The sequence below is a fragment of the Streptomyces sp. NPDC037126 genome (assembly GCF_055605965.1).
The window spans coordinates 113571-167861 of record NZ_JBVJTD010000007.1; the positions used below are offsets into that span (position 1 = coordinate 113571).

The 54291-nt window shown below is 73.0% G+C and carries 58 protein-coding genes (2 of these 58 running past the window's edge); 26 read left to right on the forward strand and 32 right to left on the reverse strand.

Going from position 1 to position 54291, the window contains the following annotated elements; all coding sequences use genetic code 11:
- The 4 genes from ACZ7FF_RS18065 to ACZ7FF_RS18080 all read left to right on the forward strand — a co-directional run.
- Positions 1-516, forward strand: partial view of an acyl-CoA reductase gene (locus ACZ7FF_RS18065; protein WP_470813191.1) — the 3' end only. 1998 nt of this gene lie to the left of the window's left edge; 516 of the gene's 2514 nt are visible here — the last part of the coding sequence; its start codon lies off the left edge, out of view; its stop codon occupies positions 514-516.
- Between the two features lie 134 nt (positions 517-650).
- Positions 651-1241: a DUF4232 domain-containing protein gene (locus ACZ7FF_RS18070; RefSeq protein WP_470813192.1), complete on the forward strand. Its 591-nt coding sequence runs from the start codon at positions 651-653 to the stop codon at positions 1239-1241.
- A 152-nt stretch (positions 1242-1393) separates the two neighbouring features.
- Positions 1394-2188 (forward strand): SDR family NAD(P)-dependent oxidoreductase, encoded by a 795-nt coding sequence (locus ACZ7FF_RS18075; protein ID WP_470813193.1) that lies wholly within the window; start codon positions 1394-1396, stop codon positions 2186-2188.
- A 245-nt stretch (positions 2189-2433) separates the two neighbouring features.
- A complete protein-coding gene (locus ACZ7FF_RS18080) occupies positions 2434-3096 on the forward strand; it encodes an acetate uptake transporter (protein ID WP_470813194.1) in 663 nt (220 codons plus the stop codon).
- Between the two features lie 140 nt (positions 3097-3236).
- On the opposite strand, the gene ACZ7FF_RS18085 is transcribed toward ACZ7FF_RS18080, so the two are convergent.
- A complete protein-coding gene (locus ACZ7FF_RS18085; RefSeq protein WP_470813195.1) occupies positions 3237-3974 on the reverse strand; it encodes a hypothetical protein in 738 nt (245 codons plus the stop codon).
- Between the two features lie 243 nt (positions 3975-4217).
- Between ACZ7FF_RS18085 and ACZ7FF_RS18090 the strand changes: the two genes are divergently transcribed.
- From ACZ7FF_RS18090 to ACZ7FF_RS18100, 3 genes are all read left to right on the forward strand, one after another.
- Positions 4218-5198, forward strand: a complete 981-nt coding sequence (locus ACZ7FF_RS18090) for a trypsin-like serine peptidase (protein WP_470813196.1) — start codon at positions 4218-4220, stop codon at positions 5196-5198.
- 56 nt (positions 5199-5254) lie between these two features.
- On the forward strand, positions 5255-6265 hold the full coding sequence (denD, locus tag ACZ7FF_RS18095; protein WP_470813197.1) for a D-erythronate dehydrogenase: 1011 nt from the start codon (positions 5255-5257) through the stop codon (positions 6263-6265).
- A 131-nt stretch (positions 6266-6396) separates the two neighbouring features.
- Positions 6397-7665 (forward strand): alpha/beta hydrolase family protein, encoded by a 1269-nt coding sequence (locus ACZ7FF_RS18100; protein WP_470813198.1) that lies wholly within the window; start codon positions 6397-6399, stop codon positions 7663-7665.
- A gap of 63 nt (positions 7666-7728) precedes the next feature.
- On the opposite strand, the gene ACZ7FF_RS18105 is transcribed toward ACZ7FF_RS18100, so the two are convergent.
- The gene (locus tag ACZ7FF_RS18105; RefSeq protein WP_470813199.1) at positions 7729-8031 is read right to left on the reverse strand and encodes a hypothetical protein; all 303 of its coding nucleotides are present in this window, start codon (positions 8029-8031) and stop codon (positions 7729-7731) included.
- 403 nt (positions 8032-8434) lie between these two features.
- Positions 8435-9343 carry a helix-turn-helix domain-containing protein gene (locus ACZ7FF_RS18110; protein ID WP_470813200.1) on the reverse strand — a complete coding sequence of 303 codons (909 nt, stop codon included), beginning with the start codon at positions 9341-9343 and terminating at the stop codon, positions 8435-8437.
- Between the two features lie 112 nt (positions 9344-9455).
- On the opposite strand from ACZ7FF_RS18110, the gene ACZ7FF_RS18115 reads away from it, so the two are divergent.
- The 5 genes from ACZ7FF_RS18115 to ACZ7FF_RS18135 all read left to right on the forward strand — a co-directional run bounded on the left by ACZ7FF_RS18115 (position 9456) and on the right by ACZ7FF_RS18135 (position 15576).
- A complete protein-coding gene (locus tag ACZ7FF_RS18115; RefSeq protein ID WP_470813201.1) occupies positions 9456-10046 on the forward strand; it encodes a non-oxidative hydroxyarylic acid decarboxylases subunit B in 591 nt (196 codons plus the stop codon).
- A gap of 120 nt (positions 10047-10166) precedes the next feature.
- Entirely contained in the window at positions 10167-11591 is a 1425-nt protein-coding gene (locus tag ACZ7FF_RS18120; protein ID WP_470813202.1) for a non-oxidative hydroxyarylic acid decarboxylases subunit C, read from the forward strand.
- 37 nt (positions 11592-11628) lie between these two features.
- Positions 11629-11877 (forward strand): non-oxidative hydroxyarylic acid decarboxylases subunit D, encoded by a 249-nt coding sequence (locus tag ACZ7FF_RS18125; protein WP_470813203.1) that lies wholly within the window; start codon positions 11629-11631, stop codon positions 11875-11877.
- 464 nt (positions 11878-12341) lie between these two features.
- Positions 12342-12542: a DUF6229 family protein gene (locus ACZ7FF_RS18130; protein ID WP_452980564.1), complete on the forward strand. Its 201-nt coding sequence runs from the start codon at positions 12342-12344 to the stop codon at positions 12540-12542.
- A 178-nt stretch (positions 12543-12720) separates the two neighbouring features.
- Complete coding sequence (locus ACZ7FF_RS18135) at positions 12721-15576, forward strand: type 2 lanthipeptide synthetase LanM family protein (protein WP_470813204.1); 2856 nt, start codon at positions 12721-12723, stop codon at positions 15574-15576.
- A gap of 165 nt (positions 15577-15741) precedes the next feature.
- On the opposite strand, the gene ACZ7FF_RS18140 is transcribed toward ACZ7FF_RS18135, so the two are convergent.
- The 3 genes from ACZ7FF_RS18140 to ACZ7FF_RS18150 all read right to left on the reverse strand — a co-directional run bounded on the left by ACZ7FF_RS18140 (position 15742) and on the right by ACZ7FF_RS18150 (position 18495).
- Positions 15742-17451 carry a DEAD/DEAH box helicase gene (locus ACZ7FF_RS18140; RefSeq protein ID WP_470813205.1) on the reverse strand — a complete coding sequence of 570 codons (1710 nt, stop codon included), beginning with the start codon at positions 17449-17451 and terminating at the stop codon, positions 15742-15744.
- 87 nt (positions 17452-17538) lie between these two features.
- Entirely contained in the window at positions 17539-17742 is a 204-nt protein-coding gene (locus tag ACZ7FF_RS18145) for a cold-shock protein (protein ID WP_470813206.1), read from the reverse strand.
- 186 nt (positions 17743-17928) lie between these two features.
- Positions 17929-18495, reverse strand: coding sequence for a TetR/AcrR family transcriptional regulator (locus tag ACZ7FF_RS18150; RefSeq protein WP_470813207.1), 567 nt, complete (start codon positions 18493-18495; stop codon positions 17929-17931).
- A gap of 85 nt (positions 18496-18580) precedes the next feature.
- Here ACZ7FF_RS18150 and ACZ7FF_RS18155 point away from each other — a divergent pair, with 85 nt between their 5' ends.
- On the forward strand, positions 18581-19501 hold the full coding sequence (locus ACZ7FF_RS18155; RefSeq protein WP_470813208.1) for an SDR family oxidoreductase: 921 nt from the start codon (positions 18581-18583) through the stop codon (positions 19499-19501).
- Between the two features lie 46 nt (positions 19502-19547).
- On the opposite strand, the gene ACZ7FF_RS18160 is transcribed toward ACZ7FF_RS18155, so the two are convergent.
- Positions 19548-20054, reverse strand: a complete 507-nt coding sequence (locus tag ACZ7FF_RS18160; RefSeq protein ID WP_470813209.1) for an RDD family protein — start codon at positions 20052-20054, stop codon at positions 19548-19550.
- Entirely contained in the window at positions 20051-21115 is a 1065-nt protein-coding gene (locus tag ACZ7FF_RS18165) for a hypothetical protein (protein ID WP_470813210.1), read from the reverse strand. The genes ACZ7FF_RS18160 and ACZ7FF_RS18165 overlap by 4 nt, the downstream gene beginning before the upstream one ends.
- A gap of 253 nt (positions 21116-21368) precedes the next feature.
- Between ACZ7FF_RS18165 and ACZ7FF_RS18170 the strand changes: the two genes are divergently transcribed.
- A complete protein-coding gene (locus ACZ7FF_RS18170) occupies positions 21369-21719 on the forward strand; it encodes a carboxymuconolactone decarboxylase (RefSeq protein ID WP_470813211.1) in 351 nt (116 codons plus the stop codon).
- Positions 21720-21806: 87 nt separating this feature from the next.
- Here the strand turns inward: ACZ7FF_RS18170 and ACZ7FF_RS18175 are convergent, their stop codons facing one another.
- Positions 21807-22268, reverse strand: a complete 462-nt coding sequence (locus ACZ7FF_RS18175) for an SRPBCC family protein (RefSeq protein ID WP_470813212.1) — start codon at positions 22266-22268, stop codon at positions 21807-21809.
- A 181-nt stretch (positions 22269-22449) separates the two neighbouring features.
- Between ACZ7FF_RS18175 and ACZ7FF_RS18180 the strand changes: the two genes are divergently transcribed.
- Positions 22450-22848: an ACT domain-containing protein gene (locus ACZ7FF_RS18180; RefSeq protein ID WP_470813213.1), complete on the forward strand. Its 399-nt coding sequence runs from the start codon at positions 22450-22452 to the stop codon at positions 22846-22848.
- Between the two features lie 223 nt (positions 22849-23071).
- Positions 23072-23878, forward strand: coding sequence for an SGNH/GDSL hydrolase family protein (locus tag ACZ7FF_RS18185; protein WP_470813214.1), 807 nt, complete (start codon positions 23072-23074; stop codon positions 23876-23878).
- Positions 23879-23929: 51 nt separating this feature from the next.
- On the opposite strand, the gene ACZ7FF_RS18190 is transcribed toward ACZ7FF_RS18185, so the two are convergent.
- The gene (locus ACZ7FF_RS18190; protein ID WP_470813215.1) at positions 23930-24736 is read right to left on the reverse strand and encodes an alpha/beta fold hydrolase; all 807 of its coding nucleotides are present in this window, start codon (positions 24734-24736) and stop codon (positions 23930-23932) included.
- Positions 24737-24762: 26 nt separating this feature from the next.
- The gene (locus tag ACZ7FF_RS18195) at positions 24763-25221 is read right to left on the reverse strand and encodes a cupin domain-containing protein (protein ID WP_470813216.1); all 459 of its coding nucleotides are present in this window, start codon (positions 25219-25221) and stop codon (positions 24763-24765) included.
- 137 nt (positions 25222-25358) lie between these two features.
- On the opposite strand from ACZ7FF_RS18195, the gene ACZ7FF_RS18200 reads away from it, so the two are divergent.
- Positions 25359-25970 (forward strand): TetR/AcrR family transcriptional regulator, encoded by a 612-nt coding sequence (locus tag ACZ7FF_RS18200; RefSeq protein WP_470813217.1) that lies wholly within the window; start codon positions 25359-25361, stop codon positions 25968-25970.
- Positions 25971-26069: 99 nt separating this feature from the next.
- Here the strand turns inward: ACZ7FF_RS18200 and ACZ7FF_RS18205 are convergent, their stop codons facing one another.
- The 7 genes from ACZ7FF_RS18205 to ACZ7FF_RS18235 form a co-directional block, all read right to left on the reverse strand.
- On the reverse strand, positions 26070-26318 hold the full coding sequence (locus ACZ7FF_RS18205) for a hypothetical protein (RefSeq protein WP_470813218.1): 249 nt from the start codon (positions 26316-26318) through the stop codon (positions 26070-26072).
- On the reverse strand, positions 26305-26562 hold the full coding sequence (locus ACZ7FF_RS18210; RefSeq protein ID WP_470813219.1) for a DUF6400 family protein: 258 nt from the start codon (positions 26560-26562) through the stop codon (positions 26305-26307). Before ACZ7FF_RS18210 ends, ACZ7FF_RS18205 begins: the two co-directional genes overlap by 14 nt.
- A gap of 159 nt (positions 26563-26721) precedes the next feature.
- Positions 26722-26844 carry a type B 50S ribosomal protein L36 gene (gene ykgO / locus ACZ7FF_RS18215; RefSeq protein WP_452976099.1) on the reverse strand — a complete coding sequence of 41 codons (123 nt, stop codon included), beginning with the start codon at positions 26842-26844 and terminating at the stop codon, positions 26722-26724.
- A gap of 55 nt (positions 26845-26899) precedes the next feature.
- Positions 26900-27064 carry a 50S ribosomal protein L33 gene (rpmG, locus tag ACZ7FF_RS18220; protein ID WP_470813220.1) on the reverse strand — a complete coding sequence of 55 codons (165 nt, stop codon included), beginning with the start codon at positions 27062-27064 and terminating at the stop codon, positions 26900-26902.
- 155 nt (positions 27065-27219) lie between these two features.
- The gene (locus ACZ7FF_RS18225; RefSeq protein ID WP_470813221.1) at positions 27220-29052 is read right to left on the reverse strand and encodes a GMC family oxidoreductase; all 1833 of its coding nucleotides are present in this window, start codon (positions 29050-29052) and stop codon (positions 27220-27222) included.
- Positions 29049-30473 carry a hypothetical protein gene (locus ACZ7FF_RS18230; protein ID WP_470813222.1) on the reverse strand — a complete coding sequence of 475 codons (1425 nt, stop codon included), beginning with the start codon at positions 30471-30473 and terminating at the stop codon, positions 29049-29051. Before ACZ7FF_RS18230 ends, ACZ7FF_RS18225 begins: the two co-directional genes overlap by 4 nt.
- A complete protein-coding gene (locus ACZ7FF_RS18235; RefSeq protein ID WP_470813223.1) occupies positions 30470-31189 on the reverse strand; it encodes a FadR/GntR family transcriptional regulator in 720 nt (239 codons plus the stop codon). The genes ACZ7FF_RS18230 and ACZ7FF_RS18235 overlap by 4 nt, the downstream gene beginning before the upstream one ends.
- Before the next feature lie 243 nt (positions 31190-31432).
- On the opposite strand from ACZ7FF_RS18235, the gene ACZ7FF_RS18240 reads away from it, so the two are divergent.
- Both ACZ7FF_RS18240 and ACZ7FF_RS18245 read left to right on the forward strand, forming a co-directional pair.
- On the forward strand, positions 31433-31996 hold the full coding sequence (locus tag ACZ7FF_RS18240; protein ID WP_470813224.1) for a DUF2243 domain-containing protein: 564 nt from the start codon (positions 31433-31435) through the stop codon (positions 31994-31996).
- A gap of 8 nt (positions 31997-32004) precedes the next feature.
- Positions 32005-32808, forward strand: a complete 804-nt coding sequence (locus ACZ7FF_RS18245) for a cytochrome c oxidase assembly protein (protein WP_470813393.1) — start codon at positions 32005-32007, stop codon at positions 32806-32808.
- A gap of 53 nt (positions 32809-32861) precedes the next feature.
- On the opposite strand, the gene ACZ7FF_RS18250 is transcribed toward ACZ7FF_RS18245, so the two are convergent.
- The 10 genes from ACZ7FF_RS18250 to ACZ7FF_RS18295 form a co-directional block, all read right to left on the reverse strand.
- Entirely contained in the window at positions 32862-33434 is a 573-nt protein-coding gene (locus tag ACZ7FF_RS18250; RefSeq protein WP_470813225.1) for a hypothetical protein, read from the reverse strand.
- A gap of 108 nt (positions 33435-33542) precedes the next feature.
- Positions 33543-34505 (reverse strand): hypothetical protein, encoded by a 963-nt coding sequence (locus ACZ7FF_RS18255; protein WP_470813226.1) that lies wholly within the window; start codon positions 34503-34505, stop codon positions 33543-33545.
- A 134-nt stretch (positions 34506-34639) separates the two neighbouring features.
- The gene (locus ACZ7FF_RS18260) at positions 34640-35251 is read right to left on the reverse strand and encodes a TetR/AcrR family transcriptional regulator (RefSeq protein ID WP_470813227.1); all 612 of its coding nucleotides are present in this window, start codon (positions 35249-35251) and stop codon (positions 34640-34642) included.
- A gap of 58 nt (positions 35252-35309) precedes the next feature.
- On the reverse strand, positions 35310-36212 hold the full coding sequence (locus tag ACZ7FF_RS18265) for a 3-hydroxybutyryl-CoA dehydrogenase (protein WP_470813228.1): 903 nt from the start codon (positions 36210-36212) through the stop codon (positions 35310-35312).
- A 35-nt stretch (positions 36213-36247) separates the two neighbouring features.
- The gene (locus ACZ7FF_RS18270; RefSeq protein ID WP_470813229.1) at positions 36248-37420 is read right to left on the reverse strand and encodes an acyl-CoA dehydrogenase family protein; all 1173 of its coding nucleotides are present in this window, start codon (positions 37418-37420) and stop codon (positions 36248-36250) included.
- Positions 37421-37470: 50 nt separating this feature from the next.
- A complete protein-coding gene (locus ACZ7FF_RS18275) occupies positions 37471-38643 on the reverse strand; it encodes an acyl-CoA dehydrogenase family protein (protein WP_470813230.1) in 1173 nt (390 codons plus the stop codon).
- Between the two features lie 237 nt (positions 38644-38880).
- Positions 38881-40938: an acetate--CoA ligase family protein gene (locus ACZ7FF_RS18280; protein WP_470813231.1), complete on the reverse strand. Its 2058-nt coding sequence runs from the start codon at positions 40936-40938 to the stop codon at positions 38881-38883.
- A gap of 1 nt (position 40939) precedes the next feature.
- The gene (locus tag ACZ7FF_RS18285) at positions 40940-41131 is read right to left on the reverse strand and encodes a ferredoxin (protein WP_470813232.1); all 192 of its coding nucleotides are present in this window, start codon (positions 41129-41131) and stop codon (positions 40940-40942) included.
- A gap of 63 nt (positions 41132-41194) precedes the next feature.
- Positions 41195-42475 (reverse strand): NADH-ubiquinone oxidoreductase-F iron-sulfur binding region domain-containing protein, encoded by a 1281-nt coding sequence (locus ACZ7FF_RS18290; RefSeq protein WP_470813233.1) that lies wholly within the window; start codon positions 42473-42475, stop codon positions 41195-41197.
- On the reverse strand, positions 42472-42897 hold the full coding sequence (locus ACZ7FF_RS18295; protein ID WP_470813234.1) for a hypothetical protein: 426 nt from the start codon (positions 42895-42897) through the stop codon (positions 42472-42474). Before ACZ7FF_RS18295 ends, ACZ7FF_RS18290 begins: the two co-directional genes overlap by 4 nt.
- 476 nt (positions 42898-43373) lie before the next feature.
- On the opposite strand from ACZ7FF_RS18295, the gene ACZ7FF_RS18300 reads away from it, so the two are divergent.
- The 7 genes from ACZ7FF_RS18300 (at position 43374) to ACZ7FF_RS18330 (ending at position 51445) form a co-directional block, all read left to right on the forward strand.
- The gene (locus ACZ7FF_RS18300) at positions 43374-44549 is read left to right on the forward strand and encodes an aromatic ring-hydroxylating oxygenase subunit alpha (RefSeq protein WP_470813235.1); all 1176 of its coding nucleotides are present in this window, start codon (positions 43374-43376) and stop codon (positions 44547-44549) included.
- A 169-nt stretch (positions 44550-44718) separates the two neighbouring features.
- Positions 44719-45843, forward strand: a complete 1125-nt coding sequence (locus ACZ7FF_RS18305) for a polyamine ABC transporter substrate-binding protein (RefSeq protein WP_470813236.1) — start codon at positions 44719-44721, stop codon at positions 45841-45843.
- Position 45844: 1 nt separating this feature from the next.
- Positions 45845-46738, forward strand: coding sequence for an ABC transporter permease (locus tag ACZ7FF_RS18310; RefSeq protein ID WP_470813237.1), 894 nt, complete (start codon positions 45845-45847; stop codon positions 46736-46738).
- Positions 46735-47616, forward strand: coding sequence for an ABC transporter permease (locus tag ACZ7FF_RS18315; RefSeq protein WP_470813238.1), 882 nt, complete (start codon positions 46735-46737; stop codon positions 47614-47616). Before ACZ7FF_RS18310 ends, ACZ7FF_RS18315 begins: the two co-directional genes overlap by 4 nt.
- Positions 47617-47619: 3 nt before the next feature.
- Positions 47620-48690, forward strand: a complete 1071-nt coding sequence (locus tag ACZ7FF_RS18320) for an ABC transporter ATP-binding protein (RefSeq protein WP_470813239.1) — start codon at positions 47620-47622, stop codon at positions 48688-48690.
- Between the two features lie 27 nt (positions 48691-48717).
- Positions 48718-50031, forward strand: a complete 1314-nt coding sequence (locus ACZ7FF_RS18325; protein WP_470813240.1) for a flavin monoamine oxidase family protein — start codon at positions 48718-48720, stop codon at positions 50029-50031.
- Positions 50024-51445 (forward strand): aminobutyraldehyde dehydrogenase, encoded by a 1422-nt coding sequence (locus ACZ7FF_RS18330; RefSeq protein ID WP_470813241.1) that lies wholly within the window; start codon positions 50024-50026, stop codon positions 51443-51445. Before ACZ7FF_RS18325 ends, ACZ7FF_RS18330 begins: the two co-directional genes overlap by 8 nt.
- 52 nt (positions 51446-51497) lie before the next feature.
- On the opposite strand, the gene ACZ7FF_RS18335 is transcribed toward ACZ7FF_RS18330, so the two are convergent.
- The 4 genes from ACZ7FF_RS18335 to ACZ7FF_RS18350 form a co-directional block, all read right to left on the reverse strand.
- Positions 51498-51908 carry an SRPBCC family protein gene (locus tag ACZ7FF_RS18335; protein ID WP_470813242.1) on the reverse strand — a complete coding sequence of 137 codons (411 nt, stop codon included), beginning with the start codon at positions 51906-51908 and terminating at the stop codon, positions 51498-51500.
- 12 nt (positions 51909-51920) lie between these two features.
- Positions 51921-52373 (reverse strand): MarR family winged helix-turn-helix transcriptional regulator, encoded by a 453-nt coding sequence (locus ACZ7FF_RS18340; RefSeq protein ID WP_470813243.1) that lies wholly within the window; start codon positions 52371-52373, stop codon positions 51921-51923.
- Between the two features lie 83 nt (positions 52374-52456).
- Positions 52457-53689, reverse strand: a complete 1233-nt coding sequence (locus ACZ7FF_RS18345) for an FAD-dependent oxidoreductase (RefSeq protein WP_470813244.1) — start codon at positions 53687-53689, stop codon at positions 52457-52459.
- A gap of 61 nt (positions 53690-53750) precedes the next feature.
- Positions 53751-54291: the final stretch of an XdhC family protein gene (locus ACZ7FF_RS18350; protein WP_470813245.1), read on the reverse strand. The gene runs 599 nt beyond the window's last position; only the last 541 of its 1140 coding nucleotides appear in the window; its start codon lies off the right edge, out of view; the stop codon is at positions 53751-53753.

Sequence of the window (54291 nt, forward strand, 5' to 3'; positions counted from 1 at the left end):
GAGATCCTGGACCCGAGCGAGGACCGGCCGGTGGCGCCGGGCGAGCCGGGACGGCTCGTGTTCACCTCCCGGGCGCGGGCCGGCCAGCGGCTGGAGCGCTACGAGATAGGTGACCTGGGGCGGGCGGTGGAGGGCCCGTGCGCGTGCGGCAGCCACGTGCCCCGCCTGGAGCTGCTCGGGCGCTACGGCGACGTGGTCCGGGTGGGCACGTACTTCATCAACTACCGGCGCATCGTGCGGGCGGCCGAGAAGCGGCTCGCCTACCACGGCGAGGTGCAGATGGTGATCGAGTCCGGCGCCGACCGGGAGCGGCTGACCGTCCGTCTCGACGAGCAGTACGCCGCCGACCCCGAGGCCGCCCGCGCGGCACTCGCCGCCGAGGTGGCGGAGCTGGCCTCCGCCGAGGAGGAGGGGCTGCTGTCCGTCACCGTGCGGACCGTGCCGAGGGAGGCCTTCGAGCGCACCGCGACCAGCGGCAAACTGCGCACGGTCATCGACCTGCGTCACCGGCGCTAAGGCCGGGTACCGGGGGCGGTGGTGCAGCGCGTCGCCGCCCCCCGCATGATCTGCCGAACTTTTTCCGCACTTTCGGCATCACACCGCGATGAAGGCCGAACCGTGAGCCGACAACCAAGGGGAGAACGCACATCATGATCCAGCAGCAGCGGAGCCACACGCCTCAGCCCGCCAGGGACGCCCGTCCCGAGCGGCGCCGGCACCCCCGCCTCGTGGGCGCGGCACTCGCCGTGACCGCGGCGGCCGGGCTGGGCATGGCCGGCGTCGGCGTCGCGCAGGCCGCCGGGACCACGACACCGACGTGCACGGTCTCCCACCTGACCGCCTCGTTCGGCCAGGGACTGGCGGGCGGCATGAACCACCAGGGTGTGGTCCTCAAGCTCAAGAACACCGGCGCCCACACCTGCCTGCTGCGGGGCTACCCGGGCCTCGGTCTGGAGGACTCCGCCCACCGGGCGCTCCACTCCACCACCCACTGGGGCGACACCTGGTACGCCAAGAGCCCGGCCAAGTCCACGCTGACGCTCCGGACGGGCCAGAGCGTGGAGGCGGTCATATCCTGGACGCACGCCAACACCGGCACCCCGGACGCCGTCCACGCCTCGTACCTCGAGGTCACGCCTCCCGCGGCCACCAGCCACAAGACGCTCAAGTTCCCGCAGTGGGTCGACAACGGTGACCTCCGCGTCACCGCTCTGGCGTACCGGATCCACATCAACGACTGAGCGCGGGGCGGGCTCTTCCCCTCCGGGAGCGGCGGCGGGCGGGCAGGACTGAAAGGCTGTTCCTGCCCGCGCCCTTCGCCGGTCCGGCGCGCCGCGCCGCCACGCTCGACGGACCGTGGCGTCCACTCGCGCACGAAGGGAACGGCCCGCCCATGCACATCGACCTGACAGGACGCACCGCGCTGGTCACCGGCTCGACCCAGGGCATCGGCGCGGCCGTCGCCGTCGCCCTCGCCCGGGCCGGTGCCCGCGTGGGCGTCAACGGCCGCGACGAACAACGGGTCACCGACAGCGTCAAGTCGCTGTCCGGACAGGCGCCCGGCGCCGACCTGGTGCCGGTGGCCGCCGACGTCACCACCGAGGAGGGCGCGGCCCGGGTGGCGGAGGCACTGCCCCAGGTGGACATCCTGGTCAACAACCTGGGGATCTTCGGCACCGCCGACGCGTTGGAGATCAGCGACGAGGAGTGGCGGCGCTATTTCGAGGTGAACGTGCTCGCCGCCGTACGACTCACCCGGCAGTACCTGCCGGGCATGACCGGGCGCGGCTGGGGGCGCGTCCAGTACGTCGCCAGCGACTCGGCGGTCGCCATCCCGGCGGAGATGATCCACTACGGGATGTCGAAGACCGCGCTGCTCGCGGTGAGCCGCGGATTCGCCAAGAAGGCGGCGGGCACCGGCGTGACGGTTAACTCCGTGATCGCCGGGCCGACACACACCGGGGGCGTAGAGGACTTCGTGTACGAACTCGTGGACCGGGATCTGCCCTGGGACGAGGCGCAGCGCAGGTTCATGCGCGAGTACCGGCCGCAGTCGCTGCTGCAGCGGCTCATCGAGCCGGAGGAGATCGCCCACATGGTCGTCTACCTCGGCTCCGAGCAGGCGTCGGCGACGACCGGCGGGGCCCTTCGGGTCGACGGCGGGTACGTCGACGCGATCCTGCCCTGACCGCCCCCGCCTCGCCGTCCTCCCCCCCGTCACCCGCTCGGTCATCCCATGGGACGGCGACCAAGCCGGTCGTCCGCGCCCGGCAGAATGATAGTGGCGAGAAATGGGTACTAATGGGGTAAAAGGTGCAGCTGATGTTTCGGGCGGCGTCGGCGCTGCCCGCGGGCTCGCCCGTGGACATGGCGCGGGTGCCGGCCGGATGCAGGCTGCTTCCGGTTCTGCCTTCGTCCGAAGGGATTCCGGCCATGACTCATGAGACGAGTGGTCCTCTCCCCAAGCGGTCGGGTGCGGTGGATCCCAGGCCGTCCGGCTGGGGCGATCCGGCCCCGCTGGGTCTGGCGGGCTTCGCCATGACCACGGTGCTGTTGTCGATCATCAACACCAATCTCATCAAGGAACCCGCCGCGATCTTCCCGGTGCTGTCACTGGCCCTGTTCTACGGCGGGCTGGCCCAGTTCGCGGCCGGGCTGTTCGAGTTCCGCCGGGGCAACACCTTCGGGGCCACGGCGTTCGGGTCCTACGGTGCCTTCTGGCTGTCCTACTGGTGGCTGGTGCCGCGGCTGACGCTCGCGGGCCCCTCGCACAACGCGCTGGGCCTCTACCTGATCGTGTGGTGCATCTTCACCGCCTATATGGCCGTCGCCGCGCTGCGGGTCAGCATGGCCGTCCTGGCCGTGCTCGTCCTGCTGACGCTGACCTATCTCTTCCTGGCCATCGGCGCGTTCCAGACCGGTCTGCCGCCCCACCCCATGACCGAGGTCGGCGGCTGGTTCGGCATCGCCACGGGTCTCATGGCCTGGTACACGTCGGCGGCCACCGTCATCAACGACACGCACCGGCGTCCGCTGCTGCCGATCGGCTCGCGCCGCGACGAGGCGGTACGCCAGGAGGGGCAGCCGCATCCCTGATCCCGAGATCCCGACGGGTCCACGAGCCCCTCGCCGCCCCGGCCGGCGAGGGCGGCTCCCGGTCCACCGCGCGTGGGGTCCGCGGCTGCGCCTTAGGCCCGCGGCGTGGAGTGCGGTGTGGGGCGCGGTGTGGCGCGCGGCTACTTCAGGATGTTCACGGCCCGGGCGACCACGAGCACGACGGTCACCAGAGAAATGGACGACTGCAGCATCATCAGCATCTTCGACCACCGGGACAGGGGCATGACGTCGGTCGGGCTGAAGGCCGTGGCGTTGGTGAACGACAGGTACAGGTAGTCCAGGAAGGCCGGTTCCCAGTCCGGCGGCGCCAGCTCCGGGCTCTGCATCTGCACGAAGAGGAAGTCGGCGAACTGGTTCCGGCCCCGGACCCGGGACATCGGACCGCCCCGGTCCCACTCCCAGTACCACAGGGCGAACACGATGACGTTCGTCAGCCAGATGACACCGCCGGTCAGCAACAACGGCCCGGCGGCCTCACCGCCACGGCCCGTCACCAGCTCCAGTACGAGCCTGACCGCCGCCCAGCCGTTCGCCAGGCTGATCACACAGGTCAGGAACAGGCCCAGCATCCGCAGCCGCCGCGTCCCGGGCTCCACGCGCCGTGGGTTGGCGGCGATCAGACCGGCCAGCAGCGCCACTTCCAGCGCGGGCAGCGCCCAGACCGGACGCAGGAGGGTGAGCCGGTGCGGCAGTGTCAGCTGCAAGGCCACCGCCACCAGGATCACCGCGGTCACGGCCCACCGCGGCTCACCACTGGTCGCCCGCCGCCAGGCGGGAACCAGTTCCCGCCCGCCGCTCTCCAACAGCCGCTCGATCCTGGCCAGGCGGCTCGCGGCATCGTCCATGTCGTCGGTCATGACGAGAATTCTGCCTTCCGGTTCCTCCCCGGCCTGAGCCGGCCGGGACACCACGGCGACCGAGCGGCATAGCGCCCCTCCTAGGTGTCCCGCCGTCGAAGGACGGCGGGGCCGCCACGTACCACGCCGGTGGGACACGACGCGACTCGGACAAAGTCGTGGCATTCGGGGAGGGATGCTTCTGCCACGACCGCTTCCGGCCCTATGGTGAGCCGGCACTTGCCGCTGCCCCGAGGGGAACTGATGGTGCGTCGGATCAGGATCGTCCGCTGTGCAGCCGTCTGCGCGGCCGTGCTGCTGCTGGTCGGCGGGCCGGCCGTGACGGCGTCCGCCGATGACACGCCGGCCGGACCGAACCCGGTCGCCACCCGGCTCAACGCCTACTGGACCCCGGCCCGGATGCTGGCGGCCCTGCCCGCCGACACCGCCAAGGGCGCGGGGAGTTCGACCACGGTCTCGCCCTCGGTGGACGGACCCCGGCCCGGCGAGTACATCCCGCCCAGCAGAAGCTTCGACGGCATCCCGCAGGCCGGCACCTTCTTCTGGACGGACGCCAACGGCACCGGCCGTACCTGCAGCGGCTCCGTCGTCCGCAGCCCCGGTCACGACCTGGTCCTCAGCGCCGGTCACTGCCTGAAGGGCTACGCAGGCACCGCCCCGAAGCGCAACCTGGGCTTCGTCCCGCAGTACCACGACGGGGTCAAGCCCTACGGGGTCTTCCCCATCAAGGCCAACGGCGTCTACGTCCCCCAGCAGTACTACGACCTCGGCGAACACGCGGGAGCCGCGTACGACTTCGCCTTCGCCGTCACCGAGCCCGGCCAGAACGGGACACTGCTGCAGGACGCGGTCGGCGGAGTGGAGCTGCTCACCGGTACGGGGTACTACCACGCCCCGGTGCGGATGATCGGGTATCCCGCGGGAGCGGAGAAGCCGCTGGAGTGCTGGAGCTGGACCACCCGGTGGGCCAGTGACGACCCGGCCGACCCCGGCGTCTTCCCCCGCATCGCCTGCGACGCCTTCGTCGGCGGGACCAGCGGCGGCCCCATGCTGCTGCCCTGGCCCGGCGGCTGGGCGGTCATCGGGGTGATCGGCGGCTACCACACCGGTGGCAACACCCCCCAGGTCTCGTACAGCGCATACTTCGGCGCCGCCACCCGTGACCTGTACCGCGCCGCCGTCACCGACGCCCCGCCCGCGGGACCGAGCGGCACCGGGGGCTGACGGCAACGCCCGCACCATAGGGGGCAACTCCCCCGGCACGCATGAGGAGGAGAGACGTGAGGGTCGTCATCACGGGCGCGTCCGGTTTCCTGGGCGGCCGGCTGACCGGCGCACTGCTGCGCACACGAACGTTCGGCGACGCACCGATCACCCGCCTGGTGCTCGCCGACCGCGTCCCGCTGCCCGGTTCACCGATGGCAACGGACCCGCTCGTGGAGTTCGTGCACGGCGATCTGATCGACCGCCTCGACGACGTCTTCGCCGAGCCGCTCGACGTGCTGTTCCACCTCGCCGCCGCGGTGTCCGCCGAGTGCGAGGCCGATTTCGACCTCGGGATGCGCGCCAACGTGGACACCACCCGCGCGGTGCTCGAGTCGGCCCGGGCGCAGTCGGCCGCGGGCGGGCCGACGCCACGGGTGGTGTTCGCCAGCAGTCTCGCCGTGTACGGATTCGACGCGGCGCTGTCTCTGCCGGCCGTGGTCAGCGAGTCGACCCTGCCCATGCCGCGGTCGAGCTACGGAACACAGAAGCTCATCTGCGAGCGCCTGATCGCGGACTACACCCGCCGGGGCTTCCTCGACGGACGGGTGGCCCGCCTGGTGACCGTCGTGGTGCGGCCGGGCAGGCCGAACGCGGCCGCCTCCGGCTTCCTGTCGTCCCTCATGCGCGAGCCGCTCGCGGGACTTCCGGCCGTCTGCCCGGTGCGGCCCGGCCTGCGCGTCGCCCTGTCCTCACCGCGACGCACGGTCCGGGGCATCCTCCGCGTCGCGGAGGCCGAGCGCGGCGCCGGGCCGGGACGACTCCTGGGCCAGGTGCCGGTCAATCTTCCCGCGCTCACGGTCTCGGTCGCCGACATGCTCACCACGCTGCGCCAGGTGGCCGGTGAAGCGGTCGCCGAACTGGTGACGGTCAGGCCTGACCCTGCCATCGAGACCATCGTGTCCTCCTGGCCCGCCGCCGTCGACAACAGCCGCGCGGCCGCGCTCGGGCTGGATCCCGACCCGAGCTTCCTGTCGGTCGTGGAGGAGTACCTCGCCGAGCACCCCGAAGCGGTGTCGAAGGGATGAACACGGCGCGGCCCGCCCGGGAGTCGGCCCGGCCTCGGCTCGGCCCAGTCGCCCCCTAGGGATACCCTGAGCCGCGATTCCGGGGTCGGTCCCCGATGTGCGGAGTGCCGTATGGCCGTCACTCTTGGTGCATGACCACTGTTCATTCGCGCCGTAGTAGCAAGGCCACCGGGTTACGAGCGCTCGCCGCCTGCACCGTCGCCGCGCTCTGCGCCCTGACCGCCGCGTTACCCGCTGCCGCGGCCCCCACCGCCGACTCCGCCCCCTCGTCCGCCCGCCGTCTAGCGCTCCCCCTCCCCACCGGCCGGTACCGCGTCGGTGAGGTCGCGCTGCATCTGGTGGACCACTCGCGCCCCGACCCCTGGCAGCCCGGGCAGAAGGACCGCGAGCTGATGGTCAGCGTGTACTACCCGGCCACGCACACCGCCGGACGACCGCCCGCGCCCTACATGCTGCCGGCGGCGGCCCGGCACTTCGACGACGTCACCGTCAACAGCTACCTCGGAATGAACATCCCGGCCGGGCGGGCCGACTGGGCCGGCACGGCCACCCGCACGACGCGGGGCGCCGACGTCGCCACCGGCCGGGACCGGCGGCTGCCTGTGGTGTTCTACTCCCCTGGGCTGGGCGAACCCCGTACCTGGGGCACCACGCTGGTGGCCGACCTGGCCAGCCACGGCTGCGTCGTCGTGACCGTCGACAACACCTATGAGTCGCCGGAAGTCCAGTTCCCGAACGGATCGCTGGCCACCGTGGCACCGGCAGGCGACCCCGACTCGTTCATCAGGAAGGCACTGGCCGTGCGGGTCGCCGACACCCGCTTCGTCCTGGACGAGCTGGAGTCGCTGGACAGCGGTCACAACCCCGACGCGGACGGCCAGCCGCTTCCGCGGGGCCTGGCCGGCGCGCTGGACCTGTCGAAGGTGGGCATGTTCGGCCACTCCATGGGTGGCACCGCCGCGGCGCTCTCGATGGACGCCGACCACCGGATCACCGCCGGTATCGACATGGACGGCAATCTGCACAACTACGACGGCTCGCTCATGCCGGTCGCCCGGCACGGTCTCGACCGCCCGTTCCTGCTGATGGGCAAGGACGGCGAAACGGACACCGGCCCCGGCTGGCAGGCGTTCCGCGCCAACACCCCCGGCTGGAACCGTCAGCTCACGCTGGCGGGCTCGGAGCACGCATCGTTCACCGACGCGGAAGCGCTCGTGCCACAGCTGCACCTGAAACGGTCCGTCCGGACTGCCGACATCGGCACCATCGACCCGGCGACAGCGATACGTACCAACGAGGCCTATGTGGACGCGTACTTCGACCACTGGCTGCGTGGCCGCAGCGGGCGGCTGCTGGACGGACCGTCACCGAAGTACCCGTACATGGTGTTCGTGGACTGACCCCGCGCCGTGACGAACGACGCCGGTGGACGGGGGCCGGCACGGGGACCGGCCCGGCACCGGCTAGTCGGCGGAAGGTGCCTGGCGGGCCAGCTGGTCCTTGACCCAGGGGTCGAACACGGCCAGCTGGTGCTTGGCACCGGGTACGAACTGGGCCAGCTGGCCCGCGATCCAGGGATCGGAGGGCAGACGGAGGTTGTGGTGGCTGGGCAGGGCAGCGCTGGAGGCCGCCGTCGTGGCAGGAGTGGCCGTGTGTGCGGTGGGCTCCGTAGCGGCCGACGCGGCGCCGGCGGTGGCGAGGAGAGCGCCCGCGACCATGGTGGCGGACGCACCGATCGTACCCGCGTTCCGTATCAGCTTCTTCATGGCCTTCTCCTTTCTGCGCGGCTCGTGACGACCCCTGTGTGACCCGTGACGAGTCGGTCGTCCGATGACCGGTTGGGGCGTCTACCCCAGAGGTCACGCCTCACTCATCCGCATTCAACCGTCACCGCGCGAAGCCCACTGATGACGGCCCTGACCTGCGGTGATCCCGGCGAATAGGCCGCTACCGGAGCGGCGGATCCAGCCGGTCACCGGCGGTGACGGGCCGGACCGGTGATCGTCGCCCGGCGCCGCGTGCTCTGGCCGGTGATCGTCACCTGTGCAGCACCTGGCAGCGCGCTGCAGGCCGCAGGCCGCAGGCCGGAAATGATCAACGGCAGCGCTGCGGGCCGCGGGCCGGAGATGGTCATCCCGCAGTGCCGCGGGCCCAGGGTCGCCGGGACCGTCACCCGGTGGTGCCCCGGGCACGGGCGCGGAAGGCTGCCGGGGTCTCGCCGGTGCGGCGGCGGAAGAACCGGGTGAAGACCGTGGCGTCGGGGAAGCCGAGGCGGTCACCGACGGCCGCGGCGGACAGGTCGGTGTGCCACAGCAGCCGCCGGGACTCCAGGAGGACCCGGTCGTCGATGAAGGCCTTGGCTCCGCTGCCGACGGCCGAGCGGGTGGCCCGGGTGAGGGTGCGCACGCTGTAGCCGAGGGCGTGCGCGTAGTCCTCGACGCGGTGGGCCCGGGTGAAGTCGCGTTCGACGGCGCGCTGGAAGCGCCGGAACGCCTCGTTGCCGCTGCCTGCTCCGTCGCTCGTTCCCTGGGCGTGGGTCAGCCGCAGCACGAGGACCGACAGCAGGTGCCGTACGACGTCGATCCGGATCTCCAGCGGCAGGTCGGCCGGACGGAGGTACTCGCTGTGCAGCAGTCGGAGTGTGGCGTCCAGGGCGGCCGCGTCCGTGTCCGTCGGGGTCAGGGGCGAGCGCCAGACGGGCTGGTCGATCCGGGCGGCTTCCACCGTGGCGGGGGCGAGGAATCCGGGAGTGAACAGCACGAGGACGCCTTCGGCGGCGGCGAGGTCGGAATCGTACTGGTGGACCTGGCCGGGCCGCACCCAGAGCCAGTCGCCGGCCGTCAGCTCGTACGCGCTGAAGTCGAGGGAGCAGCGGAGCCTGCCGCCGCGCAGAGCGATCAGCTCGTGGAAGGCGGGGCGCTTGGCGGTGTACGGGTCGAGGCCGTGACCGTGGGCGCGGGCGGGCAGCGCCGAGAGGTCGAGCATCTCCGCGCCGGGCGGTGCGCCGACGGCCGCGCGGTAGGGGACCGGGGTGACCTCGATGCGCTCGGAGGGGCGTACGTGTCCGTTTCTGTCCATGGTCTGTCTTCAGGGTACGCCGCTGGCCTCGTCGGTCGCCCCTAGCGTCGAGAGGGCGGTGACCGAAAGGGTCGCCCGCCCTCGTACCGGACGAACCGAAGGGGCCCATTCCGTGCGACTGATCGTGGGCATGACCGGAGCGACGGGTGCCGTGTTCGGCGTCCGGCTGCTGGAGCATCTGGCCGAGCTGCCGGAGGTGGAGACGCATCTGGTGCTCAGCCGCTGGGCGCGGGCCACGATCGAGCTGGAGACCGGCCTCGCGGTCTCCGAGGTCGCGGCGCTGGCCGATGTGGCGTACACGCCGGAGGACCAGGGCGCGGCGATCTCGTCGGGCTCGTTCCGGACAGACGGCATGGTCGTCGTGCCCTGCTCGATGAAGACCCTCGCCGGTATCCGAGCCGGGTACGCCGACGGGCTGGTCGGGCGGGCCGCGGACGTGGTGCTCAAGGAGCGGCGCTGGCTGGTCCTGGTGCCCCGGGAGACGCCGCTGAGCGAGATCCACCTGGAGAACATGCTGGAACTCGCCCGCAAGGGGGTGCAGTTGGTGCCTCCGATGCCGGCCTTCTACAACCATCCTCGGTCGGTGGACGACATCGTCGACCACGTGGTGGCGCGCGTCCTCGACCAGTTCGACCTGCCCGCGCCCGCGGCCAGGCGGTGGGAGGGCATGCGGGCGGCCCGCGGCCTCCGGGCGACCGGCTGAGCCGCCCCGACTCCCCGCGCCCGCCTCGGCCTTCCCGGCCCGCCGCCGCTGCGCGGCTCACTGCCGTCACCCCTGCGATCCCCCTTGCGACCCTGTGATCCCCCTTCCGGAAGGACTCTCATGCCGTACGACGACCTGCGCGGTTTCCTCGAAGCGCTCGACAAGGAGGGGCAGCTCCTGCGCGTCACGGAGGAGGTGCTGCCGGAGCCGGACGTCGCTGCCGCCGCGAACGCCGCTCCGCGCCTCGGCGATGCGGCGCCCGCCCTGTTCTTCGACAACGTCAAGGGCTTCACGAACGCGCGCATCGCGATGAACGTCCACGGTTCGTGGGCCAACCACGCGCTGGCGCTCGGCCTGCCGAAGGAGACGGGGGCGAAGGAGCAGGTCGCGGAGTTCGTCCGCCGCTGGGATGCGTTCCCGGTCGAGCCCGAGTGGCGTGAAAACCCGCCGTGGGCGCAGAACACCCTGGAGGGCGACGACGCCGACGTGTTCCGCGTGCTGCCGCTGATCCGGCTCAACGACGGCGACGGGGGCTTCTACATCGACAAGGCCGCCGTGGTCTCGAAGGACCCGGACGACCCGGAGCACAGCGGCAAGCAGAACGTCGGCATCTACCGGATCGAGGTCAAGGGTCCGCGCAGGCTGGCGATCCAGCCCGTGCCGATGCACGACATCGCGCTGCATCTGCGTACGGCCGAGGAGCGGGGCGAGGACCTGCCCGTCGCCATCACCCTGGGGAACGACCCGGTGATCACGATCGCCGCGTCGACGCCGATGAAGTACGAGGAGAACGAGTACGGGCTGGCCGGTGCGCTGCGCGGGGCTCCCGCCCCGATCGCGAAGGCTCCGCTGACCGGGCTGCCCGTTCCGTGGGGCAGCGAGGTGGTCATCGAGGGCGTCATCGAGGGGCGCGAGCGCGAGATCGAGGGGCCGTTCGGCGAGTTCACCGGCCACTACTCGGGCGGCCGCAGCATGCCGGTGATCCGGGTGGACCGGATCTCGTACCGCACCGACCCTGTCTTCGAGCACCTCTACCTCGGGATGCCGTGGACGGAGTGCGACTACCTCATCGCCGCGAACACGTGTGTGCCGCTGTTCAAGCAGCTGAAGGCGGACTTCCCCGAGGTGCAGGCGGTCAACGCCTCGTACACGCACGGCCTGGTCGTGATCGTGTCGACGAAGAAGCGGTACGGCGGTTTCGCCAAGGCGGTGGGGCTCCGGGTGCTGACGACGCCGCACGGGCTCGGCTACGCCACCACGGTGATCGTCGTGGACGAGGACGTCGACCCGTTCAACCTGCCGCAGGTGATGTGGGCCTTGTCCACCAAGATGAACCCGGCCGGGGACCTGATCACCATCCCCAACCTGCCGGTCGTGGAACTCGCTCCGCAGGCGCGGACCCCGGGCATCGTCGACAAGCTCGTCATCGACGCGACGACGCCCGTCGCGCCCGACCGCCGCGGCACCTACGGCAACCAGGTCCGCGACCTGCCCGAGACGGCCGAGTGGCTCACCCGGCTGCAGGCGCTGGCCACCCGCCGCTGACCTTCCGCCCGCCCGAACTCCCGGCAAGGAGACCGACATGACCGATCCCACCACCACGATCTGCCCGCGCTGCGCGCACGCGGAGACGCGACACGTCCACGCCTCCCCCGTCCCCGGCGTCTGGGACGTGCTGCAGTGCACGCGGTGCCTGTACATGTGGCGCACCAGCGAGCCCGCGCGCCGCACCCGCCGGGCGGACTACCCCGAGGGCTTCCGGCTGTCCGTGGAGGACATGGCCAACGCGGGCGAGGTGCCGGCCGTTCCCCCGCTGCGCCGCGCGAACTGACGCACCCTCCGTGCCCGGTGGCCCGGGGGGGCGAAGGCCCGCCACCGTGGCCGGTCCTGGTCGCCGGGTTCTCGCAAGGGTCAATCCGGGCACGGCCGTTCCCGCCGCGTGCGGCGAGGCCGGGCCACCGCACGCGGCCCGGCCCGGCGTTGCGGTGGCCCTCGCACTTGCCGTTCCCGCAAGCCCGCGGCACCGTGAGGGTCAGCCGTGGCGGGGGGCGTGCGGTGGCGGCGGAGCGCCTCCGTTTGGGCGTAATCGCTCACGCGTCCGGTCGGCCCGCCGAACGCCGCTCCCCGCCCCGGTCACCGGCCGGCCGTACGGGTCTCCCACGCATGCCGGTCGCCCCTGACGCCCCACCTGTCCCGGGCAACTGTGGCCGGATCGGACATCTGACGGGCGTCACGAGCGCAACATACTCGGGGGCTGGACAGTCCTTCCCTCTCCCTACCTAACGGAGGCCGACCATGCCCCAGAGCAGTGTCCACGCGAGCGCGGTGCTCGAAGCCTGGCTGTCGGGTGCCGACAGCGCGGACGGTCAGCTGAACCCCGCCGGTCCGCTCTACGTCGGCGGCGCCGCCGCCGAGGCCGCGCTCACCGACCCCACCGACTCCCTGTACGGCTTCTGTTCCAGCCCGAGCGGGTCGCACGGCAGCTGGTGCTGCTGACGACGCACGGCTTCTCCGGCCGCTTCGCGGACTGAGGGGCGTATCCACGGGCGCGGGGAACGGGCGCCGTCCTGACGGGGCCGCGAGGGCGCCGCACGGCCGGTGGCCGCGTTCCCCGCGCTTGCCGGGCACCGTTCGGGACCCGGGGACGAAGGCCGACGGAAAGGGCAGGTGGAGGGTGAGCGGAACGGCGCCGTACAAGCCGCGGACGACGACCGGAGAGAGCGAGAAGGCACAGTGGTTCGCCGAACCCGTGCGCGCCGTCGCGCGTCCGTGGCGGGACGAACTGGCCCGGCGCCTGGCGGCCGCCCACGGTCTGGACCCGGGAGAAAGGGCCGTGGTCCTGGAGGCCGGCCACACCGCACTGCTCAGGTCGCTGCACTCGAAGCTGTCCCGGCTCTTCCTGATCGAACTGCATGCCGTGCGCCTGGCGTCCGGTGCGGGGCAGGGTGGCGGCGGTGCGGCGCGACGGTCCGACACCACGTGGAGCGAGTTCATCGAGCAGGCGGGCCAGGAGGGCTACCTCGACGGCCTGACCGGACGGTACCCGGGCATCGGGGAGCGTGTCGCGTCGGTGGCGGGACTGTGGCTGGGGGCGACGGCCCGTTTCGCGGAACGGCTCGCCGCGGACCGGGAGTTGCTGCGGCCGCTGCTCGGCGGACCGGCGGGGGCCTTACGGGCCGTGTCGTTCGGGGCGGGCGACAGCCACAAGGGCGGACTGACCGTCAGCCGGGTCGACTTCGACGGCGGAAGCGTCATGTACAAGCCCCGGCCGTCCGAGGCCGACCTGGCGCTCGGCGCGCTGCTGGAGGAGCTGTTCGCCGGCTTCCCCGGCGCCCCGTCACGGCACGAGCGCATCCGGGTGCCCCTGACGGTGGCCAGGAAGGGCTACGGCTGGGCCGAGTTCGTCCGCCACCGCTACTGCGTGGACGACGCCGAACTCGGCGCGTTCTACCGCAACATGGGCCACTGGCTGGCCGTGCTCCGCTTCACCGGCGGCACCGACATGCACGCCGAGAACATGATCGCGGCGGGCCCGGTGCCGGTGATCGTGGACGCCGAGACGCTGTTCGACGCGCCCGCGCCCTTCCCGCCGAGCGGCCGCGGCGACGCGGTGGACGTGGCGGCCGCGGCCATCCGCCGCACGGTCCTGCGCACCGGGCTGCTGCCCGTGCGCGGCACCGGCTTCGCGCTCGGCGGGGTCGACATCTCGGGTGTCGGCGCGCTGCCCGGGCAGCAGCCGCTGATCCCGAACCCGGTGATCGCGGACGGCGGCACCGCGGCGGCACGCTTCGAGGTGGACCTGGTGGCCATGCCCGTCGCGGGCAACCATCCCAGTCCCACCCCGGTGCTCAGCGCGTACTGGGACCGGATCCTGGACGGGTTCCGCGAGATGACCGCGCACCTGCGCCGACCGGGCGTGGACCCGTACCGGCTGCTGGGCCGGTTCGAGGGCGCCCGGGCACGGCGGATCCTGCGGCCGACGCAGGCGTACGTCGACATCGGCCGCATGTTGTGGCACCCGGCGTCCCTGCACGACGAGCCGGCGGCACACGAACGGGCGCGGGACATCCTGCGCCGCAACGCCGAGGTGCTGCCCGGCGCGCCGACCGACCGGGCGGCCATCGACGGCGAGATCGCGGACCTGCTGGCAGGCGACGTGCCGATGTTCGCCTTCACGGTGGACGGGGCCGCCGTACGGAACACGGTCGAGGACTGGCGTACGGCCGATCTGGCGCTGGAGGAGGCGGTGATCCAGGACGCGCTGGTGGGCGCGTACCTCAACGAGCGGTCGCTGCCCGCACGGACGCAGGCCGCGGCCCACGAACCGCACGCCCGTGACCGGGAGCCGCGCCGCCGTGCCCTCGCGGCGCAGATGGCGCGGCGGCTGTGCGACGGGGCGGTGCGCGGCGAGGACGGCACGGCCACCTGGATCAGCCCGGTCTTCACGCCTGCCGGGTGGTCCATCAGGGTGCTGCCCGCGGACCTCTACACGGGTCAGGGCGGAGTGGCGCTGACGCTCGCGGAGTACCTGACGGAGGCGCGTGCCGGGCGGGCCGACGAGGTACCGGGGGTCCCCGAGACCTTCGACGGGGCGTTGCGGGTGCTGGTCGCCACGGAGGACCGGACGCCGACGCCGTCACCGGGCGCGTTCAGCGGAGCGGCCTCGCAGGTGTGGACCTGGCTGGCGCTGCACCGGGTGCTGGGCGAGGAGTGGATGCTGCAACGAGCGGTCGCGCGGGCCGAGTTGCTCACGGAGGGCTCCCGACTGGTCGAGGACGACGTCGAGGTGGACCTTCTCAACGGGGCGGCCGGCGCCGTCGTACCCCTGCTCGACCTAGCGGCGCTGACCGGTCAGGACCGCTGGCTCGAAGCCGCCGCGCACATCGGCCGCAGGCTGTCGGGGCAGGCCGTCGTCGACGACAGCGGGGCTCGCTGGACGACCCGGCTCAACCCCGAGGGCATCGGCGGCTTCGCCCACGGCGCGACGGGCATCGGCTGGGCCCTGGCCCGGCTCGCCCTCAGTGGCGCGGGCTCGCGCGCCGAGCGCCGTGCCTGGCGCCATCTCTCCGAGCGCGCCTTCGCCTACCAGGAGTCCCTCTACCAGCCGGAGCAGGGCAACTGGCTGGACGTCCGCGTCGGCGCCGAGGAGGACTTCTTCACCAGCTGGTGTCACGGCAGCGCGGGAATCGGCGTCGGCATGCTCGATCTGCACCGGCGCGCGGGCGATCCCGCGCACCTCGACATGGCCCGCCGCGCCGCTCGGGCCTGCGCCGCCGAGGGCTTCGGCTGGAGCCACACCCTGTGCCACGGCGACCTGGGACTCTGGGAGTTCCTCACGTCCGTCGGCTTCGGTGAAGCCCTCGCCCTGGACGGCGAGATCCTCACCGGACTCGAACAGCGCGGGCCCGTCGGCGGCCTGGCCCGCGAGGCGTTCTCCCCGAGCCTGATGTCGGGCCTCTCCGGAGTCCTGCACACCCTTCTGCGCATGCACCACGAAGCCGACCTGCCCGATCCCCTGCTCCTCGACTGAGCGGACCGACCGAGCGATCTGAGGGGAGTCGGCACAGAGGGCGGTCCGGCCCGCCCGCGCCGCCGGGGCGGGCGGGCCGGTTGCTCCATCGACTTGTCGCTTTGTCGCGCGAAGGCCTACAAGACCGTGCGCGATCACCGGCGTCGGCGTCGATGAGGAGCGGGTTCAGGCGCGGCGGCCGCCTCGGCGGTCGGAGTTGCGGCCGCCGGTTCCCGTGGCGCCGCCCGTGGCCCCGCCGGTCGCCGTCCGCCGGCCGGATCCCCGGCCGGCCTGGCCGGAGCCACTGCCCGTCGCCGCACCCGCGGCGGACCGGCGGTCGGAACCGCGGCCGCCCGCCGCGGCGGAGCCTCCACCGGCCCCGCCGGATCCCGAGCGGCGGGCGGAGCCGCGCCCGCCGCCGGTCGCGGAGGTGCCCGCCGCCGTGGTCCCGGCCGCGGCCCGGCGTCCGGAGCCCCGGCTACCCGTGCCCACGGCGGCACCGGTGGCCGGCTTGGCCCCGCCGCTGTTCCGGCGGCGGCGACCGGACGACGTGCCGGCCTTCCGCTCCGGGCGGGACTCCGCCGGTGTCGCCGGCTGGGGGATCTCGATGGTGACGGCGACTCCGGAGGGCTCGCGGGCGCCGGTGATGGTGGCCAGTTCCGCGTCATTGGAGGTGACGCGGGCCGTCCGGGGGCTGATGCCCGCGTCCGACATGAGCCGGGCCATCTCCCGCTTCTGTTCGGGCAGGACCAGCGTGACCACGCTTCCCGAGCCGCCGGCGCGGGCCGTACGGCCGCCCCGGTGGAGGTAGTCCTTGTGGTCGGTGGGGGGATCGACGTTCACCACGAGGTCGAGGCCGTCGATGTGTATGCCCCTGGCCGCGACGTTCGTCGCCACCAGTGCGGTCACCTGGCCGTTCTTGAACTGCTCCAGGGTGCGGTTGCGCTGCGGCTGGGAGCGGCCGCCGTGCAGCGCCGCCGCGCGGACACCGACGGCCAGGAGCCGCTTGGCCAGCCGGTCGGCGGACCTCTTGGTGTCGAGGAAGAGGATGACCCGGCCGTCACGGGCGGCGATGCGCGTGGTGACGGCCTTCTTGTCCGTCTCGTCCTGCACATGGAGCACGTGGTGCTCCATGGTGGTCACCGCGCCCGCGGACGGATCGACGGAGTGCACCACGGGGTCGGTCAGGAACCGCTGGACCAGGCGGTCGATGTTGCGGTCCAGGGTCGCCGAGAAGAGCATGCGCTGCCCGTCGGGCCGCACCTGCTGGATCAGCTTGGTGATCTGCGGCAGGAAGCCCATGTCGGTCATCTGGTCGGCTTCGTCCAGCACCGTGATCCGTACGTCGCCGAGCACGCAGTCCCCGCGCTCCACGAGGTCGTTGAGCCTGCCGGGACTCGCCACGACCACCTCGGCGCCGCGCCGCAGCGTGGCGGCCTGCTTGGTGATGGACAGGCCGCCGACCACGGTGGCCATCCGGAGGTTCACCGCCGTCGCGTACGGGGTCAGCGCTTCCGTCACCTGCTGGGCGAGTTCCCGGGTGGGCACCAGCACGAGCGCGAGGGGCGCCTTGGGCTCGGCACGCAGTCCGGCCGTGCGGGCCAGCAGCGCCAGCCCGAACGCGAGGGTCTTGCCGGAGCCGGTGCGTCCGCGGCCCAGCAGGTCACGGCCGGCGAGCGAGTTGGGCAGCGTGGCGGCCTGGATGGGGAAAGGGGTGGTCACACCCTGCGCGGCGAGGGTCTTCAGCAGCGCCGCGGGCATGTCCAGACCGGCGAAGTCCTCGACGGCGGGAAGTGCGGGCGTCGAGCTTTCCGGCAGCCGGAATTCCCTTGTTGACGACGCGGACGGTGAGGGTGACGGGGCGCGTCGGTTCGACTTCTGGGGCCTGCGGGGCATGCGGTTGTCTGCCTTCCTGGAAACAGCACAAACCGAGGTCCGCACCATCACGGTGCGGACCCCGGTCAGCGGATACGCGTCCGGCGATCAGGCGGGGATGATGTTCTCCGCCTGCGGGCCCTTCTGGCCCTGCGTCACATCGAAGGAGACCCGCTGGCCCTCCTGGAGCTCACGGAAGCCCTGGGTCGCGATGTTCGAGTAGTGGGCGAAGACGTCGGGGCCGCCGCCGTCCTGCTGGATGAAGCCGAAACCCTTTTCAGAGTTGAACCACTTCACGATTCCCTGTGCCATGACATTCTCCTTCTGTAGGCAGAGGCCCCATCCGGAGATGCCGGAAAACAAACAATGCGCCCGAAGGAGAAACATTCCCGTCAGGCGCACATACGTTCATGGGTACCACAACTGCAACACCGGAACGCTATCACAACTCGTCGGCCCGATGCGGCCGACGGCGTCCGCCGACACCGTCGGCCGGTGTCACCGCCCCGCGGCCACGGACCTCAGTTCGTCCAGCGATTCCCGCACCAGCGAGGACAGCGGGCGGTGCTCCTGCGGCGCGATCCAGCGTTCGAAGGCGACCTTGAAGACGGCGACGCCCGCCTCGGCGGTCAGGCTCGCGGCCGGTTCCGCGACGCCGCGCCCGCGCAGGGTGCCGGCGAGCGCGGCCGCCATCGAGGCGAGCTTGATGAGCTCGCGCTCGCGCAGCTCCGCCGTCGCGGCGATCACCGCGTGCCGCTTGCCGGCGAACTCGCGCCGGTCGGCGAACACCTCGCAGACCGCGCCAAGGCCGGCCGCCAGCGCGTCGATCGGCACGGCGGACTCCGGGGCGCCGGCGACCGCCCGCACGAACAGCTGCTCCAGCTCGCCGGCGCCGGCGAACAGCACCTCCCGCTTGTCGGCGTAGTGCCGGAAGAAGGTCCGCTCGGTGAGACCGGCCCGCTTGGCGATCTCGGCCACGGTGGTCTGCTCGAACCCGCGCTCCCCGTACAGCTCCAACGCCGCTTCCGCCAGGCGCTCACGCGCGTTCGGCTGCCATCTGCCCATGCGCCGATCCTACGTGATGACAGCGACTGACATCAGGTGCTAGCGTCGATGTCAGTAACTGACATCACGACTTCGAGGATCTCTCATGCGCATCTTCATGACCGGCGCGTCCGGCTGGATCGGCGCCGCCGTCGTCCCGGAACTCATCGACGCGGGCCACCAGGTCGTCGGCCTGGCCCGCTCCGACGGCTCCGCCGCCGCCCTCGCCAAGGCCGGCGCGGAGGTCGTCCGCGGCACCCTGGACGACCTCGACACCCTGCGGACCGCGGCCGCCGCCTCGGACGGGGTGATCCACCTCGCGTTCAAGCACGACATCGCCTTCTCCGGCAGCTTCCAGGCCGCCGCCGAGGCCGACCGCAGGGCCGTCGACGTCATCGTCGAGGCGCTCGCCGGCACCGACCGCCCGTTCGTCCTCGCCTCCGGGCTCGCCGGCCTCGCGCCGGGGCAGGTGGCGACCGAGCGGACCGTGCCCACGATCGACGACGGCGCGCCGATCACGATCCGGGCCGTCACGGCCCAGGCGGTGCTCGACGCCGCCTCCCGGGGCGTCCGCTCGTCGGTGGTACGGCTCTCCCCCACCTGCCACGGCGACGGCGACCAGGGCTTCATGGCCACCCTGGTCGACGTCGCCCGCGCCGGCGGGGTCTCCGGCTACATCGGCGAGGGCGCCAACCGCTGGCCTGCCGTGCACCGCCTCGACGCGGCGCGGCTGTTCCGCCTCGCGGCCGAGAAGGCCCCGGCCGGATCCGTGCTCCACGGAGTCGCCGAGGAGGGCGTCGCCCTCCGCGACGTCGCCGAAGTGATCGGCCGTCACCTGGACGTACCGGTGGCCTCCGTCGCCGCCGAGCACTTCGGCTGGCTGGGCTCCTTCGTCGGCCTCGACGTCCGCGCGTCGAACGCCCTCACCCGCGAACTGGTGGGCTGGGAACCGACCCGGCCTGGCCTCCTCGCCGACCTGGAGGAGGGGCACTACTTCCGCCCCTCCCCCGAGTCCGCGACCGCCTGACCGAGGCGTCCGCGCCCCGCGTCCGCACGACCGGCGGACGGGTGGCTCAGGCGCGCGGAGGGTGAGCAGCACGGTGGGCGGTGGCCCGGGAACGGCCGTACCAGTCGTGGATCACGGCACTGCCCACCACCAGGTCCTGCACGGAGGCCCGGCGCCGGCTGGCGGGGATCCACAGCAGCCCGACCGGGAGGACGAGGCACAGCACGGCCCGCACGACCGCCGCGAAGGGCCCCAGCCGGGCTCCCGAGCGGCTCGTCACCCGCAGCCCCATGAGGTGGTTGCCGACGGTGCGCCCGGCCGTGCCCCAGCTGCACGCGAGATAGGCGACCACGACGGCGGAGCCGAAGCCCGTGGCACCCCAGAGGCCCAGGTCGGGCAGCTCGAAGGGGGGACCGAGGAGCAGGTAGCGCAGCGCCCCGTAGGCGAAGTCGACGGCCGTGACGATGCCGAGCACCACGAGGACGTCGACGGCGGCGGCGACCACGCGCGAGACGATCCCCGCCGGCAGTCCCTGGAGGACCGCCGGCTCGTGCGTGCGGGCGACGGAGGTCATGACGTGTCCCGTCGTTCCCCCGGCGGTCCCGGTTCGCCCGTGCCGGAGGACCGCTCGTCGGCCGGCCCGCGGCCCGGCCGATCGGGGCACGGCCGGTCGGGGATCGGGCGGTCGGGGATCGGCGCGGCGTCCCCGTCCGGTCCGCCGCGGTGCAGCAGCCGGTGGGTGATCCGGTCCACGAACCGGTCGGCGCGGGCGTTCTGCTCGCGGAAGGAGTCCAGCGTCTCCGCAGTGATGCTGTCGCCGGTGTCCCGGACGATGCGTCCGACGTCCACCTCCTGAAGGACCTCTTCGGCATAGGCCGCCAGGTCCACGCGGTCCAGCACCGCGTCGACATCGACGCGCCAGGCGACGCGGTCCACGTCCAGCCGGTCCAGCAGCGCGTTCACGTCGATGCGCGCGAGGACGGCGTCGAGGTCGACCCGGGCCAGCAGGGTGTCCATGCCGACCCGGGCCAAGAGGGTGTCGACATCGACCCGGGCCAGCAGCGTGTCGACGTCGACCTGGGCGAGCACGGCGTCCAGGTCGACGCGGGCGAGGACCGCGTCGAGGTCCACACGGGCGAGCAGGGCGTCGAGGTCGACACGCCCGGCCACGCGGTCCACGTCCAGGCGGGCGGCGACGGCGTCGAGGTCGGTCTCCTCCACGACCGCCGCCGTCACGGCACCGATCAGCGCCCGCGACACGAGCCGCGCCTCCTGGCGCGCCCACACCCGCTCCGCCGCTCCGCGCGCGCCCCAGTCGCCGACCCGGCGTTCCACGGCGTCCAGCACCGCCGCCGGCACGAGCATCCGGGTCGCGGTGCCCGCCCAGCGCCCCGCCCGGTCGGCCGCGTCCACGGCCGCCGCCACCGAGCGCCGCTGGACCTCCAGGGCCACACCGAGGACCGCGTCCTGCAGCAGAGCCGGGCGGCCCGGTGGCCGCGCGTATCCGGGGCGTGCCGCGGAGATGCTCCGCCAGGCCATGTCGGCCAGGCCCACGACCAGTCGCGTGACGCCCGGGGACGCCGGTCGCGCCAGGCCGTCCGCGTCCGCCCCGCCCGGCTGCGCCGAAACGGGCAAGTGGCGCGAGTTTCCGCTCACACCGGTATCGCACCACCGGCGGCCACCGCCCGCCCTCACCCGCCGGGGGTGACCCGACCGGCCGAGGGCCGATGCCGGGACGCCTTGGCAGTACCGAGACGGGAGCCGTGGCGCGACCCGCCACAGCCCTCCCGTCTTCGCCCCTCACCCGAGAAGGGTGAGCAAGCGGCGCGCGGTGTGCTCCTACGGTGGTGCCGTAGGCAGTCCGCACCCACCGGAAGGCGGTCCCGAGATGGCCACCACATCGGACGCTCCCGTCCTCGACACGCTCGCCGCCATGACGATCGACTCGATCGAACGCTGCGGTCTCGACGAGCGCACACTCATGGCGACCCGTATCGCCGCGCTCGTGGCCATGGACGCCCCGGCGATCTCGTACCTGGCGCACGTCGATCCGGCGATCAAGGCCGAACTGACCGTGGAACACCTCCAGGACGTCCTGATCGCCATCGCCCCCGTCGTCGGCACCGCGCGGGTCATGTCCGCCGCCGGTCACATCGCGCAGGCGTTCGGCGTAGCCATCGCCCTGGGCGAGCCCGACGCCGAGGCCATCGCGCAGGCGGAGGCGAGGAGCCGCGACTGACGGCGGACGAGGGGCGCGCCGGGGTCCACGTCGGGTCGGCGACCGCCGGCTCCCGACGGCCGGCCCGCCCCGCGCCGCGGCGGTGCGTCATCGTGTCCGGCCGGGGCCACGGGTCAGCGCGGTGTCGGCCGCGTCCAGGATGTTGCCGAACGTGCGGACGACGACGGGCCGTGCGACGAGGCGGGTGAGGAAGGTGCCGAGCAGCGGCAGGCGCACCTCGGCGCGGGTCGTCCAGCGGACCCGGGTGCCGCCGCCCTCCTCGGTGAACGTCATGCGGCCGAGCTCGTGGCGGGACGGCGGCAAGCTGCGCTCGACGACGTACTCGGTGGCGTACGGCGGGTCGTAGCGCGTGATGCGTTCGCGGAACCAGCCCACCAGCCACAGGTGGCTGCGCACGCCGCCGACGCCGTAGGGCGCGCTCGCGCCCCGCCTGGTCAGGGTGCAGCGCAACACCAGTGGTGAGGCGGTGTAGTTGGTCGTCGTGGTGAGCCAGGCGAACACGTCCTCGATCGGGGCGTCGATGACGCGTTCCACGGTCATGGTTTCCACTGTCGGAGTCCTCCTCGGTCGGGCGGATACGCGCGGACATCCACGGGACAGCCGGCGCCGGGGGAACGTGACAACCCGCGCCCGTGACGCACGGCACAGCCCGGCCCCGCCGCTGCCCGCGCCACAACCGTGACCGCGAGGTTGCGGGTGCGCGGGCCGAGCCGCCCGTAACGTGGGGTGAATGACTGGTGAGACCGATCTGCGCAGACTGCTGGAGGGCATGCGTCCGGAGCTGAACCCCGGCCGCTATGTCTTCACCACGGTCGAGGGCGGCGTGCCCTCGGGTGTCACGCCGGTGGTGACCGTCGTCGAGCGGGAGGGCCTCACCGTCGTGGCGCCGCAGGCCGAGGCGGACGCGGCGGGGATGGCGTACGACTACGTGGCCGGTTGGATCACCTTGCGCGTCCACTCCGCGCTCGAGGCGGTCGGGCTCACCGCGGCCGTCTCGCAGGCGCTCGCGGACGCGGGCCTGAGCTGCAACGTCGTCGCCGGCTTCCACCACGACCACCTCTTCGTGCCCCACGAGCACGCCCAGCGGGCGGTGCACGTCCTGCAGGCACTGGCCGACGACGCCGCCTGAACGCGAGGGCGGCCCCGTGCTCCGAGGGGCGGTCCGTCGCCGGGTACGGCCGGGCGGGTGACGGCTCATCGGGTGAACCCGGCCGACGGCGGGAGCGGGCCGCCGCCGCACGGAGTGCCGTGCGGGGCCGGGGCGTTCGCCCGGCCGCATCGGCGTGCGGGTTTGTCAACCGGGTGCCCAGGTGCGACGGGTGGGAGAGCCGGGGTCGCGCTAAACGAGAGGTATGAGACGCTTCCGAATACGGTCCTGCGCGTCCGCCTTCCTCCTCGCGGCCGCCTGCATCCTCGCCGGTCCCACGACGGCGCCGGCCGCACCGGGAATGGCGGCCCTGGACTACGTCGCCCTCGGTGACTCCTACTCGGCCGGTGTCGGCGCCGGCAGCTACCTCTCCTCCGGCGCGGACTGCCTGCGCAGCAGCCGGTCCTACCCGGTCATGTGGGCCACGGCCCACGCGACGTCGTTCAGCTTCGTGGCCTGCAACGGCGCCCACACCGGTGACGTCCTGTCGAAGCAGCTCAGCTCGCTCAGTCCCCGCACCAACCTGGTCAGCATCACGGTCGGCGGAAGTGACGCGGGCTACGCCAAGGTCATGGCGACCTGCGCGCTGCCAGGCACCACCGCCTGCCTGTCCGCCGTCGCCACCGCGCGCTCCTACGTCGACGGGACGCTCCCCGGCGATCTGGACCGGCTGTACTCGGCGATCAGGGCCAAGGCACCGGCCGCCCATGTCGTGGTGCTCGGCTATCCGCACTTCTACCAGCGCCCCGGCACCTGTACCGGCGGTCTGCAGGACACGGAGCGGGCCGCGCTCAACTCGGCCATCGACCGCCTCAACGAGGTGATCGCCGCGCGCGCGACCGGTCACGGCTTCACGTTCGCCGACGCCCGGACCGTCTTCACCGGTCACGAGATCTGCTCCGCCAGCCCCTGGCTGCGCAGCATCGACTGGCTGGATCTGACCGAGTCGTACCACCCCACGGCGACCGGTCAGTCCCTCGGCTACCTCCCCCTGTTCACCGGGGCGGTCTGAACCCGGCCCGGCGGCGGGTCCGCACCGGGTCGGCGTCGCCGTCCGGCCCGGTCACGGCCGGTCGCCGACGTGGGCGGTGGCGAAGTCCCAGACGACCGGGAGGAATTGCTCGGGCGTCTCGGTCTGCGGCATGTGCCCGGTGCCGGGCAGCAGGCGGAACTCGGCGCCGGGGATGGCCTGCGCGTAGGCGCGTCCGTAGTCGGCGTCGACGACGCGGTCGCTCGCGCCCCAAGCGACGAGGGTGGGCCGGTCGACCTTGGCCAGGCGGTCCCGCAGCGTGGGATCGGCCATGGCGTACGGACCCGAATAGACCTGCAGCGCCGCGCGGTTGGCGGCCGCGGCCGCGCGCTGCTCCTCGGTGAGCGTGCCGGGGTCGAGGCGGAACTTCGAGGGGTCGTGGAAGGAGAGACGCGACAGCTCGACGGGAGTCAGCGCGAAGACGTCGGCGACGGGGTGGCCGGGGACGTCGATGCCCGCCGCGTTGACGAGCACGACGCCGCTGATCCGATCGCTGCCGAGCACGGCCAGTTCGGCGGCGATCCAGCCACCGATGGAGTTGCCGACGACGGTGACGTCCCGCAGGTCGAGTACGTCGAGCAGGCGGGCGTACACCTGGGCCAGGGCCGCGACGTCGTTCAGCCAGTCCGGGCGCGCGGTGCCGGCGAAGCCGGGGTGGACCGGGGTGAACACCCTGGCGGGCCGTTCCCCGGCGAGCAGCGCGGCGAACGGGGCGACGGTCCCCGGACCGCCCCCGCCGTGCAGCAGCAGGAAGGTCCGGCCCTGCCGGCCGTCGACGTCGACCGTGACGTCGACGGTGCCCTGGTCGAGGGTGAGGGTGTGGGTGCTGGTGGTGGTCACAGAAGGCTCCTTCAAATGGGTGGGCGTCAGGCGAAGTCGGTCGCGGGGGTGGTGGCGTAACGGCTCATCACCGCGATCGTCGACTTCGGGGTGAGTTCGCGACCGGCGGCGATCATGTCCCGCAGGTCGCGGAAGTACTGGACGTACAGATCCGGCGTGAACGTGTTGATCATGACCGCCGGTGTGTCGCCGTGGTTGGCGAAGGTGTGCGGTGCGCCCGGCGGGACCATCGCGAGGGTGCCGGCCGGTGCCACGTGGGTGGTGTCGCCGATGGTGAAGTGCACGGTGCCGGAGACGACGTAGAAGCCCTCGTCGTGCTGGGCGTGGCGGTGCTGCGGCGGGCCCTCGGTGTGCGGGGCGAGGGTGATCTCGCCGATTCCGAGGCGGTGTCCGGTGGTGCTGCCGTCCTCGAGGATGCGCATCCGCGTGGGGCCCAGCCGGATGGTCTCGCCGTCCTCGGGGCCCACCAGGGAAACGTCGGTCATCGCTGCCTCCTGGAACGCTTCGTGAGAGTTGACTCTCATGAAGCTTAGGAGAGCGTGGGACCTTTATGCAAGTTAACTCTCACGAAGAGGGTCGAGAGTTACCATGAGGGAGGTCAACAGGAGGAGGGGTGGCTGTCATGACGGCGCAGCCGGGAACCGGCCGTACGAACCAGAAGCAGCGCACGCGCACGGCGATCGTGACGGCGGCACGCGAACTCATCGGGACGGGCGCCGAGGTGACCATGCCCGCGGTGGCCCGGGCGGCCCTGGTCTCCGAGGCGACCGCGTACCGGTACTTCCCCGATCTGCCCTCGCTGATCAGCGAGGCCCTGGCAGGGGTGTGGCCCTCGCCGGAGGAGGCCCTCGCGCCCCTCGGGGACTGCGCCGATCCCGTCGAGCGCATCGCCTTCGCCTGCGACTTCCTGCTGCGGGGCATACTCGCCCGCGAGGGAGCGGTACGGGCGATGATGGCGGCCACGATCGCCCGGCCGGACAGCGCTCAGGCGCGCCCCGGCATCCGGTTCGGCCTGATCGACCAGGCCCTCCTGCCCTTGGAAGGCACCCTGGGCGCCACGGATCCGAAGGGGTTCGCCCAGCTCAAGCGGGATCTCGCGGTGGTCGTGAGCGCCGAGGCGCTGTTCACCCTCACCGATCTGTGCGGGCTCGGTCCCCAGGAGGCCGTTGCCAGCGCGGTGCACACCGCCACAGCCCTGACCGCGAGCGCGGTACGGGCGACCGTCCGGCGGTGAGGCGCGGGAGCGCGGGCCGGCCGGGAAGGGCTCAGGGCCTCCCGCTCACGGCGCCACGGGACGGCCCGTCCCGGGTGCCGGTGTCAGCGGCCGCAGCCGTCATCGGCCGTCGGTACCGCGATTGCGGTGGGCCCCCGCAGCGCCGAAACCGGTCTCGTGGTCCCAGACGTGGGTGCACGACGGGCACTGGAGGTGGAGCGTGCTGCCGCTGTTCGACAGGAGGTAGCGCCAGTGCCGAAGGCACCTGCGCCCCTGCCCGCACGTGTCGCAGCCGCGGTGGTCGGCGCAGTTCGGGCAGGTCACCCACGCCCGGCGGCCGATGTCCGCCTGCGGATCAAGCGGCAGCACGGCCGTCTCCGCGCTTGGGGAGGACCCCGGCCGCGACCAGCTCGTCGTAGATGCGCTGCTGGTTCTCGTCCAGGCCGGAGTAGAGGGCGTCGTACGCCTCCTCCTCGCCACGCAGCGCCTCGACGGGGTCCCAGTCGGGGCCGACGGCGTCCATGACGTGGGCACGCCGGAGCATTTCGTGGCCGGTGAGGTCGACGGAGAACTCGACCGGCTCGCTGGGATGAGAGGGGTCATGGGGGGACATACCACCGAACGTAGGTACGCCCTCCCCGTGGGGGCAAGTGTGGGTGGGGGACATCACAGCAGGTCGGCGGCCTCGCGTCGGTGACCGCCGACCGTCGGCGCCGGTCGGCCCGGCGCCGCTGGGCGCGGAGCCGGGCCGACCCGTGCGGGCTGGACGCCCTCAGCCCTGCCGGGCCTTGAAACGGGGGTTCTTCTTGTTGACGACGAACGTCACGCCCCGTCGGCGTACCACCTGCGCGCCGGGCTTGGCCTTCAGCGCGCGCAGGGACTTTCGCACCTTCACGACTGTGCTTCCCTTCTGATCGTGCCGCCCGCCCGTCGCGCGGGCGGGCCCGGTGTCACCGCTCCTCGCGGAACAGCACGTGCTGTCCGGCCACCGGGTCGTACTTGCGAAGCACGAGCCGGTCGGGGTCGTTGAGGCGGCTCTTGCGCGTCACGTAGGTGACGCCGGTCCCGGCCGTCGACTTCAGCTTGACGACGGGACGCGCGGTGCTGCGTGCCATGAGTTCCCTTTCCGCCCGGCCGCCGGGCCCCCGGCCACCAGCCACTGTTCCGGGCATGCCAATCACAGCTTCCAGAACCGGGGCCGGACCCCGAATATTCCGGGCGCGGCCCCACCGGACGGCCACGGCCGAGGGGTGCGGGCAGGCACTGGCTCTCACGCCCCGAGCTGGGCCTCCGCGACCGCCAGGGCCGCCGCCATGATGCTCAGCTGGGGGTTCACCTGAGGGCAGCTGGGGAGCACGGAGGCGTCCGCCACCAGCACTCCGTGCACTCCGCGGAGCCGGCCCACCGGATCGGCCGGGAAGTGCCGCGGGCTCGCGCCTGCGGCGACCGTGCCGGTCGGATGGTAGGCCGACAGATGGAGCTGCCGCGCGGTCGTGCCGGTGAGGACGCCGTCCAGCTCCGCGAGGCTGCGGACGCGGGGTGCGCGGGGAATGCCCGTGAGCACCTCCTCGGCGCCCGCGGCGAACAGCAGCTCGCCCATGGCGCGCACGGCGCGTACCAGGCGGCCCGCGTCACGGGAGTCCAGGTCGTAGCGGAGCAGGGTGCGGTCCCGGCCGAGGACGCGGCCACCGGGGCGGTCGGCGATCATCGCGCCGAGCGTGGCGAGCCGGTCGGCCCCCTCCAGTTCGCGGCGCAGCTCCGCGCCCAGCCCGGGGAGGACGAAGGAGCCCATGCCGGGCGGGGTGGCGGTGGCCTCGATGAGGATTCCCGCGTCGTGGTGCTCCTCCACGCCGACGCTCTGCAGCACGCCCTCCCAGGCGGTGACCGGTTCGGCGAAGCGGCCGGCGACGCTCGTGGCGGGGTGGACGCTGAGGTTGCGGCCGAGCCGGGGATGCCGGCCGAGGCCGGAGCGGCGCAGCAGCGGCGGGGACTGCAGGGCGCCCGCCGCGACGACGACCAGGGGCGCGAGGATCTCGAACGCGCCCTTCTCCCGCCGTACGCGCACCCCCGCCGCCCGTGGTCCGCCGGGCCGGTCGGCGTCGACGAGGATGCGCTCGACCCGCGCTCCGGTGACGATACGGGCGCCCGCGGCACAGGCGTCGGGGAGCACGGACAGCTGGACGCCCTGCTTGGCGCCGGTGGGGCAGCCCACCACGCACTGGCAGGAGCCCTGGCAGCCGGGCGCGTTGCGGCGCAGGGGCGCCGCCCGCCAGCCGAGTTCACGGGCCGCGGCGAGCGCGATGCGGCCGTTGTTGCCGAGGACGTCGAGGGGCTGGGTGGCGACCCGCAATGTGCGCTCGGCCTCGTCCAGATGCCGGTCGAAGCCGTCGGCGAGGGCGAAGCCCAGGTCCCCTTGCCAGTGGGCGAGGACATGGCCCGGAGTGCGGTAGCAGGTACCGGAGTTGACGACCGTGGTGCCGCCGACGGCTCGGCCCGTCGGCAGCAGCAGCGGCGGGTTGCCGAGGGCGACGGTGGCTCCGCCGTCCCGGTACAGCTCGGTGAACCGGTCCAGGGGTGTGCGCCGGCCGAAGGACTCGGTGGAATGGTGCCCTCCCTCTTCGAGGACGACGACGTCGAGTCCCGCCCGCGCCAGGGTCCGGGCCGCCGTCGCCCCGCCCGCGCCCGAGCCGACGACCACGGCGTCGGCGGTGGTGCGTTCCGGCCAGGCGGACGCGGGTGTCAGGTCCAGCGGCGGGTCCGGGCGCGCGCGGCCGCGTGGCGTGGGACCGTCCTGGAGCATCCGTTCCGTTCCGGCCGCCAGCAGGACGGGGACCTTCAGCACGTCCAGCAGCGGCACGAGGGCGGGACGTGCGGCCAACTCGCCCAGCACGGACTCCCTTTCGGGGGCGGTGAGGGCGCCGAGGGTGCGCCCGGTGCGGGCCACGGCGTACGCGTCCACGCCGCGCGCGGCCGCGCGCAGGCCGGTCCGGGCGGCGAGCGGCATCGCGGTGAGGACCGTCTCCAGCCGGGCGGGGACGCGCCGGGGCCAGTGGCCGGTGCCGTCGTCGGCGACGAGGGCGAGGACGAGGCCGGCGAGACTCATCGGGTGCCCACCTCCGCGTGGGCGGTGCCGTCGAGCGTCCACTCCGCCTCGGTGCGCCAGCCGCCGAACCACCACCGCTCCAGCAGGACGTGTGCGTCGGCGCGCTCGCTGTTGCGGCACGTGGCGTGCCCGCCGTCAGGGTCGGTGTACTCCAGGGCCAGCGTGCGGTCGGCGGGCTGGGTGACCTCGACCCGGATCCGGCGCAGACCGCTGCGGCCGGTGACGGTCCAGGTGGGCAGAGCGATGCCGGCGCGGAAGCGCCCCAGGCCGGCCCAGCCGACGGCCGGCCGCTCGGGGCGGCGCGGCCAGTCGCGGCCGCGGCGGCGCAGCCGCAGGAACACCAAGGGGGGAAGTCGGCGCAGGCCGGGCCGCATGGAGACGGCGGCGACGACCTCCAGTACGTCCGAGCCGCCGAGGTCGGCGTGCAGCCAGGCCCAGCGGCGGGCGTTGCCGTGGCCGTAGATCCGGGCGGACGCGCCCGGTGCCGCGGTGAGCGTCAGTGTCGTGCCGTCATGGGTGAAGGTGCCGTCGTAGGAGGCCCGCGAGGCGGGGAGCAGCTGTGCGGCCGGCAGCAGGGGTCGGCGCCAGGACCAGCGGGGGAAGGTGAACAGCGGCCCGTCCGCGGGCCGTTCGGCCAGGTCCCAGCGCAGGGCGCCGCCCTCGGCCGATCCGGTCAGGCGTCCGGGCCCGGCCGTGACACCGTCGATGCCGAAGCCCGCGGTCCCGGGCGTCCACGCGGCCGGGCCGAACCGGGAGTGCCGCACGGGGCCGTCCTTGGGGAAGACCGCGGCCCAGCCGTGCGCGTACGGTTCGGATCCGTCGGCCGGCGCGGTGAGTTCGTGGTGCAGCCACAGTCCGCTGCCGGTGTCCGGGTCGGTGACGGTGGTGTACCAGACCTCGGTGCGGCCCGGTTCGCCGCGCCAGCGGGGCGCGAGGAGCGCGCCGGGATCCTCCCTGCGCGGGAAGCGGAAACCGGCCAGGAACGGCAGGAGTTGGGTGCCGAGGGGGAAGCGGAGGGTGCCCGTGCCGATCCGCGCGCCGTCCTCGTAGAGGGTGTACGGCAGTACGGTCATCGACGCGACGGGCCTGCGCGGGGTGACGGACTTCCAGCCGTCGAGGCTGACCCGGCGCCCGTCGGCGGTGAAGGTGACGCGGTAGCGGATGCGGCGGCGCGCGAGCGGTGAGATCTCCAACTCGCCCTGCGCCTCGGGATCGTCGGCCCAGCCCGAGATGCGTATCCGTCCGGTGGCGCGGGCCTCGGTGGTGCCGAGGAGGCGCAGCGGGTGGTCCGCCGAGACGGTCAGATCGAGGCGGACGCGGCGGGGGTGGTCCTCGGCGTCGAGCGCCAGTGTGCCGAGCATCGTCTCGCTGAAGCGGGTGCCGTGTGTGGACGAGCCGCGCTCGCCGGTGTCCTCGTTCATGCGAGGCCCTCCAGCATGATCCGCTCGGTCTCGGCCAGATACCGCTCGGCCGCGCGCCGGGCACCGTCGCCGTCGCCGGACGCGACCGCGTCGACCACCGGCTCCAGGCGCCCGCGTGCCACGAGGGCGTCCTCGAACGGTCCCCTGAGTGCGCCGCGCACCGGCAGGTAGGCGTTGAAGAGGGTGTTGGTCAGCAGGACGTAGACGCGGTTGCCGGTGGCCCGGGCCAGGGCCCGGTGGACCTCGATGTCCGCGAGCTGCACGGCGTCGGCGTCCCCCGCCTCGCCCACGGCCGCCAGGAGCGTGCGCAGTTCGGCCCGCCCGCGGCCGGTCGCCCGGACGGCGGCACGTTCGGCGATCAACGCCCCTATGTGGCGCCGTACTTCGAAGATCTCGCCGATCCAGTCGGGGCTGTGCCGTACGAGCATGGGCAGCAGGTCGGCGCCGCCCAGGCGCAGGTAGTCCCGTACCCGGGTGCCGACGCCGTGCCGGGTCTCCAGCAGCCCTGCCTGGGTCAGACGCCCGAACGCGTGCTTGAGGCTGGTGCGGGTGACGCCGTATCCGTCGGCGAGCTTGCGCTCCGGCGGCAGGTAACTGCCGGCCGGATGGCGTCCGGCGAGGATGTCCTCGCGCAGACGGCTCTCCAGGGCGTCGACGATGGTCTCGCGGGGCAGTGCCTCCACGCCGTCCTCCCAGTGGCTCAGTGGATGAGCCACTCAACCAATACGGGTCCGCCGAGTCAATGGCCATGACAAGACCGGCCGGGGCCGGCGGGGTGCTCCGGCCGCGTCGGGACGGCGCTCGAAGTCGGCCAAACCACGAGAGGGCCGGCAGCGGCGCGCGCGGTGAGCTGATAAGCCGTAGGCGGTACGGCCGCGGCTCGTGCGACCGGGGGTCACCCGTGGGAGACCCGTGGGCAGGGTCGCGACGCCAGATTCCGACGGGACGGAGGAACGGCGATGGCAACCACCGTGGGCGGGCCGAGGACCGGCGCGGCGCCGGCGAGCCTGCAACTGCCGGGGATCGTGCTGGGGGTGGGACTGGGCGGTTTCGTCGACGGCATCCTGCTGCACCAGCTCCTGCAGTGGCACCACATGCTCAGCAGCACCAACCACGACCACATCGGCGTCAAGTACTACGACCCGCACACCGTTTCGGGGCTGGAGATGAACACCGCCTGGGACGGCATCTTCCACGTGGTGTGCTGGCTCGCCGTAGTGACCGGTCTGGCCGTCCTGTACTCGCGGGTCACCCACGACCGGCGCCGGGTGTGGACCTCCCGGGTGCTGTGGGGGTGGATCCTCGCCGGCTGGGGCCTCTTCAACCTCGTCGAAGGCATCCTGGACCACCAGATCCTCGGCATCCACCATGTCCACGGGGGCCCTCACCAGCTCTGGTGGGACATGGGCTTCCTCGCTCTGGGCGCCCTGCTGCTCGTCGGCGGCCGGCTGCTGCAGCGCACCGGACGGCCCTTCGACCCGGAGGAGCCCGGGGCCGGGCGGGCGGCGGGAGGCGCCCGGTGAACCACGACATGCCCCCGATGGACCACGGCTCCGGCGGCGGGGGCCCGCTGGACGTCCTGCTCCCCGCGCTCGCCCTGTCGGCGTGCGCGGCCGGCTACCTCCGGCTGGCGCACCGCGCCCGGCGCCGCAACCCCGCACTGGGCTGGAGCCCCTGGCGCACGGCGTGGTTCCTCACGGGGCTCGGGCTGCTGGCCGTCGCGCTCCTGCCGCCGATCGCGCCCCTCGCCCACGGCGACTTCCGCGGGCACATGGCTCAGCACATGCTCATCGGCATGTACGCCCCGCTCGGCCTGGTACTCGGCGCGCCCGTGACCCTGCTGCTGCGCACCCTGACCGCCCGCCACGCCCGCGGCCTGACCTCGGTCCTGCACAGCCGCCCCGCCCGCCTGCTCTCCCGTCCCGCCGTGGCCCTGGCACTGTCCACGGGCGGCCTCGGGGTCCTGTACTTCACACCGCTCTACAACACCGCCATGGCGCATCCGGCCGGGCACTGGCTGATGCAGGTTCACTTCCTGCTGTCCGGCTGCCTGTTCGCCTACGTCGTCGCGGGACCCGACCCGGCACCCGGCCGGCCCGGTGTCCGCGCCCGGCTGGTCTGGCTCGGCGGTGCCATCGCGCTGCACGCCGTCATGGCCCAGCTGATGTACGGCGGGTTCTGGGTGGACATCCACGCACCGATCCCCCAGGTGCGGGGCGGCGCGGAGATCATGTACTACGGCGGCGACATCGCCGAACTCCTGCTGGCGGCGGCCCTGGTGGCCACCTGGCGGCCCGAGCCGCGCCTTGGCGCCACCGTGCCCGCACGGGCGTGAGAACGGGTCGCACCCACCCGCGCCGGGCATCGCCGCCCGGCACCCGACGCCCGTCAGCGGTCATCGGTGCAACGGCGTTCCTCCTGAAGACCGCGGGCCGACCTCCGCGCGCGTTCCGCGCGCGCCAGCAGCCGGGTGCGTCTGCGGGGCCACCAGGCCAGGTCCGCCAGGAGGAGCGCGACCACCAGCCACGACGCGATGGACTCCCCCGTCGATCCCCTCAGCGTGTCGTACCCGGCCAGCGCGACCGCGAGCACGGTGACCGGCAGGATCACCCAGCGGCGCAGCCGGCCCTCCTCGCCGAGCCGGCGCAGTGCGGTGGCGTAGTCGATCACGGCGGAGGCCAGCCGGGGGTCACCGATGTCCTCACCCCGCCGGGTGGCGCGCACCACCGCCGCCCGGTCGGCGGCGTTCATCCCGCGGGCCCCCGGCCAGGCCCGGCCCATCCGGCGCGGCACCCTGATCCCGTAGAACAGGCCGAGCACCACGAGGACCACGCACGCCCCCGCCCACGACCCCGACTCGACGAGGACGAAGGCCCCCAGGAAGACACCGACGGCGAGCCCGCTGAACAGGGCCCTGCGTAGCGGTCCCCCTTGCCAGACCCAACCCGGAACCAGGACCATCCGCCCAGCGTGACGAGCGGCGCCCGGATACGCAAACACCTCACCGGCGCATTCACCCGGCAGCGCGCATCCGGCCGCCCGACGGAGTGCCGGGCGGGGGCCGACGGGTCACAGACCGACGCCCGCCCTCCGCTGGGTCTGCTCGAACTCCGTCACCGGGTCGCCGGCGGCCTGCCAGGGCCACGGCGTCACGAAGCCGCCGATCACCTCGAAGGCCGCAGCGGCCTCACGCCGCCGGTCGGCGGCCATCAGCGCGTAGGCGAGGAGGTTGAGGTCGGCGAGGGCCCTGGCGTGCCGGAGGAACCCCGGCTGGATCCAGGTGTGGGCCACCCGGTCCAGCGCCTGGGCGGCCATCGCGTGGGACCAGTGGTTGCGCGCCGTGAGCGCCTCGAATCCGCCCCGGCCGAGGACGGAGTGGTACTGCAGGACCTGGGCGGTGAGTTCCGTGCCGGCGCAGGGCGCGTTGGCGGGCATGCGCGCGCACAGGGCGTCCACGAAGTCCAGGACCTGGATGCGGGAGCCGCCCTCCTCCGGGCTGAGGTAGCCCAGCATGCTCAGGTAGGCCTCGCGGTTCCAGCGGTCGCGCGCGAGCACCTCGTTCCACACCCCGAACGCCTGGGGTTGCTCCCAGCGTTGCGTGCGCGCCACCGCCAGGAGCGCGACCCAGGGCGTGGGGTCCTCCGGGGCCGCTTCGGCGGCCCGGAAGCAGGCATCGGCGGCGTCCCCCGCCTCCTCCGGGCGTCCCAGGACCCGGGCCCGTGCCACTTGTGCCCAGGCGTGCAGGGTGAGCGCGCTCGCGTTGCGCGGTTCACGCGTGGCCCAGGAGCGCGGCAGATGCGATTCGGCCAGGAAGTCCGCGAGGACGCCCATGCGGTGCGCCCGGCGGTCCCAGTCGCCCGCCTCCTGGCCCTGGTCCAGGAGGCGGGATATCTGCGCCACGCACAGGTCCGTCGTCGCGATCGTGCCGGTCCTCGTGGTCGCCAGCAGGGTCTTCAGCAGTTTACCCAGGTCCTGGTCGTCGAGTTCCGGCGCGAGACGCACCCGCTTGCGGCGACTTGAAAGAAAAGCCATGGAGGGAGGCTAGAGGTGGCTGGAATTCGCACAAGGTTTTCGACAAGATCGTTATGAATTACACGCCTCACCAGCGGTTACCTGCCAGTACAGCACCGTGGTCCGATGCTCCGTCGGGTGTCGTCGACCGGAATTCACTCCGCCGGCAGCTCGTCCGGCAGACCGAGCGCGGCCGACACCTGGCGCCAGATCGCGGTGAGGGCGGTGTCCAGGGTGACCGTCGGGTCGCGCAGCATCAGGCGGATGCCGTAGCCGTCGCTCAGCGACAGGACCAGCGTGCTCAGCGCGTCCACGTCGGTCGCCGTGAACTCGCCGGACTCGATGCCGCGCCGTACCGCGCCGGCCACCCAGGTGTGCAGCTGCGCGTACAGATCGACCGCGAAGGCACGGGTGGTCTCGTCGCGCAGGGCCCGGGCCCACAGCTCCTGCCACAGCCGCCAGTCCTGGTGCAGTTCGGGATCGGTCGGCAGCAGACCGCGCAGGATCCGGGCCAGGACGACCGCGGCCGGCACCGTCTCCACGTCGCGTTCGGCGTCGAGGGCCGTGTGGGCGAAGGAGTGGGTCATCGCCTCGGTGAACAGCTTCTCGCGGGTGTCGAAGTGGTAGTGCAGCAGCGCGGTCGACACCCCGGCCCGCTCGGCGACCATGCGCATGCGGATCTTCTCGAAGCCGATCTCGGCGATGACCTCGCACGCCGCGGTCAGGATGCGCTCGCGTGTGTCTGCCGTGCGCACCTTGGTGGACACCCTGCCGCTCCCCTCGTCCGGTGGTCGTACGCCATGACCATCTTCCCTCACGTCCGCCTCATCGCGGCAGCACCGGGGCCGCCGTATCGCGTCCCGGCTGTTCCGCGTAGGCGTGGAAGCCCCGCCCGGACTTGCGCCCCAGCAGCCCGGCCTCCACCATCCGGGACAGCAGCGGGGGCGGTGAGAACTGCGGCTCGCGGAACTCGGCGTACAGCGACTCGGCGATGGCCCGCGTGGTGTCGAGGCCGATGAGGTCCGTCAGGGCCAGCGGGCCGAGCGGGTGGGCGCAGCCGAGGACCATGCCCCGGTCGACGTCCTCGACGCTCGCGCTGCCCGACTCCACCATGCGGATCGCGGCCAGCAGGTACGGGACGAGCAGCGCGTTGACGACGAATCCGGCCCGGTCCCGGGTGCGCACCACCTCCTTGCCGAGCCGGTCCGTCACGAAGGCCTCGGCCCGTGCCACGGTGTCGGCGGAGGTGAGCAGGGACGGTACGAGCTCGACCAGCCGCAGCACCGGTACGGGGTTGAAGAAGTGCACGCCCACGACGTGTTCGGGGCGCCCGGTCGCGGCGGCGAGCCGGATGACCGGGATGGAGGAGGTGTTCGTGGCGAGGACCGTCCGCTCGCCGGTGACCACCGCGTCGAGGCGGGTGAAGACGTCGACCTTGAGTCGCTCGTCCTCCGCCACGGCCTCGATCACCAGGTCGCGGTCGTGCAGCGCCTCGATGTCGTCGGCCACGGTGACCAGGGCGTCTGCGGCCCCGCGCTGTTCCTCGGTGAGCCTGCCGTGCGCGGTGGCCCGGTCGAGCGAGCGGGCGATGCGCAGGCGGCCCGAGCGGGCCGCCTCCGCGTCGCGTTCCACCACGGTCACCGGCAGGCCGGCCCGCGCACAGACCTCCGCGATGCCCGCGCCCATCAGTCCGCAGCCGACGACTCCGACGCGTTCGATGCCGGTCATCCGAGCTTCCCTTCGATCTGTGCCGGGCATTGGTGTCAGGCGGTGGGCAGGTCCAGGACGCCCGAGCCGCGCTTGATCAGCTCGTTGGCGATGATCAGCCGCTGGATCTCGGAGGTGCCCTCCCAGATCCGGTCGACGCGCAGCTCCCGGTAGAGCCGCTCGACGGCGTACGTGCGGTCGTAGCCACGGCCGCCGTGGATCTGCAGACAGCGGTCGATCACCCGGCCGGACGCCTCGCTCGCGGCGAGCTTCGCGATCGACGCCTTGGCGTGCAGCGTCTTGCGGTCGTCCGCCGAGGCCTGGTCGACCTCCCAGGCGACCTGATGGGTGTAGGCGCGGTTGACCGCGATGTCCACCGCACAGTCCGCGAGCATGCCCTGGATCAGCTGGTACGAGGAGATCGGCGCCCCGAACTGCTCACGCTCCACCGCCCAGTCACGGGCCAGTTCCAGGGCCCGTTCGGCGGCGCCCGTCGTGCGTGCCGCGATCATCAGCCGCTCCTCGGTGAACCAGGAGCGCGTGATGTCGTACCCCTCGCCGATGCCGCCGAGGACGGCGTCCTCGTCGACCTGGACGTCGGTGAAGGTGAACTCGGGGTGCTCGTAGACGAAGGTGTGCATGAAGCGCGGCACCCGCGTCATCTCGATGCCGGGGGTGTCCTTGTCGACGAGGAACAGCGTGGGCGCGCCCTCCGGTCCCGCGGCGGCCAGCACGATCATGAAGTCGGCGTGGTCGCCGACCGTCACGAACCACTTCTCGCCGTTGAGCACCCAGCCCCGGTCGTTGTTCGTCGCCGTGGTGGCGAGGTTCTGCGGGTCCGAGCCGGCGCCGGGCTCGGTGACGGCGTAGCAGTCGCGCCGCTCCCCCTTGATCACCGGGACGAGGAAGCGCTCGCGCTGCTCCGGGGTGCAGAAGCGCAGGGCGTTGGCGGGCCGCCACACCATGTCCCACAGGGCTCCGGTGAGCCGGCCCAGCTCCTCCTGCACGGTGACCTGCTCGGCGATGGTGAGTCCGGCGCCGCCCCACTCGGCCGGCATGTTGACGGCCTGGAGCCCCGCGTCCAGCACCGCGTCGCGGATCTTGGCGTGTGCGTCGGCGGGCAGGCCGTTGTCCTCCTCGCACTGGATCTCGTAGGCGGCGATGAAGTCGGTGAGGGCGCGCGCCTCGGCCTTGAGCTGTGCCTGGCGCGGGGTGAGACGGAAGTCCATGGAAGTCCTCGCTGTGCGGTGATGGCAGGGCTGGTGGTGGGGAGGGGATCTCAGTGCGTGGGCAGGGCCAGGGCGCCGGTGCCCCGCTTGATCAGCTCGTTGGCGATGATCAGCCGCTGGATCTCGGAGGTGCCCTCCCAGATCCGGTCGACGCGCAGTTCCCGGTACATGCGCTCGACGGGGTAGGTGCGGTCGTAGCCGCGGCCTCCGAAGATCTGCAGACAGCGGTCGGCGACCCGGCCGGCGGCCTCGCTCGCGGCCAGCTTGGCGGTGGAGGCCTTCGCGTGCAGCGTCTTGCGGTCGGTGCCCGGCTGGTCGGCCTCCCAGGCGACCTGATGGGTGTAGGCACGGTTCACGGCGATGTCCACCGCGCAGTCCGCGAGCATGCCCTGGATCAGCTGGTACGAGGAGATCGGCGCCCCGAACTGCTCACGCTCCACCGCCCAGTCACGGGCCAGCTGGAGGGCGCGCTCGGCCGCGCCGACGGTGCGCGCGGCGATCATCAGGCGTTCGTCGGTGAACCATTCCTTGGTCAGCGCGTAGCCCTCGCCGACGCCGCCGAGCACGTCCTCGTCGGCCACGAAGACGTCGGTGAAGGTGAACTCGGGGTGCCCGTTGACCGCTGAGTGCATGAAGTGCGGCACGCGGGTCATCTCCACGCCGGGCGCCGCCTTGTCGACGAAGAAGAGGGTGGGCAGCCGGTCCGGGCCGGCGTCCGCCTGCACCAGCAGGAAGTCGGCGATGTCGCCGCAGGTGACGAACCACTTCTCGCCGTTGAGCAGCCAGCCGCCCTCGGTGCGGGTCGCGGTGGAGGTGCCGGAGGACGGGTCGGATCCCGCGCCCGGCTCGGTGACGGCGAACGCGTCGAACCTCTCGGCCCGGATGACCGGCAGCAGGTACTTCTCGCGCTGCCGCTCGTCGCCGTACGCGAGGACGTTCGCGGGCCGCCAGGGGATGTCCCACAGGCAGTTGGTGACCTTGCCGAACTCCTCCTCCACGATGACCTGGTCGAGGAGGCTGAGGCCGGCTCCGCCCCATTCCGCGGGCATGTTGATGGCGTAGACGCCGGCGTCCATGGCGGCCCGGGTCAGTTCGGTGACGAGCTCCTGCGGCAGCGGGCCGCCGGCCTGCTCGGACTGGTCCTCGTAACGCATCAGCAGGCGCGCGTAGTCGGCGGCTCGGCGCTTGAGATCGGCCTGCTCGGGGGTGTAGCGCATGTCCATGGGGGCCTCTTCGGTCGGGGGTCGGCGGGCGGGGCGGGCCGCTCGGCGGGGGCGGTGCACGGAGGGTGGTCTGCGCAGGGTGGCCTGCGAAGTCGGCGTTCGGCGTTCGGTGTTCGGCGTTCGGCGTTCGGCGTTCGGCCTTCGGCGTTCGGCGTTCGGCGTTCGGCGTTCGGCGTTCGGCGTTCGGCGTTCGGCGTTCGGCGTTCGGCGTTCGGCGTTCGGCGTTCGGCCGGACGGTCAGGCGAGTACGGCCCTGGAGTCCAGGGCGAGCACGCCGTGGGGGCTCACCAGCAGCGGGTTGACCTCGATCTCGGCGATCTCCGGGTGCGCGGCGGCGAACGCGGTGATCGTCTCGACGGCCGCCGCGGCCGCGGCGATGTCCACGGCGGGCTTGCCGCGCACCCCGTCGAACAGGGCGGTGGTGCGCAGTCCGCGCAGCAGCCGCAGGGCGCGGTCCGCGGGAACGGGGGCCAGGGCGAAGGCGACGTCGCGCAGCACCTCGGCCAGCACTCCGCCGAGGCCCACCATGGCGACCGGGCCGAAGCGGGGATCCCGGTTGACGCCGACGATCAGCTCGACGCCGCCGGTCAGGTCGGCCATGGCCTCGACGGAGTAGGAGGAGGCGCCGAGCCGGGCGTGCATCTCGCGGAAGGCGGCGAGCAGTTCACCGGGGCCGGACAGGCCCAGGGCCACACCGCCCGCGTCGGACTTGTGCAGCAGGTGGAGGGCTTTGAGGACGTAGGGTCCGCCGAACTCCTCGGTCGCCGCGAGCAGTTCCGTCTCGTCGTGGACCTCCCGGGCGGCGGGGAAGGCGAGTCCGGCCGCTTCGAGCGCCTGGCGCGTCTCCAGGTAGCCGCTGCGGTGCAGCGGCGCCTCGGGAACCGGGAGGGGCGTGACCCCCGTGCGCGGTGTCCCGGGCACCGTGGCGGCGAGGGCCCGGGCGGCGTCCTCGGTGGCCTCGAAGACCGGGATGCCAGCCGCGGCGAGGGTGCGGCAGCTGGGCGACGCGGGATACATCGACTGCACCACGAGTGGCTTGGCGCTGGCGCGGTGGCGGGCCGCGATGAGCCGCGCCGCCACCTGCTCCCCGTCCGCGAGCGCCGTGCCGCCGCCCCCGAGCCCGCCCTCGGCCGCCGCGTAGCCGCCGAAGTAGCCGGTCATCAGGACGGCGTCGACCTCCTCGGCCGCGAGCAGCGTGGCGACGGTGTCCGCGTACGAGGCCGGGTTCTGCTCGCCCATGCCGGCGAGGTCCACCGGGTTGGCGACGGCCGACTGCTCCCACAGGTCCGCACGGAGGCGGGCGCGGGTCGGCCCGTCGAGTTCGGGCACGGTCAGCCCGGCCGTCTCGACGGCGTCGGCGGCGATGACACCGTGACCGCCGCCGTCCGTGAGCACGGCGACCCGGCGGCCGGCCGCCCTGCGTCCGCCTTCCAGCGCCGCCAGGGCGACGGTGAGTTCGCGGGGGGTGGCGACCAGTTCCACTCCGGCGTCCCGGCAGGCCGCGGCCACCACGTCGGAGGAGGTGGTCAGGGCACCGGTGTGCGACTGGGCGCTGCGCGCGGAGGCGTCCCCGCGTCCGGCGGTGAGCAGCACCACGGGCTTGCCTGCCTCGGCGGCGGCCTCGGCGAAGGCGCGTCCGTCGGCGAAGTCCTCGGCGTAGACCGCGACGGCCCGGGTGCCCTCGTGCCGGGCGCAGTCGGCGAGCAGGTCGACGAGGGTGACGTCGGCCTGGTTCCCCAGGGAGACGAAGCGGGAGAAGCCGAGTCCGTGCGGGCCGAAGCGCAGCTGGAGTTCGAGGGCGAGGTTGCCGCTCTGGCTCAGCAGGGCCACCCCGCCGGGCGCGAAGGTGTCGGAGGCGAGGAAGAGGTCGGTGGTGTTGTCGGCCAGGCCGAGGCAGTTGGGCCCCACCATCACGGCGCCGGCGGCGCGGACGCGTTCGGCGACCACACGCTGGCGGTCCCGGCCCGCCTCGCCGGTCTCGGCGAAGCCGGCGGTGATCGCGACGATCGCCCGGGCCCCGCAGGTCAGGGCCTCGTCGACGGCGGCCTCGAAGCCGGACACCGGCACGGAGATCACGGCGAGGTCGACGGGTTCGCCGAGCGCGCCGAGGCTGGGGGCGGCGGTCCGGCCGAGCACCGTGCCGCCGCGGCGGTTGATCAGGTGGACGGGGCGGCGGCGGCCGTCGGCGCGCAGGGCCTGGGCGGCGATGGCGTGGCCGTACTTGGCCGGGTCGTCGCTGGCTCCCACGACGGCGACGGAGACGGGGTCGAAGAGGGCGGAGAGGTCGCGTCCCATGTCACTTCACCAGCCGCAGCGCGGAGTTGGGGCAGGCGGCGACGGCGGCCTCGGCGGCGGCCTCGGCTCCTTGCGGCACCTCGGCCGCGCGCACCTGCGCGTAGCCCCACTCGTCGAGGTCGATCAGTTCCGGGGCGGGTTCCTGGCACAGGCCGTAGCCCTGGCAGCGGGTGGAGTCCAGCAGGAGTTTCATGGGGCGGTCCTTTCGGGGTGGCGGCGCTGCGCGGGAGGGGCGCGGGGTGGGAAGGAGGGGCGGTCAGGGCACGGGCACCGTGAAGCGGCGCCCGTCCTCCGGTGCCGGTCGTGCGCAGGCGGGGCAGGCGGAGCCGCGGTGGGCGTCGACCCGGTCGGAGAAGTGGACGAGGAGGGTGCCGACGATGCGGGCGGCGGCGTCGAGGAGTCCGCAGGCGCCGCGGCCGGGCAGTTGCCTCGCCCAGCGGTCCAGCCTGGCGGTCGTGTCGTCGTCCGCGTCGCCGCGCGCGACGGCGCCGAGGGTTGTGGCGAGCGCGCCCGTGCCGGAGACGCACACCCCGCACTGCCGGGCGCTCTGTGCGGCGAGGTAGGCGGCGGCCTCGGTGGCCACGGCGACGGGGCAGTCGTCGGGGTGCAGGAAGTGCAGGGCTCCGCAGCCGAGGGCGCCGCCGGCTGCCTTCAGGCCGTCGTGGTCGAGGGTGAGGTCCGTCCAGCCCGCGCCGTGCAGGCCTCCGAACAGGCCACCGAGCAGGACCGCCTCGGCGCCGCCGTGCCCGCACAGGCCGGCGATGTCCTTGAGGTAGGTCCCGGAGGGCACCTCGACCAGTGCGCTGACGCCACCGGTGGCGGGGACGGCCCCCGCCCGCGTTCCGGACGCCGAGAGGGTCACGAGGTGGGCGTCGGCGACGGTGCCGGCCGCGTCGGGACGCGAGTGGATCACCGCGATGCGGGCCAGCGTCTCCACGTTGGCGACGAGGGTGGGCGCCCCGCCGACCCCGCTCTCGAACGGCCGCGGCGGCTTCGAGCGGGGCAGGGCCGGGCCTCCGTCGATGCGCCGCACGACCGCCGTCTCCTCGCCCGCGACGTAGGTGTGCTCGGTTTGGACGACGTCGACGGGCAGGTCGGCGGGGCGCTCGGCGAGCGCCGTGCGCACGGCCCGCTCGGCGGGTGCGTCGGAGAGGTACACGCAGCCGCGCTCGGCACCGGTGAGGGCGGCGGCCAGCCTGAGGCCGTCCAGGACGACGTGCGGCCGGTGCCGCAGCAGCCAGCGGTCCTTGACGGAACCCGGCTCCCCTTCCTCGCCGTTGGCGACGACGACGCCGGGGCGGCCGGCGTCGCGGACGGCACGGAGCTTGACGGCGGCCGGGAAGCCGGCCCCGCCGCGGCCACGCAGTCCCACGGCGGCGATCCGGTCGAGGAGCCGGTCGGGGGAGCGCAGGGGGGCGTAGCCGCCGGTGGCGAGGTACCCGGCGAGGTCCTCGTCGCCGGACAGGCCGGTGCCGAAGGCCGGCGGGACGAGCAGGCCGTGCCGTCCCTCGGGGAGGAACGAGAAGACGCCGGTCATGCGGTGCTCCTGGGGTCGCGGTGGCCGGAGGGCGCGAGGCCGTCGCGGTCTCTCAGGCGGGCCAGCGCCTGTTCGAGTTCGCGTCGCTGCCGGGCGGTGCGTGCGTAGCCCGGCCCGGGCAGGCCGATCAGCATGCGGTGGTGGTCGAGTACGACCTCGCCCGCCACCAGCGCCGCCCGCGGGTCGGCGGCCGGGACCCCGGCCGCGGCCCCGACGACCAGGTCGGTGACCTCGCGGAGGTAGCGCAGCCAGCCGCGGTGCGTGCCGCGCAGCACCAGGCGCTCGACGCGGTGCCGCTCGGCGGCGACGAGGGCCGCCGGCGGGCGGCCCGCGGTGGTCCGCAGGGCCGCGACGGCGGCGGGCAGTTCCTGTTCGGGCTCCGGCGTGAGGCCGAGCCATACGAGGCTTCGGCGTGCGCTCATGCGTGCCTCCGGGGTCGCTCCGGCTCCGGGTGGACCGGAGCCGGGGTGGCGCGGCGATGGCGTGGACGGGGTCGCTCCGGCGCCGTGGGAAGAGGGGCGGGGAGCGGTGCGGGGTGCCCGGCGGGAACCGGGCACGGCGTGGACGGGACGTGTCCTGATCGGTGCGCGATGTGCGGCGGGGGTCGCGCACCGGCGGGACCTGGGCGGCCGGATCCGGTCGCCCAGGTGTGGCGCGGACGGGGTCCGCGGGCTCGCGGAGTGAGCCGGGGCGGGCGTCTGCGGGCCCTGGTCATCCGCCTGCCCCGACACTAACTAACTAATTAGTCAGCCCACAAGTCTTGACTTGGCCCCACCGCGGTCCCACTCTGACTAACCAATTAGTCAGCCGGATCGCGGCGGGCCGTAACCCCGCCTGCCGTCCGTTCCGCGCACGCCTCACCGCCCATCGCCGCCGCCGCGGCGCGGAGGAGGACCCAATGAACCCCCCGACCACGCGGGAAGCCGCCCCTGCCGCCGCCCCACCGGGGCCGCCGGCCGAACATCCCGGGGAAGCGCTGCCCGCCCGCTACTACACGGATCCGGCCCTCGCCGAGGCCGAGACCGAACGCATCTTCGCCAAGTCCTGGCAGCTCGTCTGCCACGAGTCCGACCTCCCCGGCCCCGGCGCGCGGCTCACCGCGACCGTCGCCGGCCGGGAGGTACTGGTCGTCCGCACCGAGGACGGCGCTCTCGCCGCCCACCTCAACGTCTGCCGGCACCGCGGCACCCGGCTGGTCAGCGCGCCCGAGCCCTCCGGCAAGGCGATCCGCTGCCCGTACCACGGCTGGACCTACAAGCTGGACGGACGTCTCGTCGGCGCCCCCGAGGCGCGCCGGATCCCCTGCCTGGACAAGCCCAGGCTGGGGCTGCACCCGGTCAACGTGGAGTCCTTCCTGGGGTTCGTCTTCGTCAACCTCGACATGGAGGCGACCCCCCTCGCCAAGAGCTGCGCCGGTCTCGCCGAGGCCGTCGGCCACTACGCGGGGCCCGGCCTCGTCCCCGTCGGCAAGCACCGCATCCACGACCAGGCGGGCGGCGAGGAGCAGAACGCCAACTGGAAGGTGATCGTCGACAACTACCTCGAGGGCTACCACGTCCCCGTGGCGCACCCGGCGCTGATGCGGCTGCTGGACTACCAGGCGTACACCGTGGACGTACAGGAGGACTACGTCCTGTTCGAGTCACCGCTGCGGGACAAGCCCTCCTCGAACTGGACGGAACGGCTCTACCAGCGGCTGGCGACCCCCATGCCGGGCCTCGCCGAGGCCGACCGGCGCGTATGGCGGTACGCCGTGATCTACCCGAACACGCTCATCGACTTCTACCCTGACCACGTGCTCGCGTGGACCGCCCTGCCCACCGCCCAGGACCGGGCGGCGATCCCCGGCGCGTTCTACACCAAGCACGGCGAGAGCGTGCGCACCCGGCTGGCCCGCCGGCTGAACATCCACATCGGCTGGGTCACCAACGACGAGGACGCCGAGCTGGTGGAGCGCGTGCAGGCCGGCCTGACCACGCCCGGCTTCGAGCCGGGGCCGCTCTCGCAGCGCGAGGCCGCCGTCGGCTGGTTCGCCCGCCGGGTCCGCGACGACCTGGAGGGGGCCACACCGTGACGTCCTCCTCCCCCGCGCCGTACGCCGCCCGGACCGGGTTACCCCTCCCCCGCTGACGCACGTTCGCACCCTCCCCAGACCGGTCCTTCCTACGGAGTCAGGGCCTCCGTGAGCCGACCAGCCGGTCCAGCCCTGGAGTTGTGCCGTTCCTCGACGGAGAGGACGTTCCGTGTCCCCCGAGGTACCACCACCGACCCGACGCGCCCTGCTGCGCGCGGGCGCCGGCGGCCTGCTCGGCGCCGCGGTCGGCGGCTGCGGGTTCATGCCCGCCAGAACCCCCGACGCCCAGCAGCTCGCCCCCGTCACAGCACGCGTCGACGGCGATCTCGTCTACTTCAACTGGGCCGACTACGTCGACCCGTCCGTTTTCAGGGGATTCGAGAAGGAGTACGGCGTCAAGGTCATCCAGTCGAACTTCGACTCGATGGAAGGCATGGTCGCCAAGCTCAACGCAGGCAACCGCTACGACGTCGTCTTCCCGACCGCCAAATGGGCCCAGCGCCTGGTGCGCGGCGGCCGGCTGCGTCGCATCGACCACTCCCAGCTCCCCAACGCGCACGCCATATTCGGCGCCTACAGGTACTTCGCCGATCCCTGGTACGACCCGGGCTCCGCGCACACCGTGCCCTTCACCGCGTACAAGACCGGCATCGGCTGGCGGCGCGACCGGATCGGCGAGCTGACGGGCTCCTGGCGCGACCTGTGGAGCGACCGGGCCGAGGGCAAGGTCTTCCTGCTGGACGACCGCGACGAGGTCCTCGGCATGGGCGCCCTCGAACTCGGCCTGGGCGTCAGCACCGGCGACCGCCACGACCTCGACCGCATCACCTCCCTGCTGGGCACCCTGCGCCCCCGGCTGCGCGGCTTCTCCAGCGACAGCTACAACAACCTCCTCAACGGCAACGCGGTCATGACCCAGGCCTGGAGCGGCGACATGGCCGCCATGCTGAACCAGGCCAAGGACCCCTCGGTGTTCGGCTTCGAGGCCCCCAAGGAGGGCACGCCGATCAACTCCGACTGCTACGCCATCCCCTGGAACGCCCCCCACCCCGGGACCGCGATGCTGTTCATCGACTACATGCTCCGGCCGGAGAACGCGAAGAAGAACATCGAGTACATCGGTTACCCGATGCCGATCGCCGGCACCGAGAAGACGTACGCCGAGCTGGTCAAGCCCTTCCCCGAGTGCCTCGTCACCGAGGACGACCTGAAGGCCGACCTGTTCTTCCGCAACGGCAGCCGCGCGGCGGAGGACGCCCGCGACACCGCCTGGACCCATGTGAAGGCGGGCTGACATGGCGCTGCTCCGCTCCCCCTCCCGCCCCCGCCGGCGCCGCGCCGACGGCGACCGCATATGGACCTGGCTGATGCTGCCGGGCACCCTGTGGATGACCGGGTTCCTGATCGCCTCGCTGGTCCTGGTCGCCGTGCTCGCCGTGGGCACCACCGACGACCTCGGCAACCCGCGCTTCGGCTTCGACCTGTCCGGCGTGCGCGCCCTGGCCGACCCCGCCTACACCGAGGTCCTGGCCCGCTCGCTCGGCTACGCCCTGCTGACCTGCGTGATCTGCCTGCTGATCGCCTACCCGGTGGCCTACACCATCGCCCTGCACGGCGGCCGGTACAAGCACGCGCTGATCGCCGCGATCGTGGTGCCGTTCTTCGCGAACTACCTCGTCCGCATGTACGGCTGGTCGGTGGTGCTCTCCGACGACGGACCGGTGCTGCGCGCCCTGCGCGCGGTGGGTCTCGCCGACGGCAACACCAAGATCCTCAACACCGGCGTCGGTGTGGTCGCGGGACTCGTCTACGGTTTCGTGGTCTTCATGATCATCCCGCTGTACGCCGCCCTGGAACGGCTCGACGTCTCCCTCATCGAGGCCGGCCGCGACCTGTACGGCGGCCCGGTCCGCACCTTCTTCTTCGTCACCCTGCCCGCCACCCGGCAGGGCGCGGCGGCCGGGCTGGTCCTGGTCTTCCTGCCCGCCATGGGCGACTTCGTCAGCGCGCAGCTCATGGGAGGACCGGACCAGATCATGATCGGCAACCTCATCCAGGACAAGTTCTTCCAGGGCCAGAACTGGCCGCTCGGCTCGGCGCTCACGATGCTGCTGATGCTGGTGCTGCTGATCGGGATGTTCGGCTATCTGCGCCGCACCCGCAAGGACGAGGCGGAGGCCCGCCGATGACCCTGCTCAAGCTGCCCTCCGCCACCGCCCCGGCCCGTCCGGCCGCCCGCAGCCGCGCACGACGCGGCCGGGCCGACCGCAGGCCCCGCGTCCTGATCGCCGTCACCGCGGTGTTCTTCGGGCTGCTCTACCTGCCCATCGCCGTCGTCGCCCTGTTCTCCTTCAACTCCAAGAAGTCCCTGACCGTCTTCGGCGGGTTCAGCCTGCGCTGGTACCGCGCCTTCGTCCACGACGACGTGCTGCTCTCCTCCCTCGGCACCAGCCTGCGGATCTCCCTGGTGGCGATGGCCGGTTCCGTCGTCCTCGGCGTGGCGCTCGCGCTCGGCCTGGTCCGCTGCCGCACCCGGCTCGGCTCGCTCGCCGGCCTGGTCATGCTGGTCCCGCTGATCACACCCGAGATCGTCACCGGCGTCGCCTCGATGCTGCTCTTCAAGGGCCTCGGCATCGCCCTGTCCACCGGCACGGTGATGCTCGCCGAGATCACCTTCTCCATCTCCTACGTCACCGTCATCCTCCGCTCCCGGGTCGCCGCGCTGAACCCGGAGGTGGAGGAGGCCGCCATGGACCTCGGCGCCACCCGCTGGCAGGCGGTGCGCCTGGTCACCCTGCCCGCCCTGCTGCCCGCTGTACTCGCCAGCGCCGTGCTGATCTTCGCTCTGGTCTTCGACGACTTCGTCCTCGCCTACTTCACCACCGGCGTCGACCCCCAGCCGCTGTCGGTGCGGATCTACTCGGCGATCCGCTTCGGAGTGCAGCCGACCATCAACGCCGTCGGCACCCTCATGCTCGCGGGCTCGATCGTGCTGATCGCCCTGGCCCTCTTCATCCCGCGCCTCTTCGGCCGCCGCGGCGGCCTCGACATCCTCTCCGGGGAGTGACCCATGGACGCGATCCCTGCCGTCCGCCTCGACGGCGTCTCCAAGCAGTTCGCGGACTCCTACGCCGTCCACCGCCTCGACCTCGACATCGAGGCCGGCCACTTCTTCTCCCTGCTGGGCCCCTCCGGCTGCGGCAAGACCACCTCGCTGCGCATGATCGGCGGGTTCAGCGACCCTACCGAGGGCTCGGTGCTGCTCGCCGGGGAGGACGTGACCGCGCTGCCGCCGAACCGGCGCAACGTCAACACGGTCTTCCAGAGCTACGCGCTCTTCGACCACCTCAGCGTCGCCGACAACGTCGCCTTCGGCCTCAAGCGCAAGGGCGTCGACAAGGCGGAGACACGGCAGCGCGTCGGCGAGATGCTGGAGCTGGTCCAGCTCGCCGGCCTCGCCGACCGCAGGCCCCGCACCCTCTCCGGCGGCCAGCGCCAGCGCGTCGCCCTGGCCCGCGCGCTCGTCAACCGTCCGGCCGTGCTGCTCCTCGACGAGCCGCTGGCCGCCCTCGACCTGAAGCTGCGCCGCCAGATGCAGGTGGAGCTGAAGCAGATCCAGCGCGAGGTCGGCATCACCTTCGTCTTCGTCACCCACGACCAGGACGAGGCGCTGACCATGTCCGACCGGATCGCCGTGATGAACGAGGGACGCATCGAGCAGTGCGGCACCCCCGAGGACGTCTACGAGCACCCCGCCAGCCGCTTCGTGGCCTCCTTCATGGGCACCTCCAACCTGATGACCGGCACCTACCGGGGCGGCGAGGTCGCCCTGGACCAGGGCCCCGCCCTGCCCGTCGGCCGCCGCGGCGGCATCGCGGACGGCACCTCGGTCAGCGTGTCCGTGCGGCCCGAGAAGATCTGGCTGTCCGAATTCGAACCGGGCATGTCGGTGCTGAACGGCGTGATCCGCGAGACCGTCTACAGCGGCCCCACCACGACCTATCTGATCGAACTCGCCCCCGGCGTCACGTTGTCGGTGCTGGAGCAGAACACCGACCGCGCCCGCATGGAGGACCGCTGGAGCGGCGGCGAGACGGTGGAGTTCGGCTGGCGGCCGGAGCACTGCCTGGTCCTGGCCTGACCCCACCCCACGACGAAAGCGAATGCGATGCATCACGACGTGATCGTGCTCGGCGCGGGTCTCGCCGGCCTCGCCGCCGCCCGGGACCTCGCCGCCGCCGGCACCGACGTGCTCGTCCTGGAGGCCCGGGACCGCGTCGGCGGCCGGGTCGAGCAGACCCGCACCCCCGACGGCCGTACCGTCCAGCTCGGCGGCGAGGTGGTGGGCCACGCCCACACCGCCTACCTGCAACTCGCCAAGGAACTCGGCCTGTCGCTGGTCCCCAGCTATGTCGCCGAGCCCGGCCGTATCACCCGTTCCACCCCCGAGGGCCGCTCGGCCGGCGACCCACCGCACTGGTTCGGCCCCGGTGACACGGCCCTGCACGAACGACTCGGCCGCGAGTTCTCCGCACTCGCCGCCACGGTCGACCCCGACGACCCCTGGTCGCACCCGGAGGCGGCCGCCCTGGACCGGCTGTCCGTGTCCGGCTGGCTGCGCTCCCGGCACGCCACGCCCGCGGTGGTACGGCTCTGGGAGATCGGCCAACTGGGCCTGTCGGGAGGCTCGTACGAGCGGATCTCGCTGCTGTCCGCGCTGCGCAAGAGCGCGGCGGTGCCCGGGGAGGGCGACTACGACTACGACGACTGGGAGGGACTGCGGCTGGCGGAGGGGTCGGCGACGCTCGCCGAGGTGATGGGCCGCGAGCTGGGCCCGCGCATCCGCCTCGGCTCGCCCGTCGCCGCGCTCGACGTCCGCCCCGGGCACTGCACCGTGCGCCTGGTCACCGGGGAGGTCCTCACCGCGGGTGCCGTGGTGAGCGCCCTGCCGGTGGGGCCGCTGAGGTCGGTCACCGTCACCGGTGTGAGCGACGCCCGCCTCGGGTCGCTGCACCGCCAACGGCAGGCGACGGCCGCCAAGTTCGCCGCCGTGTACGACCGTCCCTTCTGGCGGTCCGCGGGGCTCGACGGGCTGTCCGAGGCCGAGGGTGTCCTCGGCAGCACCTGGCCGCAGAACGAGGGCGTGCTGTCCGCACTGGTCCCGCCGGAGCGCTACGGCGTCCTGCTGGGCACCCCGCCACAGCGGCGCACCCCGGAGCTTCTCGCGGAGATCGCCGCGATGTTCGGCGACGAGGCACTGCGCCCGTCCTCCTGCCACCTGCGGCTGTGGGGCACCGACCCGTGGACCCAGGGTTACGTCACCCAGTGGCCCCCCGGTGAGGTCATGGCGGTCGGCCCGCTGCACGGCACGCACGAACCGCCCTTCTACGTCTGCGGCTCCGACCAGTGGGTCGCCGGATACATGGAGGGCGCGGTCCGCACCGGCCGCGCCGCCGCCGAGGAGGCACTGCGCCGTGGCTGACCACTCCCGCCCCAACCACATCGACGGCAAGGACGTACCGGCCGCCTCCGGGGCCACCCTGCGGCTGATCGACCCGGCCACCGGACTCCCCCACGGCACGGCCCCGCTCTCCGGCCCCGAGGACGTGGACTCCGCCTGCCGGGCGGCACGGGACGCCCTCGACGGCTGGTCGGCCACGACACCGGGGCAGCGTCAGTCCGCACTGCTGCGCATCGCCGACGCCCTGGAACGGGAGGCGGACGCCCTCGCGGACGCCGAGGTGACCGACACGGGCAAGCCACGCGCCCTGTTCCTCGGGGACGAACTGCCCGCGATCGTGGACGTGCTCCGGTACTTCGCGGGAGCCGCCCGGAACCTGCCGGGCGCCGCGGCCGCCGAGTACACCCCGGGCCGCACCTCCGTGCTGCGCCGCGAATCGGTCGGCGTCTGCGCCCAGATCACCCCGTGGAACTACCCGCTGATGATGGCCGTCTGGAAGGTCGCCCCCGCGCTGGCCGCCGGCAACACCGTCGTCCTCAAACCGTCCGACACCACCCCCTCATCCGCCACCCTGCTGGCCCGGCTGGCCGCGGAGCACCTGCCGCCCGGCGTCCTCAACGTCGTGTGCGGCGACCGGGACACCGGGCGCCTGCTCGTCGCCCACCCCGACGTCCGGCTGGTCGCCGTCACCGGCAGCGTCCGCGCGGGACAGGAGATCGCCGCCGCCGCGGCGGCCGACCTCAAGCGGCTCCATCTCGAACTCGGCGGCAACGCCCCCGTGCTGATCCACGAGGACGCCGATCTCGACGACGCGGTCGAGCAGTTGTCGTACCTGTCCTTCTACAACGCGGGGCAGGACTGCACGGCCGCGAGCCGGATCCTCGTCCACCGACGGATCCACGACGCCTTCGTGGAGGCGTTCGCCGCCAGGGCCGCGCAGCGCGTGCCCGGCGGCGCGGGCGACGGGCACGCCGACTTCGGGCCGCTCGCCAGTGCGGCCCAACTCGACTCCGTGTGCGGCATGCTGGAGCGCCTCCCCGCCCACGCCGAGGTCGTCACCGGGGGCTCGGCCCTGGCTCGGCCCGGCTACTTCCACGAGGCCACGGTGGTGACCGGGGTACGGCAGGAGGACGAGATCGTACGGAGCGAGGTGTTCGGGCCGGTCGTCACGGTCCAGCCCTTCGCCGACGAGGCCGAGGCCCTCCGCATGGCCGACGCCGTGCCCCAGGGGCTCGCCGCGAGTGTGTGGACCCGGGACCACGACCGGGCCATGCGCGCGAGCCGGGCCCTGCACACGGGCATCGTCTGGGTCAACACGCACGGCACGACCGTCTCGGAGATGCCGCACGGCGGTGTGCGGCACTCCGGCTACGGGAGCGATCTGTCCCTCGCCGGTCTGCTCGACTACACCCAGGTCAAGCACGTGATGCTGTGACGACGCCACTGCCCCGGCCCGCCGAGCGGACCGGGGCGGAAGGCGAGTGCGATCAGGCCGGTGCGGATTCCAGGAGCTTCTTGAGGGTGGCCAGTTCGGTGTCGACCAGGTCCGTCTGCTCCTTGAAGAAGGAGTCGGAGAACGCGGGCGGCTGACGGAACGTCATCATGAACTCGGCTCCGTCCCCGTTGGGGAGCACCCGGGCCGGCACCCGCCAGGCGGCGGCCTCGTCGACGAACTCGTGGTCGAGGATGCCGAACTCGGCGTTGGCGTGCATCCGCAGCCTGGCCGGGCCGAGCGGGGTGGACATGCGCCACCAGTCGGGGTCGTCGGTGGGCTCGATCGACCGGACGTTGACCACGGCCCATGCCGGCCAGTTCGCGGGATCGGCCAGGAAGGCGAAGACCTTCTCGTACGGGCAGTCGATGCTGACGGACTTGGTGATGGAGGGTTCGATGCTCATCGCGCTCTTCTCTCAGGGGTTTTCGGGCGGTGCCGTGGGATGGGTCGCGCCCACCAGCCGCCGGATCCACTCCTCCAGCTGCCGCCGCTGACCGGCGTCGAGCGAGCCGAAGTAGTGGGCGTCGTTGCGGTCGGCGATGCCGGCCAGTTCCGGTACGAGGGCCTGTCCCTGGTCGGTCAGCACGAGCCGGACCGTGCGCCGGGAGGCGGGGTCGGGCTCGCGGCGCACCAGGCCCTTGGCCGCGAGGCGGTCGACCAGGCGGGACACGGCCCCCGGATCGATGTCCATGTGCGCCGCCACGGCCTTGGTGGTGTCGTGGCCGTGGAAGACACTGATCATCACGCCCCACTGGGAGACGGTGACGTCGTGCCGGCCGAGTTCGTCCTCGAACCGGCCGTGGACCTCGTCGGACAGCCGGCGAAGCCAGTAGCCGAGGTGGTCGTGGAGTCCGCTTGCCCTGTTCACACATCCATCATCATTGTCGCGACAACTCTTGTCAAGGCAATCAATTGTTCCCGAGGCGACTTCCCCCGGGTGAGCGGCGGCCGCTACCGGAGCGCCGAGACGGGTGGACGCTCCCGCAGCGCGCCGTAGGCGATGAAGTAGGCGGGCAGGCGGCGCACCCGGCGCGACCCGGCGAGCAGGCGGGCGACGCGCCGGGCCCGGTCCGCGCTACCGAGGGGCGGCAGGCCCTGGAGGACGGGTGCGATGACGCGGGCATGGGCCATCCGCTGCAGCGTCTGGGTGGCGACCGTGGTGGGACGACGGCGGCGCTGCACCCGGCACACGTCGCGCGGGCGGACGGCACCGCGCCGCAGCGGCCCGGCGAGGTGGCGGGCGGTGGCCACGGCGTCCTGCACGGCGAGGTTGATCCCGATGCCGAACACCGGGGACATCGCGTGCGCCGCGTCGCCGATGCACAGCAGCCCGGGCCGCTGCCAGCGGCGCAGCCGGTCCAGGCGCACGTCGAGGAGTTTGACCTCGTCCCACGAGGACAGGGCGTGGGCGCGGTCGGCGAGCCAGGGGACGGCGGTGGTGAAGTCGGCCAGGAAGCGGTCCAGGCCGGCGGCGCGACGGCTGCCGTCGCTGCCCTTGGGGATGAGCGCGGCGCACTGCCAGTAGTCGCCGCGGTCGATCAGCGCGGCGACGAAGCGCTCACCGGCGCCGCCGACGAGTCCGCGCGGGTCGCCCGCGTGCCGCGGCAGGCGGAACCACCAGGCGTCCATCGGGCAGTCGAAGCGGTGCAGACCCAGTTCGGGCCGGGTACGGGCCAGCGACCCCCGGCCGTCGCAGGCCACGGTGAGCAGGGCGCGCAGTTCGCCGGTGCGGCCGTCGGCGGTCCGGTACCGCACGCCGGTCACCCGGCCCGACTCGACCAGGAAGGAGGTCGCCTCCGTATCCATCCGCAGCTGGAAGGACGGCTCCCGCCGGGCCTCGTCGGCCAGCAGGTCCAGCAGGTCCCACTGGGGCACCATCGCCACGTAGTTGTAGGGCCCGCGCAGCACCGAGAGGTCCGCGACCGTGACCGTCGAGCGGCCGGCGCCGACCGGCAGCTGGACGGTGCGCACCCGGCGCTGCGGCAGCCGGGCGAAGCGCTCGGCCAGGCCCAGGTCGTCCAGCAGCGCCAGGGTGGAGGGGTGGACGGTGTCGCCGCGGAAGTCGCGCAGGAAGTCGCCGTGCTTCTCCAGCACCGTCACCGCGACGCCGGCCCGGGCCAGCAGCAGGGCGAGCACCATGCCCGCGGGTCCGCCGCCCACCACACAGCAGGTGGTCTTCTCCATGACGGTCCCGCCCTTCACGAGAGCAGTGGTTCACCGGGCATAATTCATCAGTCGATGAATATTATACTCCCGGCGCGCCGACGGTTCGCAGGTCGCGGTGGATCGGCGTGCCGGAACCGGTCAGCGGGGCCCCGGTACCGCCCCGTCCGGCGGCGACGATCTCCGCCGCGATCGACAGCGCGGTCTCCTCGGGCGTACGGGCGCCGAGGTCGAGGCCGATCGGGGAGCGCAGCCGGGCCAGTTCCCGTTCGCTCACGCCCTCCGACCGCAGGCGCCGGTTGCGGTCCTCGTGGGTGCGGCGGGAGCCCATCGCACCGACGAACGCCACCGGCATGCCGAGGGCCGTCTTGAGCAGCGGGACGTCGAACTTGGCGTCGTGGGTGAGGACGCACAGGACGGTACGGGCGTCCGTCCCGGTGCCCCGCAGATAGCGGTGCGGCCAGTCGACGACCACCTCGTCGGCGTCGGGGAAGCGGGCCCGGGTGGCGAAGACGGGGCGGGCGTCGCAGACGGTCACGTGGTAGCCGAGGAACTTCCCGGCCCGCGCCAGCGCCGACGCGAAGTCGATGGCACCGAAGATGATCATGCGCGGGGGCGGCACG

What these genes read in the sequence shown, in the direction of transcription:
- ACZ7FF_RS18070 (WP_470813192.1), top strand. Translation starts at nt 651, where the DNA reads ATGATCCAGCAGCAGCGGAGCCACACGCCTCAGCCCGCCAGGGACGCC.
- ACZ7FF_RS18075 (WP_470813193.1), top strand. Translation starts at nt 1,394, where the DNA reads ATGCACATCGACCTGACAGGACGCACCGCGCTGGTCACCGGCTCGACC.
- ACZ7FF_RS18080 (WP_470813194.1), top strand. Translation starts at nt 2,434, where the DNA reads ATGACTCATGAGACGAGTGGTCCTCTCCCCAAGCGGTCGGGTGCGGTG.
- ACZ7FF_RS18085 (WP_470813195.1), bottom strand. Translation starts at nt 3,974, where the DNA reads ATGACCGACGACATGGACGATGCCGCGAGCCGCCTGGCCAGGATCGAG.
- ACZ7FF_RS18090 (WP_470813196.1), top strand. Translation starts at nt 4,218, where the DNA reads ATGGTGCGTCGGATCAGGATCGTCCGCTGTGCAGCCGTCTGCGCGGCC.
- ACZ7FF_RS18100 (WP_470813198.1), top strand. Translation starts at nt 6,397, where the DNA reads ATGACCACTGTTCATTCGCGCCGTAGTAGCAAGGCCACCGGGTTACGA.
- ACZ7FF_RS18105 (WP_470813199.1), bottom strand. Translation starts at nt 8,031, where the DNA reads ATGAAGAAGCTGATACGGAACGCGGGTACGATCGGTGCGTCCGCCACC.
- ACZ7FF_RS18110 (WP_470813200.1), bottom strand. Translation starts at nt 9,343, where the DNA reads ATGGACAGAAACGGACACGTACGCCCCTCCGAGCGCATCGAGGTCACC.
- ACZ7FF_RS18120 (WP_470813202.1), top strand. Translation starts at nt 10,167, where the DNA reads ATGCCGTACGACGACCTGCGCGGTTTCCTCGAAGCGCTCGACAAGGAG.
- ACZ7FF_RS18125 (WP_470813203.1), top strand. Translation starts at nt 11,629, where the DNA reads ATGACCGATCCCACCACCACGATCTGCCCGCGCTGCGCGCACGCGGAG.
- ACZ7FF_RS18130 (WP_452980564.1), top strand. Translation starts at nt 12,342, where the DNA reads ATGCCCCAGAGCAGTGTCCACGCGAGCGCGGTGCTCGAAGCCTGGCTG.
- ACZ7FF_RS18140 (WP_470813205.1), bottom strand. Translation starts at nt 17,451, where the DNA reads ATGCCCCGCAGGCCCCAGAAGTCGAACCGACGCGCCCCGTCACCCTCA.
- ACZ7FF_RS18145 (WP_470813206.1), bottom strand. Translation starts at nt 17,742, where the DNA reads ATGGCACAGGGAATCGTGAAGTGGTTCAACTCTGAAAAGGGTTTCGGC.
- ACZ7FF_RS18150 (WP_470813207.1), bottom strand. Translation starts at nt 18,495, where the DNA reads ATGGGCAGATGGCAGCCGAACGCGCGTGAGCGCCTGGCGGAAGCGGCG.
- ACZ7FF_RS18155 (WP_470813208.1), top strand. Translation starts at nt 18,581, where the DNA reads ATGCGCATCTTCATGACCGGCGCGTCCGGCTGGATCGGCGCCGCCGTC.
- ACZ7FF_RS18160 (WP_470813209.1), bottom strand. Translation starts at nt 20,054, where the DNA reads ATGACCTCCGTCGCCCGCACGCACGAGCCGGCGGTCCTCCAGGGACTG.
- ACZ7FF_RS18170 (WP_470813211.1), top strand. Translation starts at nt 21,369, where the DNA reads ATGGCCACCACATCGGACGCTCCCGTCCTCGACACGCTCGCCGCCATG.
- ACZ7FF_RS18180 (WP_470813213.1), top strand. Translation starts at nt 22,450, where the DNA reads ATGACTGGTGAGACCGATCTGCGCAGACTGCTGGAGGGCATGCGTCCG.
- ACZ7FF_RS18185 (WP_470813214.1), top strand. Translation starts at nt 23,072, where the DNA reads ATGAGACGCTTCCGAATACGGTCCTGCGCGTCCGCCTTCCTCCTCGCG.
- ACZ7FF_RS18195 (WP_470813216.1), bottom strand. Translation starts at nt 25,221, where the DNA reads ATGACCGACGTTTCCCTGGTGGGCCCCGAGGACGGCGAGACCATCCGG.
- ACZ7FF_RS18200 (WP_470813217.1), top strand. Translation starts at nt 25,359, where the DNA reads ATGACGGCGCAGCCGGGAACCGGCCGTACGAACCAGAAGCAGCGCACG.
- ACZ7FF_RS18210 (WP_470813219.1), bottom strand. Translation starts at nt 26,562, where the DNA reads ATGTCCCCCCATGACCCCTCTCATCCCAGCGAGCCGGTCGAGTTCTCC.
- rpmG (WP_470813220.1), bottom strand. Translation starts at nt 27,064, where the DNA reads ATGGCACGCAGCACCGCGCGTCCCGTCGTCAAGCTGAAGTCGACGGCC.
- ACZ7FF_RS18225 (WP_470813221.1), bottom strand. Translation starts at nt 29,052, where the DNA reads ATGAGTCTCGCCGGCCTCGTCCTCGCCCTCGTCGCCGACGACGGCACC.
- ACZ7FF_RS18230 (WP_470813222.1), bottom strand. Translation starts at nt 30,473, where the DNA reads ATGAACGAGGACACCGGCGAGCGCGGCTCGTCCACACACGGCACCCGC.
- ACZ7FF_RS18240 (WP_470813224.1), top strand. Translation starts at nt 31,433, where the DNA reads ATGGCAACCACCGTGGGCGGGCCGAGGACCGGCGCGGCGCCGGCGAGC.
- ACZ7FF_RS18245 (WP_470813393.1), top strand. Translation starts at nt 32,005, where the DNA reads ATGCCCCCGATGGACCACGGCTCCGGCGGCGGGGGCCCGCTGGACGTC.
- ACZ7FF_RS18250 (WP_470813225.1), bottom strand. Translation starts at nt 33,434, where the DNA reads ATGGTCCTGGTTCCGGGTTGGGTCTGGCAAGGGGGACCGCTACGCAGG.
- ACZ7FF_RS18255 (WP_470813226.1), bottom strand. Translation starts at nt 34,505, where the DNA reads ATGGCTTTTCTTTCAAGTCGCCGCAAGCGGGTGCGTCTCGCGCCGGAA.
- ACZ7FF_RS18265 (WP_470813228.1), bottom strand. Translation starts at nt 36,212, where the DNA reads ATGACCGGCATCGAACGCGTCGGAGTCGTCGGCTGCGGACTGATGGGC.
- ACZ7FF_RS18270 (WP_470813229.1), bottom strand. Translation starts at nt 37,420, where the DNA reads ATGGACTTCCGTCTCACCCCGCGCCAGGCACAGCTCAAGGCCGAGGCG.
- ACZ7FF_RS18275 (WP_470813230.1), bottom strand. Translation starts at nt 38,643, where the DNA reads ATGGACATGCGCTACACCCCCGAGCAGGCCGATCTCAAGCGCCGAGCC.
- ACZ7FF_RS18280 (WP_470813231.1), bottom strand. Translation starts at nt 40,938, where the DNA reads ATGGGACGCGACCTCTCCGCCCTCTTCGACCCCGTCTCCGTCGCCGTC.
- ACZ7FF_RS18285 (WP_470813232.1), bottom strand. Translation starts at nt 41,131, where the DNA reads ATGAAACTCCTGCTGGACTCCACCCGCTGCCAGGGCTACGGCCTGTGC.
- ACZ7FF_RS18290 (WP_470813233.1), bottom strand. Translation starts at nt 42,475, where the DNA reads ATGACCGGCGTCTTCTCGTTCCTCCCCGAGGGACGGCACGGCCTGCTC.
- ACZ7FF_RS18295 (WP_470813234.1), bottom strand. Translation starts at nt 42,897, where the DNA reads ATGAGCGCACGCCGAAGCCTCGTATGGCTCGGCCTCACGCCGGAGCCC.
- ACZ7FF_RS18300 (WP_470813235.1), top strand. Translation starts at nt 43,374, where the DNA reads ATGAACCCCCCGACCACGCGGGAAGCCGCCCCTGCCGCCGCCCCACCG.
- ACZ7FF_RS18310 (WP_470813237.1), top strand. Translation starts at nt 45,845, where the DNA reads ATGGCGCTGCTCCGCTCCCCCTCCCGCCCCCGCCGGCGCCGCGCCGAC.
- ACZ7FF_RS18315 (WP_470813238.1), top strand. Translation starts at nt 46,735, where the DNA reads ATGACCCTGCTCAAGCTGCCCTCCGCCACCGCCCCGGCCCGTCCGGCC.
- ACZ7FF_RS18320 (WP_470813239.1), top strand. Translation starts at nt 47,620, where the DNA reads ATGGACGCGATCCCTGCCGTCCGCCTCGACGGCGTCTCCAAGCAGTTC.
- ACZ7FF_RS18325 (WP_470813240.1), top strand. Translation starts at nt 48,718, where the DNA reads ATGCATCACGACGTGATCGTGCTCGGCGCGGGTCTCGCCGGCCTCGCC.
- ACZ7FF_RS18335 (WP_470813242.1), bottom strand. Translation starts at nt 51,908, where the DNA reads ATGAGCATCGAACCCTCCATCACCAAGTCCGTCAGCATCGACTGCCCG.
- ACZ7FF_RS18345 (WP_470813244.1), bottom strand. Translation starts at nt 53,689, where the DNA reads ATGGAGAAGACCACCTGCTGTGTGGTGGGCGGCGGACCCGCGGGCATG.